Below are 55,504 nucleotides of genomic sequence, written 5' to 3' on the forward strand. Positions count from 1 at the left end.
GGGACAGTGCTTTACAATGCGAGTGTTATTTTTTTTGGGACGATTCTGGCGGATCCGGCCAAGCCTGAAAGTATCTCTGGGTTTGCTTTTGGGGTTGTTTTTGGAGCGATTGCTAATTTTGCGGTTCAAATCCCTGCTTTGCGGAAAGTGGGGATACGTTATTATCCGATCATTGACTGGCGGCATCCAGGTGTTCGTTTGATAGGGGCTTTGGCTGTGCCTATTATTCTCAGTTATTCTCTGAACCAAATTCAGGTGGTGGTCAATAATAATTTTGGGTCGATGATGTTCCCGGGGAGCATTACTGCTGTCTGGTATTCTTACCGCCTTTTCCAGTTACCAGTGGGGATCTTCGCTTTAGCGATTGCGGTGGCGACCTTTCCAACGTTGACGGAACAAGCTGCCCTGAAACGGTGGGATGATTTTCGGCAGACGTTATCCAATGCCATTCGTATGGTTATTTTTATCACTCTACCCATTTCGATTGGCATGATCGTCTTGCGTTTTCCCTTGATTCGGGTTTTGTTTGAGCATGGTCAGTTCACGGCGAAGGATACATTGATAATGGCAATTCCTTTATTTTATTTTTCGCTTGGGATATCTTCGCAAGCGGTGATTCAGATTTTGCCCCGGGCATTTTATGCCCTTCAAGATACTTGGACACCTGTTATTTTAGGAATTATTGCTATGGCTGTTAATATTTTAGCCATGTATTTATTGATTGGTCCACTAGCTCATGGGGGGTTAGCTTTTGCTACAACGATTGCAGCGTTTGTGAATATGCTTCTTTTGTTCTACCTTCTGCGCAAGAAGATAGGGCAAATGGACGGCTGGGCTATGTTTTGGACAAGCTTAAAATCCTTAGTGGCGTCGCTGCTTATGGCGGTGGTAATCTGGGTGTGGAGTGAATGGCTGATTCCATTGATTGGGATCAGTACCATCGCTTCGGTCATCGTGCTGATTACCGGAACAGGCATTGGCGCTCTGGTCTTTGCTGGGATGGCGAAGCTCTTGAAGATGAAAGAGTTTGAGCAAGTGATGGGATTGGTGAGACGAAAGATTGGAGCTCACTAGGAAATCAAAGCGTCGATATCCTCAAATTGTAGTGAAGGAATGAGTTTATTGCAGCAAGTAGAACAAACGACTATCAGAACTCAAGAGGGTTACCCTACAATTTCGTTACACTCATTGCAAGCAAGTCTGCACCGCTTACGACATCATGAAAAGCTGTTTCACTACACTTGGTTCGTCATAATGCTCAAATCCTTCTTCTTTTTAGGTTTAGTAAACAATGACGGGGTGCACTTCAACTTAATTAAAGCATTTGAACTGGTTACCAATCCGCCATTTCCCTTGGTCTATATATGCTTTGAAGTGGCCTTTCTTAGCGTTACTTTTCTGTTAAGAGGGCAGCTTCATTACTGGGCGCTGGTGATCTTTAATTTGCTTATGTCATTTATAATAATTGTGGACTTAATGAATTTTAGAGCATTTGGGAATTTCTTTTCAGTTTTTGCATTATCCCAGTCTTCGAATTTGGACAATCTTTTTGCGAGCATTGTTTCCATGTTGCGGCCGATTGATCTAGTGTTTGGGATTGATATTATCTTGCTTATGCTGGTTGGATATAAAGCAGCACCAAGGTTTAAATCCGTGGCACGCAGTTTCCCGATTTTCTTAATGTTGGTGCTTTCTTCATCAAGTTATCTCCTTATTAATCATCTTGTGGTGGACGTATTAGGTAAAGATACTGGATATTACTTGTTTAAACGTTCTTGGTCACCGAACCAGACCATGTCAAACCTCTCGCCCGCTGGTTATCATCTCTTTGATGTTTATAATTACTGGGAAGATAGTGAACCGCTTTTCTTAAGTGGGGAGGATAGACAGCGAGTCGAAGCGTGGTTTCTAGATAATCAAGAGAAACTTCCACCAAATAACTATTCAGGCAAGTTTCAGGGGAAAAATCTTATAGTTTTGCAAGTAGAATCTCTTGAGAATTTTGTGATCGGGAAGCGTGTTAATGACCAGGAGATTACGCCGAACTTGAATAGACTGTTAAACAATAGCTTGTATTTTTCCAATTTCTACGAACAAGTGTGGAATGGTACGAGTTCGGATGCTGACTTAATGACCAACACTTCTGTGTATCCGGTGCGTCAGGGGTCTACATTCTTCCGGTTCCCTGGTAATACCTATAATTCACTACCCAAAATTCTGGAAGGGCATGGTTATCAGACGTTGGCTATCCATCCTGACAAGGGAGGGTATTGGAACTGGCGTCAGGCTCTTACTGCAATCGGATTTCAAAGGACCATTGATGAAAGTTATTTTCAAATGGACGAACGGATTGGCTTGGGCATTAGTGACGGGAGTTATCTTAGGCAGGTAGGGTCGCTGATCAAGGAGGAAAAACAGCCCTTTTATACGTTCCTTGTCACACTTACCAGTCATGCTCCGTTTGATATGCCACCCGAATATTGGGGTTTGAAGTTAGACCCAGTTCTAAATGAATCTAAGTTGGGCGGATATTTTCAGAGCATTCATTACACGGATCAACAAATTGGGGCGTTTATCGATAAATTGGACAAGGACGGATTACTAAACAATACAGTTATTGCTCTGTCCGGCGATCACACTGGGGTGCACAAGTTTTACGATGACGAGATAAGGCAGCTGAAGAACCCGGAACGTTGGTGGCTTGAAGGGTATAACCAAATACCCCTAATTATTTATTCAAAGGAGATGAGAGGCGAGGAGATTAAGACGACTGGTGGGCAGATTGATCTATTGCCAACCTTAGCCTATCTCATGGGGGTAGATCCTCAGGAGTATCAGGGTACGGCAATGGGCCGAAATCTCCTGAATACTAAAAGGGATTTTGCGGTTTTAGCAAATGGGCAGCTAGTGGGAAGTTCTCCCTCTGAAAAAGAGCGGGCAGGTGCCCTGCTTGGGGTGGAAATTGCCGATAAAATTATTCGGAGCAACTATTTCGAATTTTTGAAGTGACTGGTTCTGCAAAGCTGAAGGCCAATTATTAAGTAATACGGCGTAACAGTCTAATACAGTAACTTAAACGGGATATATTTAATAGTATTACACAAATATGTGCTTTTTTGAGTGGTGACAATGGGCGAAATGTCAAGTACTATATGGTATATACTTAATGTTAAGTATTGGGCAATGGAGCCGTCAAGATATCTTAAAGATATCTGGCGGCTTTTTTTGGTACTATCAGACCCCCATGCTGCTGCTTTGGGCACCACTGATGAATGAAAAACTACAGTGCGCTTTTGTCATTGCTATGAAATCAACTTGAGCGCTATGTCATCCTGAGCGATAGCGAAGGATCTAGATCCTTCGCTATCGCTCAGGATGACATTAACCTAAACTTATTTTCAGGTTAGCCTTTCATGCCGCTGTGCAGCACCAGCAGATGATGAAAAATGTTCCAGGGAAACTCGGCCATCCTTTAAGGTTGGACCAAGCAGTGCTATTGTTAGGAAGGGGGAGGGCAAAGTTGAAAGTATCCGTATCCATGGAAAAAGTGAAACCTTCCTTAGAACGGTCAGCCTTATTTTTAGCTATGACAGAGACGAGAGAGGAAGAGGCGGCGCTTAAGAAATCTCTATATGAATCGTTTAATTTACGTTGCGGTGTGACGGAACTTGGAGGAACTGTAGCGAATCTCCAACATACGGGTAAGCTTACCAATTCGGTGATGGCAACTGCGTTTAATACAGGGGTCATTCCCAAAGAAGATCGGAAGATACACGCCCTTGTACATGCCACGTTAGAAGCCAGCAACAGTATCTTTATTCATACGAACAGTAATGCCAGTTTTGCTCTGAAAATTGGTTTGACAACGGATTCTGAATGGATTGCGGTAGCAATATATGGTCGTTCGTCTCTCCATCCTCTCTTGGAACACGCTCGTATAGGACTGGGAGTTATGCATCTTTGAGTAGAGTGAGTGAAGGTTAAGTGTTTCAAGGGAAGAGTTCTTAGAGTACCAAAAGTGATAAAGTGGTTGAAGTTACTAGAGTATTAAGTGATATAGTCTTCTAGGAGACTAGTATAATTTCATAACCGGGCACCAAATCTGAGAAGATTTGGAGCGGAAAAGTGTTTTTAGAGAGCCCTTAATTATTACGAATTAAGGGCTCTCTTTGTCTTTTTCTTTAATAATAATTAGAACCTCATGGATGAATTTTGGATATGTCGAGTTTTGATTAAGGGAGGTGATGCGATGGCGAAGACGAGCTCCTCGCCGTTATGGGGAAAGGCGGCTCGGCGATACTCACTCTACGGCGCTAAATGTAAACGTTATGAGACTCATGATTAGATGAATTCAATTCAATTTTAAGGAGGATGAACTATATGAAAATGATTAGAGCCATCGTAAGACCGGATAAAACGGAGGGTGTGGCTGAGGCCCTAGCACTGGCTGGATTGCCCTCACTGACGAAAATGCACGTTTTTGGTCGGGGTAGAACCAAAGGAATTCGGATTGGGGATGTTGTCTATGATGAGTTCCCTAAGACCATGCTGCTAATGGTTGTTGAAGATGAAAAACTGGAGGAAGCTCTGACCGTAATTCTTGAAAATGCCAAAACCGGGACTATGGGGGACGGGAAAGTCTTTGTGACTGAAGTAGTAGAAGCCTATACCGTAAGTAATGGCACAAAGGGGTTGTAACTATGAAGGAAATTATGATGGTGATTCGACGTCATCAGGTACCGGCGACAAAGAAGGCTTTTGAAGATGCAGGCTTTCCTGCTTTGACGATTCAAAGTGTGGAGGGTCGTGGGAAGCAGGGCGGCATCGGAGGATGGGCTGCGGAAGTGGATCCTGAATTGAATGCGCTGCTAAAGAACAAACCCGCCGATGAGCCGAAATTTGATTGGATTCCCAAACGCTTGTTAACCATTGTAGTGCAGGATGATCAAGTTGAAGAGGTTATCGATGTGATTGTTAAGGCCAATCAAACGGGTCACATGGGGGACGGTAAAATCTTTGTCTGTCCTTTGCAAGAGGTTATTCGAGTTCGTACTGGAGAACTGGGAAGTGAAGCTGTTGTATAGGGCAGCGAAGAATTTGATTCATTTTAGATAAGGAGATGTATTGACATGAGACAAATTGCAATTTACGGCAAAGGTGGGATTGGGAAATCAACCACGACCCAAAATACAGTGGTAGCACTGGCTGAAATGGGCAGGAAAGTTACGATTGTGGGCTGTGATCCCAAAGCAGATTCTACGCGTTTGATTTTGCACAGTAAAGCTCAAACCACGGTGATGGACTTAGCCCGGGAAAGAGGGACGGTTGAAGATCTAGAGCTGGAAGATGTGTTAGTGGAAGGGTATTTAGGGGTTCGCTGTTCAGAATCTGGGGGACCAGAACCAGGAGTCGGCTGTGCCGGTCGAGGAGTTATTACCGCCATTAACTTTTTGGAAGAAAACGGTGCCTATACAACAGATACGGATTATGTTTTTTACGATGTCTTAGGGGACGTAGTATGCGGTGGATTTGCAATGCCGATCCGCGAGAATAAGGCTAAGGAAATTTATATTGTAACTTCAGGTGAAATGATGGCCATGTATGCAGCCAACAACATCTCCAAAGGAATCTTAAAATATGCACAAACTGGGACTGTTCGTCTGGGAGGCTTGATCTGTAACAGTCGCCAAACTGACAAAGAGAATGAATTAATTGAAGCCTTGGCTAAAGCTTTAAATACCCAAATGATTCACTTTATGCCTAGGGATAATGAGGTGCAACGTGCTGAAGTGCGTAAAATGACCGTTATCGAATATAACCCAACCCATAAACAGGCAGATGAGTATCGAGCCTTAGCTAAAAAAATTGAAAGTAATACCATGATGACCATCCCCACGCCGCTTTCGATGGATGCCTTGGAAGATTTAATGATGGAATTCGGGATCATGGAGATGTAAGGTTGATCAACGATGGAGATATGAGGGAGGACAGGGTTATGAGCACACGGGAGACAATAGATTTCCGAAAACAAGTGGTGGAAGAGGTTTTGGAGATTTATCCGGAAAAGGCCAAAAAGAATCGGAGACAGCATATTGCGGTTAAAGACAGTGAGTGTTCTAGCTGCGCGGTCAAATCCAATACGAAAACCGTGCCTGGTATCATGACCGCTCGGGGATGTGCTTACGCAGGGGCTAAAGGGGTTGTTTGGGGACCTGTTAAGGATGTGGTGCATATTTCCCATGGACCGGTAGGGTGTGGCTATTATTCTTGGGGCAACCGCCGGAACCTGGCAGATGGAGAAATCGGAGTTGACAACTTTGTGCCGTTTTTATTCACCTCGGACTTTCAGGAAAGCGATATCATTTACGGCGGGGACAAAAAGTTGGAAAAAATAATCAGTGAGGTTGTGGGGCTTTTCCCGAATGCTAAAGGAGTTTCTGTTTTATCAGAATGCCCCGTCGGACTGATTGGAGATGACATTGAAAGCGTTGCTCGACGAACAAGTCTGGAACATAACCTTCCAGTCATTCCAGTTCGTTGTGAAGGGTTTAGGGGAATAAGCCAGTCCCTTGGCCATCATATCGCTAATGATGCTATTCGGGATCATCTGATAGGTAAAGGTCCAGCTAGAGAAATCGGACCCTACGACATTGGAATTATCGGCGATTATAATATCGGCGGAGATGCCTGGGCTAGTAAAAAAATTCTGGAGGAAATGGGTTTAAAGGTGGTCAACATTTGGACGGGGGACTCTACCTTGGAGATGCTTCAGAATGGTCATTTAGTCAAGCTTAATTTAATCCACTGCTTTAGAAGTATGAATTATATTGCTAAATACATGGAAGAAACTTATGGAACTCCATGGATTGAATTCAATTTCTTCGGGCCAACAAAAATTAAGGAATCAATTCTTAAAATTGCTGCCCAATTTGATGAAAGTATTATGGAAAAAGCTCTGAAAGTCATCGAAAAATATACAGCACCCATGCAAAAGGTGATTGATACCTACCGCCCGCGTCTGGAAGGAAAAAGCGTCATGCTTTATGTAGGAGGGCTTCGACCGAGACACATTGTGGGAGCTTATGAAGATTTGGGCATGGAGGTTATTGGAACGGGTTACGAGTTTGCCCATAAGGAGGATTATGAGAAGACCATTCCGGCATTAAAGGAAGGAACGTTGATTTATGACGATGTGACAGCTTTAGAGCTTGAAGAGTTCGTGAAGAAGTTAAAACCTGATTTAGTGGGGTCGGGAATCAAAGAAAAGTATGTTTTTGAGAAAATGGGCCTTCCCTTCCGGCAAATGCATTCATGGGATTATTCAGGCCCCTATCACGGTTACGAAGGATTCCCCATCTTTGCCCGGGATATGGATATGGCCATTAACAGCCCAACCTGGAAAGCAATCAAAGCTCCTTGGAAATAAGAAGGGGTTAGAGCCATTAAAATTAATTGGGCAGAAAGGATGTCACACATGGAAACTTGTACTAAGGTAACAAACGATTGGCTTAATACTCAAGAATACCGAGAAAAGAATTTTGCTCGTGAAAAGCTGGTCATCAATCCTGCCAAAGCTTGCCAACCCCTTGGCGCCTTGCTTTGTGCCTTAGGAATTGAAGGCAGCCTCCCCTTTGTTCACGGTTCTCAAGGATGCGCCGCCTATTTTCGTAGCACCTTATCCCGCCATTACAGAGAACCTGTCGCAGCAGTATCCGATTCAATGACTGAGGATTCTGCGGTGTTTGGAGGGCAGTCTAATCTTATCGAAGGTTTGAAGAATGCTAATACACTTTATAGCCCCCAAGTGATCTCTGTATTTACGAGCTGTATGGCAGAAGTCATTGGGGATGACATCAATGCCTATTTAGGCAATGCCAAAGACCAAGAGGCAATTCCCAAGGATTTACCGGTTGCTTTAGCTAATACTCCGAGCTTTAAGGGGTCACATATTACAGGGTATGACTCGATGCTCAAAGGTCTTATTGACTGCCTGGCTACGCCTAGACAAGAGGATAAACTGAATGACCGACTTTATGTTGTTCCTGGTTTTGACACTTATACCGCCAATCTTCGAGAGTATAAACGGCTTCTTAAAGTGATGGAGTCACCTTATACCCTTTTACCTGACCAGAGTGAGGTTCTGGATGCTCCTAATTTGGGCACCTATGAATTATATCCTGGAGGGACACCCATTACAGAAATGAAGGATGCTCTAAACGCTGCAAGTTTCTTATTTGCACAAACCTATTCTACTCCGACAACCCGAAAATACCTGGCTAGTAAGGAAGTTCCGGTGGAAGTGATTTCTATGCCCATAGGGGTCGGGGGAACGGACAAATTCATAGAAGCCGTTGCCAAATTCACTGGCAAAGGCGTACCAGAGGAAATCACCCTTGAACGGGGACGCTCCATTGATGCTATGACGGATGCCCATCAATATATTCATGGTAAGAAATTTGCCCTGTTTGGTGATCCTGATGTTCTGATAGGACTCGTCTCATTTCTGCTTGAAATGGGAGGAGAACCAGTCCACATTGTTTGTTCAAATTCCACCCCTTTATTTAAGAAAGCCATGGAACGTTTGCTGGGGTCCAGCCCTTATGGTCAAGGGGCTACACTCTATGCCGGCAAAGACCTTTGGCATCTCAGATCTCTTCTGGTCACGGACCCGGTAGATATGTTAATCGGTGACTCCCATGGCAAGTGGGCTGCACGTGATGCCAATATTCCTCTCGTGAGAATAGGTTTTCCCATCACGGATCGGGTGAATCTTCATCGTTATCCCATCGTTGGGTATTCCGGAGTGATTAATATGATAACCATGATTGTTAATACGTTTTTGGAGGAGAAAGATAGGACTTCTTCAGACACCTACTTTGAAATGATGCGTTAAAGAACGGAGGGGTCTTTGTGTTTACCAATCTTACAAAATTGGATCTCAAAGATAAGAAATGCATGTCAGATGCCGGTTCACCAAAATTATGCATGAAGGCCCTGCCTGGCGAGGGCGCAGAGAGAAGTTGCGCTTATGACGGGGCACGAGTTGTGCTTATGCCCATTACGGACGCAGCCCACCTTGTTCACGGACCCATTGCTTGTGCCGGAAACTCTTGGGATAACCGAGGAGCTCGCTCCTCCGGTTCCCAGCTCTTCCGCCGGGGGCTGACCACAGACATTATGGAGAATGATGTAATCTATGGCGGCGAAACTAAGCTGAAAGATTCAATCTTGGAAATCGCGGCGAATCATGATCCAAAAGCAATTTTTGTCTATGCAACTTGTGTCTCCTCGTTAATAGGAGATGACGTAGAAAAGATATGTCAAGAAGCGGAAACCGAACTGACGATTCCGGTGATTGCGGTTAATTGCCCAGGTTTTTTGGGAGATAAGAATATCGGAAATCGTATTGCAGGGGAAGTCTTATATGATCGTGTTATAGGGACTGGGTCGGGGCCTAGTGAGAAAATACCCCTTTCCATTAACTTGATCGGGGAGTATAACATTGCGGGAGATCTTTGGGGAGTTTTACCCGACTTAAAAAACTTAGGGATCAAACTTCAAACGGCCATTACAGGAGATGCGAAATTCGAGGACTTACGCTCAGCTCATAGAGCTAGCCTTAATGTGCTTATTTGCTCCAAAAGCCTGACCAACCTAGTCAGGAAAATGAAAAACCGCTATGGTATTCCCTTTATGGAGGGGTCCTTTTATGGTATTCATGACACTTCTGATACCTTGATCAAGATTGCCAAAGCCCTAGGTGATCCTGATTTGTTGGAAAGGACCTTGGTCTATGTTGGCAAGAAGGAAGAGGAAACACGGAAGGCCATCGCAGGTTACAAAGCATTACTTGAGAATAAACAGGCTATCTTGTTTACGGGCGGGGTTAAAACTTGGTCAATGGTGTCGACCTTGGCCGAATTAGGAATCAATATCTTAGCTGGAGGAACCCAAAACTCAACACCTGAAGATTTCCAGCGTATGAAAGAACTGATGGATCCTTCGGCTCAGATCATTGAAGATACAAGTTCGGCAGGTTTTCTCAAGATTATTGCGGAGAAGAAACCAGATCTAATCGTCGCTGGAGGGAAAACAAAGTATTTGGCCCATAAGACAAGAACACCCTTTTTAGATATTAACCACGGACGAAAGCTTCCCTATGCCGGTTATAAAGGGATGATTACCTTCGCCGAAACCTTAACTCGCACGGTGCTCAGTCCTGTTTGGGGGCATCTGAGACGTGAATTTCCCCCGAAGGAAGGTGAACAAGTTGACTAATCCTACTAATACAAATAAGACGAGACATTATGAGGGGAATCCACAGAAAAACAGTCCAGCCCTGGGGGCGACGCTGGCTTACCTTGGTATTAATGGACTTTTGGCCTTACTCCATGGTTCTCAGGGGTGTTCCTCCTTCATTCGCTTACAGCTTTCCAGGCATTACAAGGAACCTATTCCCCTAAATTCGACGGCCCTTCTCGAAGACTCCGTGATTTTTGGCGGTTGGGAGCATCTTAAAAAAGGAATAGAAGTGGCAGCCGATAAGTATAAGCCGCAAATTATTGGCGTGATGAGCACAGGATTGACGGAAACCTATGGAGATGACATGGTCAGTGCACTGTCTAGCCTTCGCTCGGAAAGGCCGGATTTAAAGGAGTTGCCCATAGTACTCGCTAGCACGCCGGACTATATGGGTTCAATGCAAGAAGGTTATCAACGGACGGTAGAGGCATTGCTTACGACCTTGGCCGGTCCTTCAAGCAAGACCCTCGAACCATCTGGTTCTAAATTCAACTCAACATTCAACGATCACTCTGTACCGTCTATCGCATTATTGCCTGGCTGTCATTTAACTCCAGGGGATGTGGATGAACTAAAAGAGATCGTTATGGAATTTGGATTTAGCCCGATTACAATTCCAGATCTTTCAATTTCTCTGGATGGGCATGCCGAACTGGAAGCAGCCCCGGTGGTTCAGGGTGGAACGTTGCTAGAAGATTTTCAGCGTCTGCCTAAATGTAAAGCGTGTCTGTCCTTTGGTCTGAGTATGGAAACATCGGGAGAAATACTCAAACGAACCCATGAAATTCCTCATTATAATTTTCCTTCAATAACTGGCCTTGCAGCAACTGACGAATTTGTACTGACTCTGGCCAGATTATCAGGTAAGCCCATACCAGAGAAGCTCCTCCGTCAAAGAAGCCGCTTGTTGGATACCCTAGCTGACTATCATGACCAGCTAGGGAGCCTAAAGACAGCCATAGCTTTAGAGATGGATCTGCTGTATAGTTTGGCTTCTTGTTTGGTCGAGGTAGGTGCTGAGATTTCTGTAGCCTTGGCAGCATCTCGGGCAGGTATCCATAAATTATCTTTACCCATCCCCATCGAAGTGGGAGATCTGGAAACACTCGAGGAACGAGGGGGTCGAAGCAGGTTAATTATTGCCAATTCAAATGGTCGTCAAGCCGCAGGGGTGCTTAAGCTTCCGCATTTAAGAGCGGGCTTGCCAGTGTTTGATTGGGTAGGTTATCCACAAAAATGCTGGATTGGCTATTCAGGCACTCAACAATTTCTCTTTGACACTTTGAATTCCTTAAGTTAGGGAGAAGGGTCACTAAGTCAATACTTTATAGAACGAACTACTGAGAATGAGGAGATATCGAGAGAAGGTCTTAGGAATAGAGGGAGGTTAAAGGTATGCTTATAGCCTTTGCCAGCAGCGATGGGAAAACAATTGACTCGCATTTTGCTTCCGCCCCTAGGTTTGAGATGTATAAGTTTACTGGGGGACCTCAAGGGATCATCCATACATCTCTATCCTCTGAGGATATGATGGAATCGAATGATAAGGTGGATGTACGCCTTCGAATGCTTAAAGAATGTGCGATAGTCTATTGCACACAAATTGGGGGTCCCGCAGCAGCTCGTTTAGTTCAGTGCGGTATTCATCCCTTGAAAGTGCCTGTCGGGGCGGAGATTGTTGATGAACTCAATAAGTTGAACAAATTACTGCTTTCCAAAAAATTACCGCCTTGGTTAAAGAAGAAAGTGGGCGACTGTTAGAAACCCTATAGGAGGATGGAAATGAGTGAAGGACTGATTTACAAAACCTTTGGCGGATTGCCTTGGACGCCACAGTTTGTGGAAGCAATAGATAATTCCTTGTGCCTTGGGTGTGGACGGTGTGTGAAATTATGTGTGCGAAAATGCTTAGGTCTGGAAAGTTTTGAGGATGATGAGGGGACAGAGCGGCACGTTGCGATCATTGCTAATAAGGATCAGTGTATCGGCTGCCAGGCTTGTGGCAGTATCTGCATACGACACTGTTATAGGTTTAAGGAAAAATAGGCGCGAGGCACAGGCGCGAGAACGATGGGAGAGATAACTATGCATAGAGAATGTAATCATGGGAGAATGAGTAATCCGCATTTAAATCAGGGACATCCCTGTTTTTCAACCTCCGGGCATGGCAGAACCGGACGAATACACTTAGCGGTAGCACCAGAGTGCAATATATCGTGCAATTACTGTGTGCGCAAATTTGATTGTGCCAACGAATCTCGTCCGGGAGTAACCAGTAAGGTCATCAATCCGGATGAAGGGATTGAAACAGTCAGGAAAGCTAAATCCTCTCCTATTGGATCAAAACTTACGGTGGTTGGAATTGCCGGGCCTGGAGAACCCTTAGCTAATGAAGAAACCTTTCAAACCTTGAGAAATGTGAAGCAGAACTTTCCGGATATGATTTTTTGTTTAAGTACTAATGGACTTCTTTTGCCGGAAAAACTGCCTGAATTGATGGAGATAGGAGTATCTCACGTTACAATTACCATCAATACACTTGATGAACAATTGGGGGCTAAAATTTATAGTTATGTTCGCTGGGGAGGAAAAACTATGATTGGTCCTGATGCAGCAAGGGTACTGATCGATCATCAATTAACCGGACTTGAGATGGCGTCAAAGGCTGGAATGACTGTAAAAGTCAACACGGTGGTTATTCCGGGGATCAACGAGCACCTTTTATATAGTTTGGCTTTAGAGGTTAAGAAACGAGGAGCACATATTCACAATTTACTCCCTTTGATTCCTCAAGCAAAATTCGCTCATAAAATGGCCCCGCCTAAAGAACTGATTAAAAATTACCGCAGCATACTGGGTTCAATTCTTCCCCAAATGAGCCACTGTCAACAATGCCGTGCAGATGCAATTGGAGTGTTATAGATATGAAAAAAGGATTATTGGAGATGGGACAAAGGGTTTTGTTGTGTGATACAACCTTAAGAGACGGTGAGCAAGCCCCTGGTGTAGCCTTCGGCCTCCATCAAAAAGAAATGATTGCGAGGGCTCTGGTAGAGGCTGGGATTGATGAATTGGAAGTAGGAGTGCCTGCCATGAGCGGGTCAGAGATTAAAACGATCTCTCAATTAGTTTCTCTAAGGCTGCCCGTACGTCTGATCACCTGGAATCGGGCGGTTTTATCAGATCTTCAGGCAAGTTACAAAACAGGAATCGAGGGAGTGGCCATTTCCATTCCCACTTCTGACCAACAGATTAAGAACAAATTGAGAAAAGACCGAGCTTGGGTTCTTGAGCAAATGGGACAATGTATCCATAACGCCAGAAAAGAAGTTGGCTATATCGTTCTTGGGCTTGAAGATGCCAGTCGAGCAGAGTTTTCCTTTCTCAAAGAGATATTATTTGAGGCTGAAAAGCTAGGAGTGAATCGGGTGCGTTTTGCAGATACGACAGGAATTCTTGAGCCGCTGAAAGTGTTTTTTACTCTCCAAGAATTAGTGAGTGTTTCTAATATCCCTTTGGAATTTCATGCTCATAATGACTTAGGTATGGCAACAGCTAATTCTCTCGCAGCGGTTCAAGCTGGTTTTCAAGCAATTAGCGTTACAGTTGGAGGAATCGGAGAAAGAGCCGGGAACGCTGCCCTCGAAGAAGTTGCGGTTGGGCTGAACTACAGTCTTAATCAAAGGGTGCGGCTTGACTTAAAACGTTTATATTCCATCGGCATGATGGTCAGCTGGGCTACAGAACGTAAAATCTCTCGGGCCAAACCTATTATTGGGGAAGATGTTTTTACCCATACGTCTTCTATCCACATCGACGGCGTTCAAAAAGACTTTGCCAATTACCAAACCTTTCCCCCTGAAAGTGTGGGAAGGCAGCATTTAACTTCCTTCGGTAAATACTCTGGTCGTAAGACGGTTTTAAGGTTGTTAAAAGCAAAGGGGATTGATTTTAACCATGAAATCGTGGAGGATATTTTGATGAAAATTTCAAGTAGATCAAATCAACTTAAAAGGCCCTTGGAGGAAGAAGATATCTTGGGGATTGTTGTAAGCGCATGCTAGAAGAAAAGAGAAAGCCAAGAACCTTCTTCTAGATCTTTATTTAAGAAGGTTCTTGGCTCTGTACTTTGTTGAGGTGATTGATTATTGCAATACAATATTAGAAGAGCTAATTATTCTGACATCGGCAGTATGATTGTACTGCTAAGGACCTTATTCTCCATAGAAACTGATTTTGACTTTAATGAAGGTAACCAACAAAAGGGTCTGGAACTAATGTTAGAAGATTTGACAAATAGGTACATAGTGGTAGCAGAGCAAGATGGAAAGAGCATAGGAATGTGTACGGCTCAGATTTTGGTGTCCACTGCTGAAGGTGGGATCTCAGCCGTAATCGAAGATTTGGTCGTTGAAGAAGCTTGTTGTAGGCAAGGGATAGGTAAGGAACTGCTCTTAGCCGTAGAAGGTTGGGCGTGGGAACGAGGGGCAAGGCGCTTGCAGTTATTAGCTGATCGAAACAACAAACGAGCGTTGGAGTTCTATAAGGGGATGGATTGGAAGGTTACTCAGTTGATCTGTTTACAAAAAAAGAGAAGTTGGTAAAAGGGAAAATAAAACCAGAGTAGTACAAAACTACAATTATGCAATAGGAACCTTCTTTTAAGCACCATGCTTAGAAAGAAGGTTTTTGTCATTTGGCGTAGAATTGAACGGATTGGATAGTTAGCTGAAAAGAGGTTGCATAATGTCCTTAGATTGGTTTCAACTGGTTTTAATCTATATTGTAACGAATTCATTGTCCAAGGTTATTCAGAAACAGGCGTTAAAGGATCAAGATATTGATCCAGGGGCCTTTAGTGCGTTTTTTCTATTCATTGTGGGAGTTATTAGCATACCTTTCCTTTGGGTGGAGAAGCCTAGTGTTATTAATAGTTTAGAAGTGTGGCTGGTAGTTATACTTTCCAGTATCTTCTATACGGCATGTATGGTTCTATATTATCATGCATTAAAAGGGACCGAAGTTAGCCAGGTTGAAACTATTGCGACAACACGATCAATATGGTTCATGGTATTAGGGAGTTTCCTCTTTGGAGAAACAGTCACCCTAAGTAATTTCTTAGGTATTGCCCTTATTTTTGGAGGCTTAATCGTTATATACTGGGACAAAGGGGGTTTTAAGGGCTTTGGAAAACCTCATTTATATACTTTAATTTACGCTCTTTTAATCAGCAGTGCTTATGCCTTAGACAAAATTGCTTTAAACTCTTTTTCGGTTGTCCTATATCAAGTGGTGGTATACATAATTCCAGCAGTTTTTACGGTGATGTTTATTCCTAAGACCTTCAAAGGTCTCAGATATTTTCTAAAACCACGAAAAACCACCTTTATCATTCTTGCAAGCGCGGTCTTCCAAATGATTTCCACCTTAGCTCTTTATGCAGCTTATAAATATGGGGGAAACCTCTCAGTAGTAGGCCCCCTTGCTCAAACATCCACTGTTCTGACGATACTTATTGGCATTGTAATTCTTAAAGAGAGATGGAATTTGAAACGAAAAATTATTGGAGTTATACTTGCTCTAGCAGGGGTTGTTCTTCTTAAGCTATCTATCTAGTTATTAGAGTGTTAACTGGAGGTTCGGGGATGTTCTAATAGATTAAGACTTAAATATAGCACTAGCATTAAAATCGGAGAGGGGTTAGTAATATGGGAAAACTGGTCGAATGTGTACCGAATTTTAGTGAGGGGCGTCGCCCGGAGGTTATTGAAGCGATTGTAGCGGAGGTTAAGAAGGTCAAGGGAGTAAAACTTCTTGATGTTAAGCCTGATGCCAGCCATAATCGAACGGTTGTAACCTTTGTAGGTGAACCACAGAGTGTCAAACTTGCCGCTTTCAATGTCTGTGCCAAGGCTTGTGAGTTGATTGATATGGAGCAACAGCAAGGAGGGCATCCACGGGTTGGAGCCACGGATGTGGTTCCGTTTATTCCTGTTAAAGAGGTTAGTATGGAGGAATGTGTTCAGCTGGCCAATGAACTTGGAGCCGAGATCGCCGACAAACTGGGCATTCCTGTCTATCTTTACGAGGAAGCGGCTAAAGTGCCGAGTAGAAGGAGACTTCCTGACGTAAGAAAAGGTGAGTACGAAGGGTTAAAGGCGGAAATAATTAAGCCTGAACGCCATCCTGATTACGGTCAGCCTAAAATGCATCCTACAGCTGGGGCAACCGTTGTCGGGGCTCGTCAATTTTTAGTGGCTTACAATATCAATCTTGGTACAAATGATCTTAGTATTGCTAAGAAAATTGCAGATTCCATCCGTGAAGTTAAAGGTGGATTTAAGTATGTCCGGGCAATGGGAGTTATGTTGGAAGAACGAGATGTTGCCCAGGTATCGATCAATATGGTTAATTACACTGGGACCCCGTTATTTCGGGTGTTTGAGACGGTTAAATCCGAGGCGGCTCGCTATGGGGTAAGCATTATTGGCAGTGAATTAGTAGGAGTAACTCCTCTGCAAGCACTTCTTGACGTGGCTGAGTTTTATTTACGTTTAGAGAACTTTGATCGTAAACAGGTTTTTGAAGAGAATTTGGGTGAAGAATAGGGCGAGGGTCGATGGCTCGAAGCTCGAAGAGTAGATTGGGGTGGGCTGGAGCGAAATTGCATCGCTCACCACGGCGCCGTCGCTATCGAGCTTGATTACGAGGTGAGCGTTGGCAAACCTCTGGGCTGTGAATGTGCGTCGCTCCTTGCCATCCTTGGCACCGCGACATCAGTCCATCACGGCGCCTTGCCATCCATGGCGGCGCTCTAACCTCGAACGTCCTGTTCGAGTCATGGACAAGTCCCGTGCAACGCTGGCACCTCGTAATGTAAGCTCTTTAACGCGACTCTGCCTAAAGGTTCGCGGCGCAAGTTCGCTCCAGCATGCTCTGGGGGCGACGGGGGGCAGGGACGAGGGGACAGGTTCCTTGTCCCACCGAAGACGAAGCTTCCTGCGACAATAGCGTCCTTTAAGATAGACTCCTGTGGAAACTATCGCCGAAGTGCGAGGCACTTAACGAATACGTTTGCGCTCAGGATAGGCTTCATTGAGCCCCTAATACTAGATGCGTTGAAGGAGGACTTCACCCGACCGTGGCAGATGCGGGGGTGCCACTCTTATTTAACAAGAAGTGGGGGTCTCGGATGGCGGCAAATGTATGGACGAGTGGGACGAGGGACCTGTCCCCTTGTCCCAAATATCGATGAGGAGGTAATTGAATGCTGATAGAAAAAACCGTGAGTGGATTTGTAGAAGAGTTAGCTAGTAATTCTCCGGCTCCTGGTGGTGGGAGTGCGGCGGCTCTTGCTGGATCCTTAGGGGCGGCGTTGAGTATCATGGTATGTAATTTTACAGAAGGCAAGCCTAAGTTTAGCGATGTCCAAGGTGAGATTTTGCAGATTAAGCAACAAGGTCTGGGCTTAAAGAATGATTTGATGGATTATGTTGATGCAGATACGAATGCCTTCGATGAGGTCATGAAGGCGTATAGATTACCTAAGGAAACCGACGATGAAAAACTACTCAGGTCAGAACGAATTCAGGAGGCTACAAAGCAGGCAACGTTGCTGCCGCTTAAAGTAGCAGAGTCTTGCGTTGAAGTCTTGAAACTTTCGCTCAGGGTCTTAACAATCGGCAATCCAAACACTGCCTGTGATGCAGCGGTTTCTGGGGTCACGGCCTATGCAGGTTTTCAAGGAGCAATTTTCAACGTGAAGATTAATTTAAGTTCGATTAAAGATGAGGCATTTCTTCAAAATGTCCGAGATAAGACCCTAGTGTTGCAAGACGAGGCGGATAAAACAAATCAGTTAATTTTAGCTCGGGCGAAAGAGGTCCTGGGTTAAAGATGGGATGGAAGAGAGCCTTCGAGGAGGCTTGACTGATTTACTTAAAAGATAAATGGGTTGTCAGGGGGCGGGGGTGTGACATAACTTGTTGTGTCAACAAAACCGTCCCCCTGGCAACCCTTAGGAACAATTCTAACTAAGAGATTGCTCCTAGGATTATATCTTCTGGATTATCTATGGAGGTGAAATCGTGTCGGAACATTTAGCAAGATATGTTGTTATTTTAACAATGTTGCTTGTGAATTTAATAACTGCTCATCGTTGCTCAAGAGGAAGATATTCTTTAATGAGGGTTATAGGAGAAATGACTCTTTTTACTGCTTTCGTTTTTTTAGTTTCATTTCTCATAAGATCTAAATTTGAAGTAGCCTATCTTAATTCAATTATGATTATATTGATTGGATTTACATATTATTTTCCGTTAAAGCACGTATATGATGAATCTTCAGATAGAATTTTGGCAATCATGTTTTTTTCATGGATTCATACTATGACCGTAATGTCTCTCTCGTTACAAATTTCTAAATTGTTAGGATATAATAAGTATTTTATCACGGCCCTCCTAATACAAAGTTTGATATATTTAATTAGTACCCCCCTTATTATTAGGTTTATCAATAATAAGTTTTTATATATTTTAAGAAATATTTCAGATAAGATGAATAGATATCTTCTTGTTTTGAGTTTAATTCAATACATGATAATAGTTGTGATTTCTTTATATATTAATGAACACGTAAACTTCTACTTCAGAATAATAATGTTAGTTTTTGTTACGCTGACAACGGTTATAGGTTATCATTTAATTTATATTGTTGTTAAAAGCTCTAAGAATATTAATATATTACAACATCTTGCTTATTCAGATCCCTTAACTGGTATTAAAAACCGATTAGCGCTTTACCTCGATTGCGATGAACTAATTGCGGAAAATAAACCGTTTACTTTTATATATATGGATCTGAATAATTTCAAAAATATCAATGATGCATATGGTCATACTGTGGGAGATGATTATCTCAAACAGTTTGTTGAAGCAACGACTAAAGCAATAGGTGATAAAGGAAGTCTTTATAGAATGTCAGGGGATGAATTTATTTGTGTTTATATTGGGGATAAAATATATGATTTTTTAGCAATTTTTAGTCAAAAAATTTTAAACCTTTTCGAGATGAACATTCCTTTCTTAGGTGTTAGTATTGGCTATGTAAACTTCCCTGAAGATGCTGATTCCTTAGACAAATTGATTGAAAAGGCAGATGCAGTTATGTATCGAGTTAAAAATAAGCGACGGTAAACCGAGATGCGTTAACAAAGATTGTCTATTTCTTGCGGAATTCCCCCCTTAGCTGTTATACTAAGTATTTAGAATATCAAATTTGCTAATTAAAACTTGACTATAGAAATGAGGGCAGGACCTTGGCACAGGCTTCACAACGTATCCGAAACTTTTCAATTATTGCCCATATCGATCATGGCAAATCTACCTTAGCTGACCGATTGATAGAATATACCGGGGCCTTGAGTAAACGAGAAATGGAAGCACAAGTCCTTGATAACATGGATTTAGAGCGTGAACGTGGAATTACGATTAAGCTTCAGACGGTGCGCTTAAGTTATCAAGCTAAAGACGGTCAGATTTATGAACTTAATCTTATTGATACTCCCGGTCACGTGGATTTTACCTATGAGGTATCTCGTAGTTTAGCAGCCTGTGAAGGGGCATTGTTGGTGGTGGATGCTGCTCAAGGTATTGAAGCTCAGACCTTGGCTAATGTTTATCTGGCTTTAGAAAACGATCTAGAGCTGATTTCGGTTATTAATAAGATCGACCTCCCTAGCGCGGATCCTGAGCGGGTCAAACAAGAAATCGAAGATGTAATTGGCTTAGATGCCAGTGAAGCGGTTCTAGCTTCGGCAAAGACAGGGGCTGGAATTGAGGAAATCCTAGAAAGGATTGTAACCATGGTTCCGCCTCCGCAAGGGGATGATCAAGCGCCCCTGAAAGCGTTAATTTTCGATTCCAAGTTTGATGCCTATAAAGGCGCTATTTCCTATATTCGGGTTGTGGAAGGACGAGTTGCTAAAGGCACAACCATGAAAATGATGGCGACTGGAAAAACCTTTGAAGTCACTGAAGTAGGAGTATTTTCTCCTGCCATGCTTCTTGTAGACGAGCTTAAAGCGGGTCAAGTAGGGTTTATTGCCGCCAGCATCAAGAATGTTAAGGATACTCAGGTTGGGGATACAATTACGGATGCGGACAATCCTGCCACAGAAGTGCTTCCGGGGTATAGGAAGTCAACGCCTATGGTCTTTTGCGGACTTTATACGGTGGAGGCGAGTGATTACAACCGACTGCGTGATTCTTTGGAAAAACTTCACCTTAATGATGCAAGCCTGATCTTTGAGCCGGAAACCTCAATTGCTCTAGGTTTCGGTTTTCGGTGTGGATTTCTCGGCTTACTTCACATGGAAATAATTCAGGAACGTTTAGAACGGGAATATGACCTTAATTTGATCACGACGGCACCGAGCGTTATTTATAAGGTGAACACTATAAAGGGAGAAGTTTTAAATATTGATAATCCCTCCAATCTTCCCAAAGTCGATCAAATTGTTAGTATAGAAGAGCCCATTGTCAAGGCGACGATTTTAGTTCCATCTGAGTATGTGGGTGCAATCATGGAACTCAATCAGGAAAAGCGTGGAACGTATTGTAATATGGATTACGTATCCACCAATCGCGTGAGGTTGACTTATGAACTTCCGCTGAGTGAGATTGTTTTTGATTATTTTGATCAATTAAAGTCACGGACCAAAGGATATGCGTCTTTGGACTATGAACTCTCGGGCTATAAAGAAACGAATCTCGTAAAAATCGATATCCTTTTGAATGGGGAAATGGTGGATGCCCTTTCGTTCATCGTTCACCGGGATAAGTCCTATAGTCGGGCAAGGAAGATGGTTGAAAAACTCCGCGGTATTATACCAAGACAGATGTTTGAAATTCCAATTCAGTCAGTGATCGGTAATAAGGTTATTGCCCGTGAGACGGTGAGTGCCATGAGAAAGGATGTCCTTTCTAAATGCTATGGGGGAGATATTTCCCGTAAGCGTAAACTTCTAGAGAAGCAAAAAGCAGGTAAGAAGCGTATGAAGCAAGTGGGTAGTGTGGAAATTCCGCAAGACGCTTTTATGGCGGTATTGAAGATCGAGGATTAACCTGATCCGTATTTTTATAAACAAGAAAGAGTTGTAAGCGAATGCCATCCTTATACGTTCACGTCCCCTTTTGCAGGCAAAAATGTGATTACTGTGCTTTTTATTCCCACTCGTTGGTGGAATCCCCTAGGGATCTTATCTCACTGTATTTCGAGGGTTTAGAAGTCGAGATGGCTAAAAGGCAAAAAGATGCCCCTCAAGGGGTATCTTCTCTTTTTATTGGAGGTGGAACCCCTACAGTCCTAAATGTGAACGACTTAGAGCGTCTACTGGCCATGATTCATCAGTATTTCCCCATAGTACTTGGGGCTGAGCAAACCATGGAAGGGAATCCTGGGACCCTTACCTATGAAAAAATCAAGCTCATACGAAGTCTTGGTATCAACCGATTTTCTTTAGGAGTTCAGTCGTTTAATGATCATTTGCTAGGCACTGTGGGGCGTATTCATACTGCTGGGCAAGCGCGTGAAGCAATTGGGGGATTGAGAAACGCAGGATTTAAAAACCTTAATTTAGATTTGATGTTTGGGTTACCTGCCCAGGATATGGCCCTGTGGCAGGCGTCTGTGGAAGAGGCTTTATCCTATTCGCCGGAACACCTTTCCCTCTATGGCTTAATGCTAGAAGAAGGAACGCCGCTTTACGAACGATACTCTGCCCCTTCTTCCGCTAGGGGATTTAAACTAGGTAACAATATTCCTCGGCTTCCGGATGAGGATCAACAGGCCATGATGTATGAATGGGCTGTGAAACGGTTAAGGCAAGGGGGATATAGACAGTATGAAACCTCTAACTTTGCGCGCCCTGGCTTTGAATGTCAGCATAACTTAGGCTATTGGCGAGGAAAGGATTACTTAGGCATTGGTCCCGGTGGAGTATCTTGTTTAAATAGGGTGCGTTGGAAAAACATTGAGGAAGTATCTACTTATCATAACCTCTTGAGGAAAGAGCAAAGCCCTCTCGATGAGTCCGGTCAAGAAGTTCTATCCTTGCGCGAGTGTATGGCAGAGCGCATGATTCTGGGCTTACGTCTTGAGGAGGGGGTTCATCTCAAAGCCTTTGAACATGATTTTGGAGCGGATCTTAGGGATATTTATAGAGATGTTTTGGAACGCTATAATCATCAGGATGTTTTTGTGGTTAAGGGGGATTACTTTCGCTTAAATCCCAAATATTCTTTTATAGCTAACTCTATCTTACAAGAATTTGTTTAAGGACGTAGCAGTGAAATCCCTCCCGACTTTTGCGTGTAGAATTGGGAGTTTTAGTATTAGATAACACAGTTTTCAACGCGTCATCTAAAGAGAAGAATTATCTTAAAATGATTCTTGACAAAGGGAAAATGACGTGGTAATGTGAAGACATCAACTGTTAGCACTCATCAAGGTAGAGTGCTAACAACAAAAAAACCCGATCATTATCGTGTGTGTGTTTAGTATCTAACAGGGGGATCAGTTAAGAAAGCGGGGGAGCATGTATGCAAATGGATGAACGCAAACGCAAAATATTACGAGCGATAGTTCAAGATTATATTGCTACCGCTGAACCGATTGGTTCTCGAACAATTGCACGTAAGTTCGATTTAGGAGTATCCTCAGCTACGATTCGCAATGAGATGGCGGATTTAGAGGAGTTAGGATTTATTGAGCAACCGCATACATCTGCAGGCCGTATACCTTCGGACGCAGGGTATCGATATTTTGTAGATTGTCTAATGGATCCTCAAGCACTTAATGCTGAGGAAATAGAAATTATCGAACGTGAGAGCGCAAAAAGAATCAACGAGCTTCAGGAAGTTATTACGCACACCAGCAAATTACTGTCTGAGCTAACAAATCTGACGAGTCTTGTTCTCGGACCGCATAAAGGGAAGAGTACCTTTGGGAAAATGCATTTTCTACCCTATCAACCGGGTCAGGTGATTATGGTCATCGTCAAAGAAAATGGCGTGGTAGAAAATCATATTATTGATGTCGGAGAGAATCTTACGGCGGAAGAGTTGCAGCATGTGGCCGGGGTCTTTAACCAAAAAATGCGGGGATATTCCATTAGTCAGGTCAAACGCAGCCTTTTGCATGAAATATATAGTGAACTATCGAGGCAGAGACTTTTAATTGATAATGCGTTAGATATGTTACGAGCTATTTTAGATGATAACGAGGAAAAGGATCGTATTTATCTTGGGGGAACCCTAAATATGCTTAATCAGCCTGAATTTAGAGATTTAAGCAAGGTTAAAACCTTATTCAAAGTCTTCGAAGAAAATGAACCCTTGAAAAAACTAATAACCCCCCGCCAAGAGGGACTAAATGTCACTATCGGTGGAGAAAATATATTGAAGGAATTTCAAGATTGCAGCGTGATATCCGCGACGTATAAAGTCAATGGCTTAACAATCGGGGCGGTGGGCGTACTTGGGCCGACCCGTATGGATTACGCCAAAGTCATAGCCATTGTCGACTTTATGACTCGAAGTTTGACGGAAGTTTTGACGAGACGTAGGCGGTGACGGTAGTTTGCGAGGGCTGGAGTGAGGTTTGAGCGAGGGCTGAAGTGAAGTCTGAGCGAGGGCTGGAGTGAAATTGCTCCGCTCACCACGGCGCCGTCGCTATCGATCTTGATTCCGAGGCGGGCTTTGGCAAACCTCTGGGTAATACCTGAAGTGAACCAGTGCCACGCTGGCGCCTCGAAATCTAAGCTCGATTGACGCGACTCTGCCTAAAGGTTCGCTGCGCAAGTTCACTCCAGCCTGGCTTGGGGTCGACGGGGGCTGGGAACGACGGGATTGGAACGGCTGGGGAATATGGGGAAGGTGTTGAATTGCTTCGCTCTCAACACTGTGCTCAACAGTAAGTTGAGATTAATTCCTTGAAATTTTTCTGTGCGTTGAAGCTTTGCTTGGCAATAGTTTAAAGATGCGGTGACTGAGCCTTTTGGTTCATTCTATATAAATAGTGATTAAGTGCGAGAGGTGATTATGCATGGCGCGAATGAGAGAAGAAACTCTCAGAGGCCGAGAGCTTAAGGATGAGGGTCAAGTGGAGGATACGCAAGAGCGTGACCTAGAGAATCCTCCGGGTGAAGATACTCTGGATAGCAATGATATGAGTTCTTTAGAAAAAATTATGACGCTGGAGGCTGAGCTTACTCAAGCTAAAGCAAAAGCGGATGAGCACTACAATCATGTATTAAGATTACAGGCAGAGTTTGATAACTACAGAAAACGAACGCAGAAGGAAAAGACAGAGATCATTAAACATTCAACTGAGCGTCTTGTTGCGGAGTTACTTCCTGTTTTGGACAATTTTGAACGGGCTGCCAGCTCGGCTCAATCAAACCCCGATTTTAATGCTTTTTCACAAGGTGTAGACATGATTTATCGTCAATTACAAACGGCACTTGGCAAGGAAGGGCTTAAGCCGATAGAAGCTGTGGGTCAGCCTTTTGACCCCAACCTTCATGATGCGGTGCTTCGAGTGGAGTCAGATGACCATTCCGAGAATACTGTCGTGGAAGAACTTCAAAAAGGGTACTACCTTAAAGAGAAAGTTCTTCGTCCTAGTATGGTTAAAGTTTCAAACTAGTTAAGTTAAAGGAGGAAGATTATAATGGGTAAAATTATTGGTATTGACTTAGGTACAACAAACTCTTGTGTTTCAGTTATGGAGGGTGGAGAAGCTGTTGTCATCCCTAATGCGGAGGGGAATCGTACAACTCCATCTGTCGTAGGTTTTTCAAAAACTGGTGAGCGATTAGTCGGACAGGTAGCTAAACGTCAATCTGTTTCGAATCCAGACAAAACTGTAAGTTCCATTAAACGTCATATGGGCTCAGATCACAAAGTAAAGATTGAAGATAAGACATATAGCCCACAAGAGATTTCTGCCATGGTTCTTCAAAAGCTTAAAACAGATGCAGAAGCTTATATTGGGCAGCCGGTTACCCAAGCGGTTATTACGGTTCCTGCATATTTTACAGATGCTCAACGCCAAGCAACCAAAGATGCTGGTTCAATTGCCGGACTTGAGGTTTTAAGGATTATTAACGAGCCTACTGCTGCGGCACTTGCCTATGGTCTCGATAAAAAAGATGATTCAACAGTTTTAGTGTTTGACCTGGGTGGCGGTACCTTTGACGTTTCAATTCTGGAATTGAGCCAAGGTATGGTAGAAGTTAAAGCTACCAGTGGAAATAACAATTTGGGCGGCGACGATTTTGACCAACGCCTAATTGATTATATGGTAGCAGAATACAAGAAAAGCCATGGAGCAGATCTTTCTAAAGACCGAGTTGCTCTTCAGCGTTTAAAAGAAGCTGCCGAAAAAGCTAAGATTGAGCTTTCCGGCGTGACAAATTCTAATGTTAATCTGCCGTTTATCACCATGACGGAAGAGGGACCACAACACTTAGACATGAATATTTCTCGCGCAAAATTTGAGGAAATCACCTCTGACCTTGTGGAAGCTACAGTTGGCCCTACACGTCAAGCGATTGAGGATGCTAAACTCTCTTGGAATCAAATTGATCAAATCATTTTAGTCGGTGGATCTACCCGTATCCCTGCGGTGGTAGAAGCTATTAAGAAAGTAAGCGGTAAAGACCCACATAAAGGAGTTAACCCGGATGAAGTAGTAGCTATGGGAGCTGCTATTCAAGGGGGCGTACTCAGTGGCGAAGTTAAGGATATGATCTTGTTGGATGTTACTCCCCTGTCCTTGGGGATTGAAACCCTAGGTGGAGTATTTACCCGGATCATTGATCGTAACACGACAATTCCGACAACGAAATCTCAAACCTTCTCAACTGCTGCGGATAATCAAACCTCTGTCGACATTCATGTCCTCCAAGGAGAACGTGAAATGGCAAGTTATAATAAGACCTTGGGACGTTTCCAACTGTCAGGAATTCCTCCTGCACCCCGCGGTGTTCCACAAATCGAAGTAAAATTTGATATTGATGCCAATGGTATTGTTCACGTCTCCGCAAAAGATGTGGCTACTGGAAATGAACAAAAAGTAACCATTACTTCATCTACGGGTCTATCCAAAGAAGATATTGAGAAGATGAAGCAAGATGCTGAAGCTCATGCAGAGGAAGATAAGAAACACAGAGAGCTTATTGATGCTAAGAACGCAGCAGATTCGATTGGTTATCAAACCGAGAAAACCTTGAAGGAATTCGAAGGTAAAGGTGACGCTGCAGAAGTCGAAAGTATCAAAAAGGCGCTAGAAGATCTTAAGACAGCGGCCGCTGGGGATAGCGTTGAAGAGATCAATGCGAAAACTGAGGCCTTGAATAAAGTTCTCCATCCTTATATTGAAAAAATGTATCAGCAACAAGCTGCTCAAGATCCAAATGCAGGGGCTGGAGCACAACCTGGAGCTGAACAAGCTAAAAAAGAGGATGATGTCGTAGATGCTGAGTTCACTGAAGTGAAGAAGGATCAGTAATAAGCGAGGGTTAGGGTCGATGGGGTGGGCTGGAGCGAAATTGCTCCGCTCACCACGGCGCCGTCGCTATCGAGCTTCATTACGAGGTGAGCTTTGGCAAACCTCTGGGTTGTTCTGAATGTGAACCAGTGCCACGCTGGCACCTCGTAATGTAAGCTCTATTGACGCGACTCTGCCTAAAGGTTCACTGCGCAAGTTCGCTCCAGCCTGGCTGGGGGAGACGGGGGCTGGGAACGATGAGAGTTGGACTGACGAGAGTTGGAATCCCTCTGGAGGAAGTTGAATTGCTTCGCTCTCAACTTGAGTTGAGTTAACTCAACTCGATAGCGCCTCGGCTTGTGAAAGACGGTATGTAAGAAGATTTTTAGAGATATTCTTTAGAGATAATTTTAAGGGCACAAAGCTTTTTAAGCCTTTGTGCCTGCATTTGTTTGTAGAAAACTATTAAAAATTCCATTTAAATGGATATTTCCTTGTGCTTCAGGCTGAAGGGTCATATAATACTATAGGACTTTACTGTCTGAGTGGATGGGTAAGCAGGAGTGTGGAGGAAAATAATGAAACGCGATAACTATGAAGTGCTCGGGGTCGAGCGAAATGCTAGTGAGCAGGAGATTAAAAAGGCATATAGAAAGTTAGCCCGCCAATATCATCCGGATGTGAACCCGGGAAATAAGGAAGCGGAAGAAAAGTTTAAGGAAGTTACGGATGCCTATGATGTTTTGAGCGACCCGCAGAAGAGGGCGCGTTATGACCAGTTTGGGCATGAAGATCCTGGCATGGGGGGCATGGGTGGCTTTGGAGATGCTGGCGGTTTCGGTGACATTTTTGATATGTTCTTTGGTGGAGGCGGCGGGCAACGGCGTGGCGGTCCACAACGGGGCTCGGATTTACGCTATGCTATGACCTTGAATTTTGAAGAGGCGGTATTTGGTGTAGACAAAGAGATCCAGATTCCTCGTGATGAAACTTGTATGGATTGTCAAGGTTCTGGAGCTGCGCCGGGTACGCACCCTACGACTTGTTCCCAATGTCATGGCAGTGGGCAAGTTAAGGTCACGCAGCGGACGCCTTTTGGTCAGATCCAAACGGCAAGAACTTGTCCAACCTGTCAAGGAGAAGGTCGTACAGTCAGTAGTCCTTGCTCAACTTGTCACGGACAAGGGAAGGTACGTAAGGTTAAGACTATTAAAATTAGTGTTCCTGAAGGTTCAGAAGACGGCTTGAACTTGAGGCTTAGCGGAGATGGGGAAGCTGGATCTAAAGGGGGGCCTCCGGGAGACCTTTATATCATTCTCCAGGTCAAACCTCACAAGTTCTTTGAACGGGATGGAAATGATATTTATTGTGAGATTCCGATTACCTTCGTCCAAGCGGCTTTAGGCGCAGAGATTGAGGTTCCTACTCTTGATGGGGTAGTTAGCATGAAAATCCCTGAAGGGACACAAACAGCTACGATCTTTAGGCTTAAAGGGCACGGTGTACCACGTCGGCGTGGAACCGGTCGTGGTGATCAGCATGTTCGAGTCGTTTTGACTACGCCAACTAAGCTGAATGATAAACAAAAGAAACTCCTGCGCGAATTTGGGGAAGTTACTTCAGAACAGCAACAAATGGGTAAAAAGTCGTTGTTTGAAAAATTTAAAGAGAACCTTCGCGATGCAATGGGGTGAAAAGGAGTATAAACAATGAAGTGGCGTGAAGTTGCGGTAACAGTTTCATCTGAAGGAGAGGAAGCTGTTGCCGATCTTTTTTATGGGTTGGGTTGTCCTGGGGTAAGTATTGAAGATCCGGAACTCTTATTAAAGTACATGGAATCCGGCGAGTGGGATTACCATGTGTTTGAAGAAGTGAAGCTCACTGGAACCTCTGTAGTGAAGGGTTACTTCCCTGAAGATGAAGAGCTTTTGGACAAGCTTGAAAAGCTTGATCTAGGTATTCGTGATTTCTTGGAGCGTTATCCTCATTGGCTTATCCAGAGTAAGGGTCTATCCTTGAAGGAAGAGGATTGGGAAACTGCTTGGAAGGCCTATTTTAAACCGATTCATATTGGTAAGCATTTTCTGATTAAGCCAACCTGGGAGCAAGCTGAGCTTAGGCCGGGGGATATTGTTCTTGAGCTTGATCCGGGTATGGCCTTTGGAACGGGAACTCATCCTACCACGACGTTATGTTTAAGGACGTTAGAGGACATTATAAAACCAGGACAGACAGTTTTCGACTTAGGAACAGGTTCTGGAATCTTAGCTATTGCGGCTGCGAAACTCGGGGCAAAGGTGGAGGCAGTGGACCTTGATTCGGTTGCTATCAAGGTGGCCCAAGAAAATGTCACCCTAAATAAGGTGGATGATCAGGTAAGGGTGTTACGAGGGGATTTAGGGACTGTTCTCCAGGGACAGGCAGATGTCGTCATTGCTAATATCATTGCCGATGTAATCCTAATATTGCTTGAGGATCTAAAACGCATCTTGCATAAAGATGGTGAATTTTTAGCGTCGGGAATTATTGATAATCGGGCGGATGAGGTAGAAACTGCCATGAAGGAAGCCGGACTGGAAATTATTGAACGTGTCGAAGACTCTGGCTGGATTTTATTTCGAGCGAGGTGGGCTTAGGGTGAATCGGTTTAAAATTACTGAGCTCGGGAAGGATGTTTTTTGGTTACGTGATGCAGAACGGGAACATCTTGTCCGGGTGCTGCGGCTTTCGCCAGGAGACTTGGTTGTGGGTTATGATAATACTGGAAAAGAGTATACCAGTGTTATTGTGAATATTGAGGACAAAAGTGTCACTTGCCGAATTCTTAGTACGGATCAGCCCGATGTAGAGGCTCATACCAAGGTTTTTATGGTGTCAGGACTCTCAAAAGGGGAAAAAATGGACTGGGTAATTCAAAAAGGAACTGAATTGGGCATGGCTGGCCTCGTTCCCTTGCGCGCTAAGCGTTCGATTGTACATATTGAAGGAAAAAAAGCTCAAGACAGGGTAGTTCGCTGGCAAAAAATTGCCTCAGAGGCTTCCAAACAGTCTCATAGGGTACAGGAACCTAAAATATTTGAGGTCAGTGATTGGAAGGACCTGAAAGCACATTTGCCTGAGGATACTCAATGGTTGATACCCTATGAAGAGGAGAAAACGCAGCGGATGGCCACTGTGCTTGGAACGATGAGTGCCGAACATCCTATTGCTATCATTATTGGCCCCGAGGGAGGTTTTGAGCAGTCTGAGGTCGCTTGGGCTCAAGAGAAGCTGGGGGCTCAAAGTGTTACGATAGGACCGAGGATTCTGAGGACTGAGACTGCGGCTTTGGCGGCGCTGACGTTGGTTTTGGGGCATTTTGGAGACTTAGGATAGCGGGACTTGTGTCACATAGCGCTCGGTGCTTACGACGCAGAGCAAACTAACCGTTCAAGCTCTTGGCTGTGGGGTGCGGGGTTCCCACCAAAAGCGCCATCCATGGCGCATTGGTGGCAGTGTGCATCCGCAGGCCATGGATGGCCAAGTGTCCCCGGAGCCAAGGACGGCGGGAGGGGACCCTGTACACTGCCCCGGTCTGGGGTCGCTTGAACGGAAGTTTGCTTAGCTGCTTACGTAAAGACGTCGCGCTCTGGGACACTGCGTCCGGGGCTTGGAACGAGGGGACGTTGCTTGGGAGAAGGCACATTTCATGCGCGCCTTCTATGCAATTAGGTCTGTTCTTGGCTTCACTGCTTTGAACTCAATGCTGAGTTAGGGGTTAACGGTTTGGGCTCTGCTTTTATCAGAGCGAAGTGTTATTTTGTGTTGATCACCGCGGAAAAAAAGGTGGAGTATATTAATGTCATTCGATATTCAAAATCCAATCATCGAACCTCGAACTACGAACCACGAACCACGAAAAGCGGTTTGTTTTGTCACCTTAGGCTGCAAGGTCAATCAGACTGAGAGTGAGGCAATGGCTCAGCTTTTTCGAGAGGCGGAGTATCAGGTGGTGAGTTCCCAAGAAGAAGCGGATGTTGTCGTGGTTAATACCTGTACTGTGACGAATACGGGGGATAGTAAATCCCGGCAGATCATTCGCCGGATGATTAAGGCTCACCCGGATAGTGTTATGGTGGTGATGGGGTGCTATGCTCAAACTGCGCCGGGTGAGATTCTTGGGATTGAGGGGGTTGATCTGGTTCTTGGAACTCAGGATCGCTCCAAGATCTTGGAGTGGATAGAGCGTGTGAAGGCGGAGAAGGCTCCTCAGAATGCTGTGCGTGGGATTTGGGATGCTGAGGAGTTTGAAGAACTTCCCCAACTTAGTGAGGAGCATCGGACGAGGGCGATGTTGAAGATTCAGGAAGGGTGCAATCAGTTTTGTACGTATTGCATTATTCCTTATGCACGGGGGCCTTTGCGTAGTCGGCGTCCTGAGAACGCTATTGCTGAGGCTCGGAGGTTAGTTGAGGAAGGATATCCGGAAATTGTCTTGACGGGTATCCATACGGGCTTCTATGGGCAGGATTTGGGGGACGAATGGAATTTAGCTCGTTTAATAGGGGAGCTGGATAAGATTCCTGGCCTTCGTCGCTTGCGTCTAAGTTCTATCGAGCCAATGGAATATACGGATGACTTGATTGAGAGCATCGTTTTATCAGAAAAAGTCTGTCCCCATGTGCACATACCTTTACAGAGTGGAAGCGATAATGTTCTGGCTCGTATGAACCGCCCTTATAACTTGAAGGAGTACCGTGAGTTGCTAGAAAAACTCCGCCAGCGAATTCCGGGTCTTGCTGTTACAACGGATATTATTGTAGGTTTCCCTGGGGAAACGGATGAAGATCATGAATCAACGATCAGGTTTGCCGAGTCCTGTGATTTTTCTGGAATTCATGTATTTCCCTATTCTAAGAGAAAAGGAACCCCTGCTGCTGATTATCCTGATCAAGTTCTGAAGAAACTAAAGGATCAACGGGTAAAGGAATTATTGGTGGTTGCTCGTGATAGCCAGTTAAGGTTTAGTCGTCGCTTTATTGGAGATTCAGTAGAGGTGTTGATTGAAAGAGTTGATCCACAAGGATGTGGGGTGGGGCATACTCCGCACTATATTCAGGTTGAGATTCCCTCTCCTGAGAATGGAAAAGGGTGGAGCGCTGGGGAGTTTGTAACGCTTGTTTTGAAAGAAAACAATATCAAGCTTTCTTAGCCGGATGTTAGCTGTATATTCTGACTGAGGAATTATTTAGGGAGTCAATTTGACTTGAAGTGAATAAGATAAAGGAAGGATAGAATGCAATGTCAGATTGTATCTTTTGTAAAATCGCACAAGGAACCATTCCAAGTGAAATCGCTTATGAGGATGATGAGTTAATTGCTTTCAAAGATATCCAGCCGTTAGCCCCTGTTCATTTGGTGATTATCCCCAAAATTCATTTACGTAGTCTTAATGATGTGAAGCCTGAAAATGAAGGATTAATCGGGCATCTTTTTGGGGTGATCAAACGCCTAGCGGAGGAGTTCGGGGTGGCAGAGTCAGGCTATAGAGTGGTCACTAATACTGGGACGGACGGAGGACAGGTCGTGGGGCATCTGCATTTTCATTTAATTGGGGGGCAGGCCCTAAACGCAAGGATTGGATGATTTTGGTTACGGCGACAAAGTGAACTTGACGCGACCTACATCATCCGGTATAATAATAAAGTATATTTGTGATGATCCAGTGGAGGGAGGGATAGACAATGAGTGAAGTCAAAGTTGGTAAAAATGAATCCCTTGATGCCGCACTCCGCCGGTTCAAGCGTTCTTGTCAAAAGGCAGGTGTAAGCGCAGAAGCTCGTAAGCACGAGGCATATGAAAAACCAAGTGTTAAGAGAAAGAAAAAGTCTGAAGCTGCACGTAAACGCAAGTTCAAGTAAGGAGTGTCTCGAATTGACCCTGAAAGATCGCTTGGTTGAGGATATGAAGGTTGCCATGAAGGCCAAAGAGGAGGGGAAGGTAAGACTTTCCGTCATTCGAATGGCTAGGGCTGCCATTAAAAATGCTGAAATCGAAAAAAAGATGGAATTTAACGATGAGCAAGTCATCGAGGTATTAGCACGCGAAATGAAGCTGCGTCGGGATGCGCTTGAAGTTTTCGGGCAAGCGGATCGCCCCGATTCGGTTAAGGCTTTGGAAGAGGAAATGGTCGTTCTGATGGATTACCTTCCTCAACAGCTTTCCGAAGGGGATATTCGCCAACTCGTTCAGGAGACCGTTGCCACAGTAGGGGCACAAAGTCTTAAAGACCTTGGAAAAGTCATGGGGGCAGTAACCCCTAAGACCAAAGGTCGTGCTGATGGCAAACTTGTCAATCAGATTGTACGAGAAGTTCTTGGGGCATAATTAATTAGTAATGCTAAAAAGAGGCCTAGTTACGCGAGTAACTAGGCCTCTTTAAATATTAGACCCCTATGCCACTTCGCGGCACACTGATGAATGAAAAACCACTGCTCTTTTGTCCTTCTGAACGAAGTGAAGAATCTTAAGCCCTAGATCCTTCGCTATCGCTCAGAATGACATTAACCTAAAATAAGTTTCAACGCGTTGTAGGGGTAATTTATGAATTGTCCCTACAGGGGTTTTCTTTATGCGAAAATAATTTGATGAAAGGCTTGGACTATTATGGCTTTTCCCTTCATAAATATCCATAGAAGGGAGGGGCTTTTTTGTTCAAGAAACTACAGACAAGTGTCGGAGAAGTTTTGGATTTTCCACCGGATGTCGTGGGAGAAGGTCCTAAAATTACAATAATTGGACGAAGACAAATCACAGTGGAGAATTATGTGAGCATTGTTAATTTTTCGGAGGAAGAGATACGGTTAGAAACCGCAGACGGGGATATCTTTTTTAGGGGTAAAGGGTTTATGCTTAAGGTAATTTTGGCCTCAGAACTGCAGATCGAAGGGGAATTGACTTCCTTTTCGTTTGGAGGAGGGGAGATAGAGTAATGTTTGATTGGTTGCGAACGTTTTGGTATGGGCGAATCCTTTTCCTTGCGCAGGGGGACGAGTTAGCACGCTTCGTCAATCTAGTCTCAAAAGACGGTGTCATACTTTATCATACCCAACGTTCTGAGCGAGGGATGCGTGCCCAGATTAAACTTGCAGATTTTCGGAGGTTACGTAGGCCTGCACGCCGCACACATACTAGGCTGCATATTGTAGCTAAATATGGCTGGCCTTTTGTTGCAGCACGCTGGTGGCGAAGAAAGGGGCTATTGCTAGGAATTGTTATCATCGCATCGGTTCTAACCTTTCTGTCGCAACTGGTACTTTCTATTTCAGTTTTGGGTAATAAGAATCTCATGGTTCCTGAGGTGTTAGAACGGGCTGAGAAGCTCGGGCTTAAAACTTGGGTGCCTTCCAAAGATTTAGATTTGAATGGGATTGCTAAAGCACTTCAGGAACAACTGCCGGATGCAGCTTGGATAGGTATTGAACGTCATGGAACGAACATACAAATCAGAATTTCAGAGAAAACCCGGCCGTCCATTCCTAATGAAGCGGGGAACCTTGTGGCTAGCCGTGCCGGAATCGTTAAGGAAATTATGGTCATTGACGGGACGCCTATGATTCATGAGGGAGAAACTGTCAGGGCTGGACAAGTGTTGATAGCGAGTCCTCAGAACAATATTCAAATCGATTCAAAAGCTCCCTCCTCGGTTTCCGTGGCTAGAGGATTTGTTCGAGCACGGGTGTGGTATAGTGCTGAGGCACAAATCCCCCTAGTCGAAGACAAAGTCGAAGAAAGTGGAAGAGTTGCCATAGGAAGGGGTATAAAATTTGGTTCTCGCGTTATAATGCTAACAACACAAAATTCTCCATTTGAGCAATCTCGTAAAGAAGAGATGAGTCAATCACTAAAACTCTGGAGGAATTGGCGTTTTCCTGTCGAAGGTATAAGAGTAGATCATATAGAACTCCGTAATGTGCATATTGAACGTTCGGCTGCTGAAGCTCGTAAACTAGCGGAACAAGCCGCCCGAGTTGAAGTCAGGAAAAAAATTACTCAGGGGGTTCCCATTGTGGAAGAAACAGTACGGGTGCTCTCCAACAGTTCCGGTTTAGAACGGGTCAGAGTTGAAGTTGAAACTTACGAAGATTTGGCTGTCTATGCCAACCCATAAAAGTGTATGGGAATATTTTAGCCCTAGGGAGCACGTGAACCTTAGGTAGGGCACTGGGAAGTAAGGATGATGGTATTGAAGAATAAATTGCTCAAAACGATCTGGGATGAGCTGTCCGGCCATCTGGATTGGCTTAAACATCACACCACTTGGCTGCGCGCCATTGTTGGGGTGATGTATTTTCTGTTGTTTACGATTCTGTTATCCTCGAACATTTTTGTATCAACACTTCAGTTAGAAGTAGGAGAGCCGAGTCCTCAGCTTATTACTGCACCGTGGACCAAGGATATTGTGGATCAAGTAAAGTACAACCGAGAAAAAGAGGCGGCAGCAAAGGGTGTTAAACCCATTTATAAGGCGGATGAAGAGTATTTGGCCTTGTTGACCAAAGAACTAGGAAATGCGTTCGCCGCCTTGCGCGAAAATTCAGCCTCAGAAGATGAACGTATCAGCGAACTTAAGAAAACTCGGCTCTTCGCGAGTTTGCCTGAGGGTGTACTAACTTCGCTCATCGAAACCCTGCCCGATGAATTAGACAAGTCTGAAAAAGTCGGGAGAGACATTATCTTAACTAGAGCACGCGATTTAGATATAGGGTCACGCACCAGCAAAGATGTTGCAGTGTTTCGTGATCGTATTAAAGCAGAACTTGATCAGTCTGATTTAACTCAAGATGCTAAAGTTTTTTTTAAGGTTTTTATGGACCTAGAGGTGAGCCAGCCAACCTTGATCGTAGACGAGTCAACCACAGAAGCAGTGCGAGCGGCCAAGCGAGCTGAAATAAAACAGGAAGTACTCCATTACAAAGCGAACCAAAAAATTGTTGGTGCAGGTGAAATCGTTGATGAAACAATCTACCAGGTCTTAGTCGATTATGGTCTCATCAATAGCCAGAATACCTGGAAGGCAGCGTCTGGAATTGCTCTCATAGTGCTAATTGGAATAGCTTCTATCGCAGCGTATTTGTACCAATATAAACGGGATGTTTTCCTCTTGGCCAATCGTCTTGTCTTGATTGGGCTCATTATGATCTTAGTTGTAGCTATTGGACGCGCTGTGATTGCCTTAAATCTGGGAGCAGACTTTAATACTCTGTCAGGGATGCTTATCCCAGTGGCTTGGGCAACGATGACAGTTGCGATCTTAGTGGGAGTGGATATCGCCATAATGGTCTCTGTGGTCTTAGCGGTTTTTGTGGCTGTCCTGGTAGATCCTGCTCTTTCGACCTCCTTCAGTCTCCATGCAGGCGTAGTGGCTCTTTTTGGCGGTATTGTTGGAGTGTATAGTGTATCTCGTTTAAGTCAGCGTTCTGATTTGGCACGTGCTGGAATCTTTGTATCTGGTGTCAATGTTTTAATGATCAGTGGAATTGCATTATCCTCAGATATGCGTTTAGCAGTTTGGGGGGTTGGTGTGATTCTAGGGATTGTCAATGGTTTGGCATCTTCGTTCTTAACAGTAGGGGCTTTGCATTGGTTTGAGTCAGGATTTCATATTACTTCCTCTGTTCGGCTTTTAGAACTATCTGACCCTAATCGCCCCTTATTAAAGCGTTTGCTGATGGAGGCTCCAGGGACCTATCATCATAGCATTCTGGTAGGTAATCTAGCTGAAGCAGCTGCGGAAGCTGTTCGCGCAGATGCCACCTTAGTTAGAGTTGCTTCTATGTATCACGATATTGGAAAGTTAAAACGCCCTTACTTTTTCATAGAGAATCAATTCACCCAAGATAACCCTCACGATAAAATTGCTCCGACTTTAAGCTCGTTGATCATCACATCTCATGTCAAAGATGGGTTGGAATTAGCCAAGGAGAATAAACTTCCACTGCAAATTCAAGATATTATTGCTCAACATCATGGAGATAGTCTCGTAAGCTTCTTTTATCATAAGGCGTTAGAAGAAAACGAGAATGTTCCTGAGGAAACCTTCCATTATGAAGGACCAAAACCCCAGACTAAAGAGGCTGCCTTAGTAGCCTTGGCCGATAACGTAGAGGCTGCAGTACGATCGATGAAGCAACCAACCCCTGGTCGTGTCGAAGGATTTGTTCGAAAAATTATTAAAGATAAGCTAAATGACGGACAATTGGATCAATGTGATTTGACGTTCCAAGATCTAGACCGGATCGCTATGGCTTTTGTTCGTGTTTTAAGTGGAATCTTCCATTCCCGGGTAGAGTATCCGGAGATGCCCAGTATAAGGGAGAGCAGCAGCAATGATTCTGTGAATAAAAAGCCCTCAGAAGAAGTGGAGGAGTCTGAAACTGCCCAGACAAAGAAGCAGCCGGATAGCCCCGAGGGGGCAGCTGAAGCTAAAGTATCTCAAGAAGATTAGCCTAGAAGGCATAACTTGCATATAGGTTTAAGTGGATGGAGACTAAAATATCCTTGAATTATACCTTAAGAATATATCCCATTGGGTATACTAGATAATATTACAATCTGAAGGGGGGAGATGGGTAAATCCCATTCATGGTTCAATGAGGTGAGGTTTGCCTAAATTGTATGATTATAGATATCACTTGGGAAGAAGAGTCAATCTTGCAGGAACAGCGCGAACCGTTGGCTGCTTTATTAAATCAAGCTATAAGCGTTGCTATCGAATTATCAGAAGGGCCAAAAGAGGCAGAGGTAAGCCTGATGTTAGTGGATGATCAGCGCATTCATACGTTAAATCGTGAGTATCGAGGAGTAGACCGCCCAACGGATGTTCTCTCCTTTGCCTTACAGGAAGAGATGGAAGACGAACCTGAGATAGAGGAAGAAGATGAAATGCTCGGAGATATTGTGATCTCCATAGAACGAGCAAGAGATCAAGCAGAGGAATATGGGCATTCTTTCGAGCGGGAGATTGTTTACTTAGCTGTCCATGGGACGCTCCATTTATTAGGCTTTGATCACGAAGAAGAGAATGGCAAACAAGAGATGCGTACTAAAGAAGAAGAGGTTATGGCTAAATTGAAGTTAGAGAGAGTATAGCAAACAAAAGGGTCTATAACTTCAAATGGAGGCAACGGAGCATATGGGGATATATCATAGACCAGGTTTTTTGCGCAGTCTAAATCAAGCCTGGCGGGGAATGATGTACACTTTAAGAACTCAAAAGCACGTTCAATTCCACGTTTTTGCAGGATCCAGCGTCTTGCTCTTGGCCTGGTGGAGTGAGGTTACGCGATATGAATGGTTGATCCTAATATTCGCGATTGGTAGTGTGATTAGTGCCGAAGTCATGAATTCTGCCCTTGAAACTGTGGTAGATATGGTACAGCCAAATTATCATCCCTTAGCAGGAATGGCAAAAGACATTGCTGCGGGTGCTGTATTAGTGACTGCCATTCAAGCAGCAGTGATAGGAATGATTGTCTTTGTCCCTGCCCTGCAACGATTTGCGAACAGGATGTTTTAGTAATAAAGGGAGATTAGCTTGGTTTCTAAGAAATTGTTTTAAAGGAGTTGTTGGCGTGAGGCACGATGAATCTCAAACAAGCGGGGTAATAGAGCAGGAAATTCAGGAAATGATTTCTCAAGAGGTCTTAGATGAGCTTATTCTTCATGCTAAGGCAGCTTATGAGCAAGCTTACGTTCCCTATTCTCATTACCCAGTTGGGTCAGCAGCGCTCTTTTCTTCGGGAAAGATTTATAGTGGATGTAATGTTGAGAATGCTAGTTATGGCTTAACGATTTGTGCAGAACGAAATGCGATTTTTCAAGCTATAGCGCGTGGAGAACGAGTATTAAAAGGAATTGCTATCGCAGTTCCAAGTGATGTTTTTCCATCTCCTTGTGGTGCCTGCCGGCAAGTGATCCGTGAGTTTGCTCTGGATTGTCCGGTGGTTCTGATAAATGGGCAAGGACAAATGCGATGGACAAGCTTGAAGAGTTTGTTGCCGGAGGCCTTCGGGCCAGAATACCTAGAACTGGTATGACACAGCGCTCGGTGCTTACGACGCAGAGCAAACTAACCGTTCAAGCTCTTGGCTTTGGGGCGCGGGGTCCATCCTTCGGCGATAGTATTCTTTTGAAGAACCCGCAACCCGCCTACGGCGATAATCTATCCTTCGGCGCTATAGTATCCGTCTGTGGGTCTGCGCCTTCGGCGATACTCTCCACTGGAGACTATCGTACTGGAGACTATCGTGCCAGATGAGCCGTCCGTGGCTCACTGGCGGCAGTGTACATCCGACGGCCATGGATGGCCTAGTGTCCCTGTAGCCCACGAAAACACTGTTTTCGCACGGATTACTCTTCTTGCAGACACTGTCTTCGCACGGATTAGCCTTCTTGCAGGACGGCGGGAAGGGACCTTGTACACTACCCCGGTCTGGGGTCGCTTGAACGGAAGTTTGCTTAGCTGCTTACGTAAAGACGTCGCGCTCGTGTGATACTGCGTCCCGGGGCTTGGAACGGAGAACGGGGATGCCGTTGCTCGGGAGAAGGCACATGTCATGTGCGCCTTCATGAAGGTAGCAAAGGGGGACGGTACTCTTGTTCATAGATTGATCCTGCCCTGCGTTAAGAAAAGGGCTCGAAAATGTGTATTGAATAGACCTAATTATTTGCGGTTATTGTAGTATAGATAACTTATAAATTAATGCTAGAAGATAGGGAAGTGACTTCACCTTTGGGTTCAATTAAATCAGATGAATTTCGTTCAGGTTTTGTATCTGTTATTGGGAGACCGAATGCAGGGAAATCTACCTTGCTGAATCATTTATTGGGACAAAAAGTCTTAATCATGTCTGATAAGCCTCAGACCACTCGCAATCGCATTCAGTGTATTTTGACAGAGGAACGAGGACAAATTATTTTTTTAGATACCCCCGGAATACATAAACCAAAGCATAAGCTTGGGGAATTCATGGTGGGAGCGGCTAAGGAATCCATGCGCGAGGTGGATGTTATCCTTTATATGGTGGATCTTTCTGCTGATTTCGGTCCTGGGGAAGAGTTTATCATTGAGATGCTCAAGCAAACGAAAACCACCTGTGTGCTTGCTTTGAATAAAGTTGACCTATTAACCAAAGAACAGCTCATGATTAAAATTCAGCAATTTTCTGCCCTAGCAGATTTTAAGGCCATCGTACCTATTTCTGCAAAAACAGGGGAAAATACGGATGAGCTTTTGAGGGTGATTTTTGATCAACTTTCTAAGGGGCCTATGTATTATCCCGAGGATGAAGTAACTGACCAACCGGAACGCTTCATAATGGCTGAGTTGGTGCGTGAAAAGGTGCTCCAGTTGACGCGTGATGAAGTTCCCCATTCGATTGCTGTCGTAATTGAAGAGGTTCAAGAAAAGAAGACTTTAGTTAAAGTGCGTGCTCTAGTTATTGTTGAGCGAGATTCTCAAAAGGGAATTATCATCGGGGCAGGGGGCGCACAGCTTAAAGAGATCGGCCGCTTGGCTCGGCAAGATATAGAGGCTTTGTTGGGCAGCAAGGTATTTTTAGAACTTTGGGTAAAGGTCAAAAAAGATTGGCGAAATAGGCCAGATAGTTTGCGTAATTATGGCTACGGAAAGGAAAAGGGATGACAAATGAATATTGCAGGAATGACTGATCATACGTTATTAAAGCCGGGGGCCTGTGAAAAGGATATTGTAACTCTTTGTCATGAGGCTCAGCAGCATAAATTTGCGGCTGTTTGTGTTAATCCGATTCACGTGCAAACCGTGTCAAAACTTTTACATGGTACTGGAATTTGTGTTGCTGCTGTCGTGGGTTTTCCGTTAGGGGCGACGTTTACGGAAGTTAAAGTTCAGGAAGTATTCATGATTAAAGCTCACGGCGGTAAAGAAGTAGATATGGTTATGAATATCGGCTGGGCAAAGTCCGGGAATTGGGAAGCGGTCGAACGTGATATTACAAGAGTCGTTGAAGCGGCTCATGAGTGCGGATTAATCATTAAAGTAATTATTGAAACTTGCTTGCTTACTGAAGATGAGAAGAAATCAGCGGCTGAGATTGTTAAACGCTCGGGTGCAGATTTTATTAAGACCTCAACAGGCTTTGCCGGAGGAGGCGCCACCATTGAAGATGTGCGTAATCTCAAAAAATGGGTTGGGGAAAACGTTAAGGTTAAGGCGTCCGGAGGTATTAGGACTAAGGAGTTTGCCCTTGAGCTAGTAGAGGCTGGCGCGGATCGGTTAGGGACAAGCAGCGTACTGGTATAACACAGGGCTCGGTCCTACGACGCCGAGCAAACTACCGGGTAAGCTCTTGGCTTTGGGGAGTGGGGTTCCCACCAAAAGCGCCATCCTTGGCGCATTGGCGGCAGTGTACATCCGCAGGCCATGGATGGCCAAGTGTCCCTGTAGCCATGGACGGCGAGAAGGGACCCTGTATACTGCCCCGGTCTGGGGTCGCTTACCCGGAGTTTGCTATTCGGCTTACGTAGAGACGTCGCTCCTGTGTTATACTGCGTCCTTGGGCTAGGAACGGGGAAACGTATAGTTACGGTCTTGGGAGGGCACATTTTATGTGCACCTTCGTGTCAGAGGGCACTAAGACAGGGGTGCGAAGAGTTGCCCCCTGTTGTGAGTTGTGGAAGCCGAAAGCAAGAGAATCGTCTCTTTGCTTCCCTTAATGCATACTAAGAGCATAGAATACAAAGAATAGAGAGGGTGAGTGGGCGTGGCCGTTTATCATGCGGACGCGTTGGTGATCCGCAGCAGGCAATTTGGTGAGTCGGATCGGGTGCTCACTCTTTTTTCCCGTGAGTTAGGCAAGCTTCAAGCAGTGGCCAAGGGGGTGCGCAAACCGAAGAGTCGTCAGAGGGCGGGGGCTCAGTTATTTACCTATGGAGATTTTCTGATACATCGGGGGAAATCTCTCGATACTGTGAGTCAATGCAGTCCTAAGGAAAGCTTTCCTTATCTATGGAGGGATTTGGATCGGTCTTTTTCGGCTACGGGGATGGCTGAGCTGTTAGACGTTTCGACGTTTTCTGAACAGCCTAACAAAGAGCTATTTACTCTTACCTTGACCTGTTTATTTCTGCTGGAACAATTTGACCCGTTTCTCATACTTAGTGCTTACGCTTTGCGGTTAATGGAGATTTTGGGTTATCGTCCGCTTCTTGGGGAGTGTGCAGAGTGCGGGGGGAACGTTAAGGGGGAGCGTTTGTTTTTTAGTGTAGAGGCGGGTGGTACCTTATGTGGGAACTGTCGCGAGAGTTGTTCTGGGAGATGGGTTCGGGCAGGTAGTATTGCATTTATGCGTCAACTCATTCGTCACGATATCAAGAAGCTAGATCGGTTGCGTTGGAGTGCTTGGATGCAGGAAGAGATTCTGGAGATATTAAGGATTTACCTGGAACATAAATTTGAGCGACCGCTGAAATCCTGGAGAATGGGGAGTTTAACGAGGGATGGATCGGGGCGAAATTTTGATGGGAAGGAAGGGAAAGGTAATGAATGAACCTTGGACGGAATTGGAAAAGATTGATATCTTGCGTGAACGTATGGGGATTGGATATGAAGAGGCGCGTACAGCTTTGAATTTGGCTCAGGGTGACGTATTAAAGGCTTTAGACGATCTAGAGAGAGTGCGGAATGGGTTAGGACAAGACTGGGATTTTGAGGAGCAAAGTCAAGGAATTTTGGATAGTATAAAATCTACCATGTCAAATATCAGTCACTCCACAATCAGTCTCAAACGGCATGATAATACGATTATCAGTCTTTCAGCTCCCTTAGGGTTAGCTCTCGCATACACAGTATGGAGGAGGCCTGGCTTGAGATTGCTGGCCCTTGTAGGTGCTGTAGGGGCTGCAATGAACCACTTTGAGTTAGAAGTTGCTTCTAACCAGGTGTATCCTTACGATCGGGAAACGGGTGAATTTTAGTATCTGCCATGGCTGGTAATACACCAAGATGCGTATTCATAGGAGAAAGAGAGAAGTTATGCATTTTAAAGATTCGATCAAGAGATATGTTCCGTACAATGAGCAAGAGGATAAGGATAAAGCGGTCTTTTTTACTTGCCTCGGAATGTTTGAGGATGTTTTGACGAGGAATAATGTCATCGCCCATCTTACAAGTTCCGCATTTGTCGTTAATAGAACACGGAATAAAGTGCTTGTTGTCTATCATAATATTTATGATTCTTGGTCATGGACTGGTGGGCATGCTGACGGTGAAGAGGATTTATTAGCCGTCGCTATTAAAGAATTGAGGGAGGAGACTGGAGTTAATAATATTCGTTTGGTTACTCCAGAAATTTTCTCTTTGGACATACTTCCGGTGTTAGGACATATAAGAAGAGGAGAATACGTGTCACCTCATCTTCATTTATCCGTTGCCTTTTTGATTGAGGCTGATGAAAATGATCGTTTAACTGTCAAAGAAGACGAGAATAGCGGCGTCCAGTGGATTCCATTAAGTGAGATAAATAGTTATAGTAATGAACCTCATATGCATAAGGTTTATGACAAATTTGTTTCTAAAATAAAAGAATTATTTTAGTTAAGGAACAATTACTTTCATTAAACATAACCTAAAACCATGCATAAAATAACTTAAAGGTGAATATGTTTTCTAATGTCTCTTTAAGTAGGATGGAAACAAAGTCCAACTAGTAAAAATGTGCCTCTAACCCAGTGAAATAGGGATGGGGGCGTTTTTTAAACACTAAAAATACTTGAGTATATATGGAACTAATACACCTAACTAAAGTTTAAGATTGAGACCTAGTGGGGATATAAAATGCAAAGAGGAAACTATGATTTGTATAAATTAGTAAATGACCCCCACAAAATTGATTAAATTATCAAAATATTTACGAATGTTTGTCAATTTATAAATAATATTGCCAGAAATTTCAGGGAAAGGATTACATATTATACTCATTTACTATAAAATAGTAGTTACCTTAGTCTATAACTTGAATGTTAGGAGGAACTATAGAATGGAAATGAGTGATCCTAAAAAAGTAGACTTTAAGCGTGAAGCCAAATGGCTTGTTATGGTGGGTGTTTCTAGGGCCCATGTCCATCTTACGCGAGAACATATGGAAATATTGTTTGGACAGGGTAGTGAGCTTACAGTGTTACGGGATTTAGGGCAAGCTGGACAATTTGCCGCTAAAGAAACCGTCAATGTCGTGGGACCAAAGGGCGTATTACAAAAAGTTAGGATTATTGGACCAACACGCTCTGAAACTCAAGTGGAATTGTCGCGTACAGAAACATATCCGTTGGGAATTGATGCTCCTTTGAGAGATTCTGGAGATCTAAAGGGTACTCCGGGAGCGGTGCTTATTGGACCTAAAGGAGTCGTCGTACTCGATCATGGATGTATTATTGCTAAAGCCCATGTACATATGCTATCGAAGACCGCAAAACGATTGGACCTTTCTGAGTCGGATAAGGTTAGTATTTTACTCAAAGGGGAAAAAATCGTTTCCTATCATGACGTTACAGTTCGGTTAGTGGACGATGGGATTACTGAATTTCATATTGACACTGATGAGGCGAATGCTGCCTTTGCTGACACGGGAGACATGGCCATGATCATACATAAGGAGATAATCATTCGGGATGACTGTGGCAATGTCCTAGAAATAGATACTGATAATATCAAATTTGTTGAAGGGAAGGAGCCCAACGGATACTATACTCAAGAAGGAATCAAACTCATGGGCTCAGTCTTTGAATACCCTGAATCTGTTCAAGGAGAAATCCGAGAAAAGCTGCTAAACCCACAGGCTATTGCGCCCAACAAGTTTTACCTGCTGACGGCACAAGAAAACGAAAAGGTCTTTGGAATCGCCTGCTTTTACTGGATGCCAAACGTTCGAATGGGTTATCTGGAACATCTCGGGATTACGCCTGAATATAAGGCTCGAGGTATTGGAGGCTTTTTATTCCATAGGGTTCGGACGTTCCTTGAGAAGAAACATCCTGAGATCGAAGGAATACTCCTTGAGGTTAGGAAAAATATGGAACACCTTGATGATCGGAAACCATTTTTCTTAGACCTAGGCGCTATTCCTGTTGACACGGATTTTTATTCTGCGAAAAAAACCAAGGGGGGCGAAGAATTTTCGCTCATGTTTAAGCCTGAGACCTCAAATGCTAGACTTGATTCGTCGACAATGGAAGCGGCATGGCAAACCCTTAACGATATTTTATAGGCACTTTTTCTCCGTTCCATTTGACACGATTTATTCCTCAGCATATAATGATTAAAATTAATACCTTATGATGTGATGATGAGAATGAAGTCTGCGTATTTTCTCTGTTAGCGAGTTCGGGTGGGTGGAAGCCGAATGGGAGAAGTGGATGGGGCAGCTCTGAGCATAGGAAACGAAGGGGGACCTTACGGGTCAAACAGGGTGGAACCGCGGGAACAAGCTCTCGTCCCTGTAGCATAAATATGCTACGGGGGTGAGGGCTTTTAATTTTGGGTCGTTGAAAGTAAGGGGAGATTGCACGTTCACACACGTTTCCGTTCACTGACTCGTTGGATGCTGAGGCTATTCCGCCAACCTATGGGTATTCTGCATGTGAACCTGGGCGGAATAATGCCTCAGCATCGGCACTCGTTTTATCGTGAACTCCCACTAAAGTGTTCACTTAGCAAGGTCCCCTTAATTTCTGGTCGGTGGGCTGGGATATGGGGAAAGTTAAATCTCAGTGTATTTAATGATTATATTAGGAGGGCTTACTATGAAGTTTCAAGATATTATCCTGTCTCTTAACCAGTTTTGGGGAGAGCAGGGGTGCATTATTGCACAGCCATATGATGTTGAAAAAGGGGCCGGCACGATGAATCCTGCAACCTTTCTGAGGGCTCTGGGGCCTGAGCCTTGGAATGTGGCCTATGTGGAGCCGTCTCGCAGACCTACTGATGGACGATATGGGGAAAATCCTAATAGATTACAGCATTATTTCCAATACCAAGTTATTCTTAAGCCCTCTCCGGACAATGTTCAGGAGCTATACTTGCAGAGTTTGGAGCGGTTAGGGATCAATCCGCGTGAACATGATATTCGATTTGTTGAAGATAATTGGGAATCTCCAACCTTAGGTGCCTGGGGTTTAGGCTGGGAAGTCTGGCTAGACGGCATGGAAGTAACTCAGTTTACGTACTTTCAACAGTGTGGGGGCATCGATTGCAAACCAGTTTGTGCAGAGATCACCTATGGGTTGGAGCGTCTGACGACGTATATTCAAAACAAGGATAATGTGTATGATATTGAATGGGTTGGTGATGTCACCTATGGTGATATTTATCTACAAAATGAAATTGACTACTCACATTACAACTTTGAAGTGGCGGATATTGAAGCCTTGCAAACTTGGTTTGATATGTATGAGCGTGAGGCTAAGCGGGTAGTTGAGAAGGGTTTGGTTCTTCCAGCCTATGACTATGTGCTTAAGTGTTCGCATACCTTTAATCTTCTTGATGCTCGCGGAGCAATCAGCGTAACAGAACGCACCAGTTATATTGCTCGGGTACGGGGGCTAGCTCGTCTTTGTGCTCAGGCTTATGTTGAACAGCGAGAAAAACTGGGTTTCCCTTTATTGAAGACTAATTCTGTGAAAGGGGTGGAGTAAGATGGCGAAGGACTTTTTACTTGAAATTGGAACCGAAGAAATCCCCGCTAAGTTCTCCCCAGGGGCGATGACCCAGTTAGAAGAACAGGCACGCAAACGCTTGGCTGAACTTCGTTTAACCTATAAGGACCTAAAGGTTTACGCGACTCCTCGCCGTCTGGCACTTTTGGTCAAGGAACTGGCAGAAACCCAAGAAGATTTGTCTATGGAAGTTAAAGGACCGGCCGTGAAAGCCGCCTATGATGCTAGTGGAGCGCCCACGAAAGCTGCTCAGGGTTTCGCCAGAGGACAAGGCGTTTCTGTAGAAAATCTGTTTGTGCAAGAAATTAATGGAGTTCCTTATGTATTTGCTCGAAAATCGGAAGTAGGGCTTGAGACTGAGGCACTTCTTCCTCAGCTTGCCATTGACATGATTAACTCGTTGCATTTTCCGAAGCCTATGCGCTGGGGCGAACTCGATTTTCGTTTTGCCCGCCCGATTCGTTGGATGGTCGCACTTTACGGCTCAGATGTCATTCCTTTTGAGTTCGTAGGTCTGAAGTCAGGGCGCTCCTCCCGAGGGCATCGGACATTGGCGGCAGAAGAGGTGCTGATCAGCCAACCCGCGGACTATCTAGAGGCTTTACGTCAAGCCTTTGTCATTATCGATCCTGAGGAGAGAAAGGCTGATATCTTAGCTCAATTAAAAGTCCTTGCGGAGAAGGTCGGAGGCGAGGTGCCTGCAGATGAAGAGCTTCTCGGTGAAGTTATACACCTTGTGGAATACCCGACAGCCTTATTAGGAGGAGTGGCTTCTCAATATATGCATTTACCAGAGGCTGTGATTACCACTCCGATGAGGGAGCATCAACGGTATTTTCCTGTTCGTTCTAAAGAGGGAAAGCTGCTACCATTTTTTGTAACCGTACGCAACGGGAGTGATTTCGCGTTAGATACGGTTAAGGCTGGTAATGAAAAGGTGTTGAAAGCTCGGCTAGAAGATGCTGCTTTCTATTATAGAGAAGATCAGAAAATTTCTTTAGCGGATTTAGTTCCTAAGCTTGGAAAGATTGTTTATCATGAGAAATTGGGCACCGTCGAGGAACGGGTCGAACGCCTGCGAGGCTTATCTCGTTTTATGGCTAAGCAGCAGGGGTTTGATGCGGCTCAACAAGAAGAGATTGACCGTACTGCGTATTTGGCCAAAGCGGATCTGGTTACCTTGATGGTTAGTGATTTCCCTGAGCTGCAAGGGATCATGGGTGCGGACTATGCCAAAGCCAGTGGAGAGAAGCCTGAAGTTTGCCAAGGCATACTTGAGCACTATCAACCTCGCTTCTCTGGGGATGCAACCCCTGCCTCTGATTCAGGGCGAGTGGTCAGCCTTGCGGATAAATTGGATGCCGTTGTGGGAGCCTTCAGCATTGGGATTCAACCTACAGGGTCACAAGATCCTTATGCCCTCAGACGACAGGCACAAGGAATTGTAGCTATTCTTTTAGATTCAGGGTGGGAGCTTTCCTTAACTGAACTTATTCGGGAGTCCTACAGCCTTTTGGAGAAGCAGGGAACTGCTCCTTTGCCGATGAAAGACATCTTGCCCTTATTACAGGATTTCTTCCAACAAAGAGTGCGTTTCGTACTTCAAGAGCAAGGACTCCGCTATGATACAGTCGATGCCGTTTTAGCTCTAGGGAGTGACAACATTAATCGTGTTGTGAAAAGAGCTCGAGTCCTTTCTGAAAAACGGGTTGAAGAGGCGTTTGTTCTTTATGCTCAGTCTTATACTCGTTGCTATAATCTAACTAAAAAAGAACCGAACCTTGAATTAAATCCAGCCCTTTTAGTTGATGCTACTGAGATCGCTTTAGCTGAGGGGATAAGTTCTCGCCGACAGCGTTTTGAGGAAATGATCGGGGCGGGGAATTATGAGGCGGCTTATGATCTAGCCTGGGAACTTGTCCCACAAATTGAAGCTCTCTTCCAAGCAGTCATGATTATGGTGGAAGATGAAGGCTTGAAAAGAGCACGTCTTGCCTTGCTCAGTCAATGTGTGAAGATGTTGGGTTGCTTAGGAGAGTTGAGTGTTTTAGCATAAACAAAGGTAAAATTCAGGGGTACCAAAGGGTACCCCTTTTTGGATATACAAGAAAATATAAGAGTTTAATGTCATTGCTATGAAAGCAACTCAAGCAATATGTCATCCTGAAGGAGGGACGACTGAAGGATCGATCCAACGCTTAGGCTCAGGATGGTGGAATCGCCTAGATCCTTCGCTATCACTTAGGATGACGCGGTTAACTGCTGTTATTGACTAAAACTCTGTTAAGAGTATGTTATTTTAATAAAATTTATTCGTTTTGTATGTAACACTATCTATCCAGCAAATAATATTATATGGTATAATCGATCGAATTGAACTTTATTAGTATGTCACATTAGGGAAAGAGCAAGAACATAAGAGGTGAAATTGGTTGGAATGGACGGAACGGCAACAGCGAATTGTGGAGATCGTCAAAGCTTCAGGTTCCATTACGGGTGAAAAGATTGCTTCAATGTTGAATTTGACGCGTGCTACTCTCCGCCCGGATTTAACCATTTTAACGATGTCCGGTGTCCTAGTGGCTAGACCGCGCGTTGGGTATTCTTATCGTGAAGATCTTGGGCCTTCTCCTATTATGGAACGCATGCTCCAGCTCCGTGTCTGCGCATTTAAGTCAATGCCTGTTACGGTATTGGAAAATGCTAGTATTTATGAAGCAGCGGTTGCCATGTTCACGCAAAATGTAGGGAGCTTGACGGTTGTTAGGGAAGATAGGGTTCTTTTAGGGATGATCTCTCGGAAAGATATTATGAAAGCCTCTATTGGGAAAATTGACTTACAACAAGTTCCGGTGGGTGTGATCATGACCCGGATGCCGAACATCTACATGGCAACTCTAGATGAACCTGTTCTAAGTGCTGCCAAAAAATTGGTACAACATCAGGTTGACAGTTTGCCGGTGGTAGAAGAGTATGTGGACGAGAACGGGAATGAATGTTATGAGGTCGTGGGCCGCTTCACGAAGACGAATGTTACTAAGCTCTTTGTGGAGATTGCGGAAACGGAGTAACAGTCCGGCCCAGAAACCATTGGAAGTCGAAGATCAGAAGCCCAATCGGAAGTCGATCAGAAGCTGGAGGCCCGAGCTAGAAGGCGAAGATCAGGCCGGAGGTCGGAAACAGAAGTCGAAGGGACTTCGAATAATTCGGAGGTGTGATGTGACGAGCCAATCTGTTATTTATGTCATTTCTGATGCACTCGGAGAGACGGCTGAGTTTGTAAGTCGGGCAGCGGCAGCACAATTCATTGGCGTAAAAACTCGGATTCGTCGAGTTCCCTATGTACGGGATCAGGCGCATTTAGAAGATATTATGGAAGAAGCCACGGCCGAACAAGCTATCTTGGTTTATACTCTTGTACTTAAGGACCTTAGAGAGTATTTGGAGAGAAAGGCTGAGGAGAAAGGGCTCAAAACCGTCGATATATTAGGTCCTCTTATTGGAGCCCTTGCTAGTCAAACGGGCATGGATCCTACCCATACGCCGAACATTATCCATCGTTTAGATGAACAGTATTTTCGGAAAGTCGAGGCCATCGAGTTTGCTGTTAAATATGATGACGGCAAAGATCCTCGCGGGGTTCTTTTTGCAGACGTCGTTTTGATTGGTGTGTCGCGAACCTCGAAAACGCCCCTTAGTATGTACTTAGCCCATAAAGGACTTAAAGCCGCAAATATTCCCTTAGTTCCAGAAGTTGATCCTCCAGACGAACTTTTTAGTATTTCATCGAAGAAAGTAATAGGGTTAACCTTACGTCCCGAATTGCTCAATCAAATCCGGACAGAGCGCTTAAAAACTCTTGGGTTGGGCGCAACAGCGGATTATGCCAACCTAGATCGTATTATGCGAGAGTTAGAGTATGCTCGGGGCATCATGAAACGTATTGGCTGCCCGATTATTGACGCCACTGGGAAAGCAGTTGAAGAAACCGCGAGTATCGTGTTAGAAATATTATTTAAGGGTGATAGAAATGAATAAGAAGTATGTTTACCTATTTCAAGAAGGTAAGGCTTCCATGCGCGATTTATTAGGGGGCAAGGGAGCAAATCTAGCGGAGATGACCCAAATAGGTCTGCCGGTGCCTCCGGGATTTACAATTACAACAGAAGCCTGCAATGAGTATTACAATAATGGCGAGATATTCCCAGAGGGAATTTGGGATCAAGTTTGGCCGGCCTTGGCTGAAGTAGAGGCGGCTTCAGGTAAACTCTTTGGGGATAAGAAAAACCCACTTCTTGTCTCGGTGAGGTCCGGAGCGAAGTTCTCAATGCCAGGCATGATGGACACCGTTCTTAATTTGGGACTAAATGATGAGACTGTAGAAGCCTTAGCAGCCAATACGCAAAACGAGCGTTTTGCTTGGGATTGTTATCGCCGATTTATTCAGATGTTTGGGGACGTAGTTCTAGAAGTAGAACATTATAATTTTGAACATATTTTAGAGAATGCTAAAGAGAAGCAGAAGGTTCACTATGACTCTGAACTTTCTGCTGAGAGCCTTAGATGGATGGTCAGTGAGTATAAGAAAAAAATTGAACGCAAAACTGGTAAACCCTTTCCTATGGATCCCAAAGATCAGTTAAAAGAGGCTGTTTTAGCTGTTTTCCGTTCGTGGAATAATGATCGAGCCAATGTTTATCGTAGGATTAATAATATTCCCCATGAAATTGGAACCGCTGTTAATGTTCAATCCATGGTTTTTGGAAACATGGGCTCAGATTCAGGAACGGGTGTGGCCTTTACACGTAACCCCTCGACTGGAGAGAGTGTGCTCTACGGCGAATATCTAATGAATGCCCAAGGGGAAGACGTGGTGGCTGGCATACGGACACCTAACCCCATTGCCACTTTGGCGCAGGAAAATTCAGAGATCTATCAACAGTTTGTGGATTTTTCTAAACGCTTAGAGGCTCATTATCGGGATATGCAGGATATAGAATTCACCATTGAGCGCGGCAAACTATATATGCTTCAGACACGTAATGGTAAGCGAACCGCTTCGGCAGCTATTCGTGTAGCTGTGGAACTATTCCATGAAGGCGTGATCACTAAAGAAGAAGCCGTTATGAGGATTGAACCGGATCAATTAGATCACCTATTACATCGTCGTATGGATACGGATGCCAAGCTGCATGTGCTTGCGAAAGGGCTTCCTGCCTCTCCTGGGGCGGCATCTGGCAGAATTGTGCTTAGCGCAGAAGAAGCGGAACGGTTAGGGAATCTTGGCGAGAAAGTCATTCTCGTTCGGACAGAAACCACACCCGACGATATTCGCGGTATTTTGGCTGCCCAAGGGATTTTGACCAGTCGCGGCGGTATGACGAGTCATGCAGCGGTCGTTTCCCGTCATATGGGTAAACCTGCTGTCTGTGGATGTGATGCCTTGAAGATTGACTATACCCAGGGCTTAGTCGCTATTGACGGGGTAGAGTACCCTCAAGGAACGATTATGTCCATCGATGGGGCAACTGGACGAGTCATCAAGGGAGAAGTATCCATGGTGGATCCAGAGCTGAGCGAAGGATTTAAAGAGTTTTTAGGTTGGGCAGACGAAATTTCTAGACTTAAAGTCATGGCGAATGCAGATAGTCCGACAGAAGCATCTAACGCTCGAGATTTTGGAGCAGTTGGAATTGGCTTGACTCGTACAGAGCATATGTTTATGGATCCTGAGCGGATTCCGATTGTGCAAGAAATGATTCTAGCCCAAACCTTGGAAGATCGAGAAGACGCCTTGGCAAAGCTCTTACCGATGCAGGAAGAAGACTTCTACGGTATTTTGAAAGCTATGCAGGGATACCCAGTGACCATTCGTTTGCTGGATCCACCCCTTCACGAGTTCCTGCCGCATTCTGAGGAGTTGGTCATTGAGATCACAAAACTCAGAATGAGCAATGATAATCCTGCGGCATTACAGGAAAAAGAAACCTTGCTGCGCAAGGTCCGGGCTTTATCTGAACTGAATCCCATGCTTGGCCATCGTGGTTGTCGTCTGGGGGTTTCCTTCCCGGAAATCACAGTTATGCAAGCCCGAGCAATTTTCCAAGCCAGTGCCCGGCTGATCAAAGAAGGGTATGACATTCATCCAGAAGTGATGATTCCGCTGATCATGGGTAAAGAGGAATTCTTAATGATGCGTAAGCTGGTTGATGATACGGCGGCTGAAGTTATGCAAGAACAAAATGTTCAAATTCACTACCAGGTTGGCACCATGATTGAGGTGCCCCGTGCCGCTCTTTTGGCGGATGAGATCGGGAAAGTAGCTGACTTCTTTTCCTTCGGGACGAACGATCTTACCCAAATGACCATGGGCTTATCTCGGGATGACGCACAAGGGAAGTTTCTCCCGACCTATCTGGATAAGAAATTGATAAAAACAGATCCCTTTGTCGTACTTGATCGGGATGGGGTAGGAAAGCTGATTAACATAGGGGTTAATCTAGGTCGGAGCACAAACCCCAATCTTGGGTTAGGGATCTGTGGCGAGCACGGTGGAGAACCTAATTCCGTAGAATTCTGCCACATCGTTGGACTTGATTATGTCTCTTGTTCTCCCTTCCGTGTACCAATAGCTCGCTTGGCAGCAGCCCAGGCGGCTGTGAGGAACAAGGGGCAATAAATAAGAAATAGCATTAAAGCCCTATACCCCAAAGTGTGAAAAATATATTTAAGAATAAAATGGGTATTGTCTCTAAGCAATCGTAGGAGACAATACCCTCTTTTAAAGCCATTCTATCTATTGAGGTACAAAAAGTAATCAGACCATAAACTCACAGAAAATAACAACCAGATCAGGGCTATTTTTGAACTTCTAAGCTAAATACAAGTATTATGCAAAAAGGATAAGTTATTTTTGTTTGTTGGAGGATTAATTATGAACTTAGAAGAACTACGCTTGAATTGTGCGATTAAACAAAAAAAAGGGCTGCATTTCATATTGGCATCAATTATAATTTGGTGTATTATACTGATTATTCATTCGACATCATTACCTAATTTGACAAAGAACTTATTTACATTTTGCTCCACAGCTCCACTAATGCCTTTAGCATTTTTAGTATCTAAAATAATTAAGGTTGATTTTCAAAATAAAGAAAATCCGTTAACCAATTTGGGAATTCTTTTTTCTGCAAACCAAATGCTATATTTACTTATTGCTATGTGGGTATATCCTACATTACCTGAAAAGATGCTAATGGTGATAGCAATGATTTTTGGAGCACATTTGTTACCATACGGTTGGCTATATAAATCTACATCCTACGTAGTGTTCGCTATTTTAATACCAATTTTATCGCTTATAATTGGTATAAGTTTTGAACCATATATGCTCGCAATTATGATGATAATAATAGAAATTTTATTCAGTATTTGTTTGATAGTTGAAAACAAAAATATCAATCTTAGAGCCGTTTTAAAGTCGTAAAACTGCCTAGATGTGCTTGGAATGGAAGTGTAGAAGATGAAAGGAGAGAGAAAAATGGCTCAAAATATAATTGCTAAAATACAGAAAAACTTATTTAGTAGTCCAGCAACCAACATATTAATTTCTTTAAATGTTTTGGTTTTTATAATTATTAATGTATTTCCTAACTCAAGTAAAATTTTGTTGCTGGATCCTCAAAACTTAACAGAAATACCTTGGACACTGATTTCAGTATTCTTTTCACATATAATTTTAATTCACCTTTTAGCTAATATAGGATTACTTTTTGTATTTGGTGTAGAACTTGAAAAGGTTGTAGATGCTAGAAATGTCTTTTTCATTTATGCCCTAACTGGATTTTTGGGAAGTATTACCATTGTACCATATGCTGATATTATACAGTGGACGGGACCAGTTGCTGGAGCATCAGCAGCTACTTTTGGTATTACCGCAGCATTTGCCGCTATTAGCCCGAATAAGATTGTACTAAAAGGTAAGGTAAAGCATTGGGTAATATCATTGTTTATTGTAAATATTATTGTAACTCTGTTAAATCCACAAGTATCTGTTGCTGCCCCTGCCCATGCTTTAGGAATAATATCAGGATTTATCAGTGGGTTATGGATTAAGGGAAGAATTCTACGAAGAAATGATTGATGGAATTTAAATATAGGTTTACCCCGGAGATAAATTTTGCTTAACAGTTAAAAAATAACAATATCTTTTGCGTAATTATATGGAACTATGTCCTAACAAACGTGGAGACTGTCTTGTATTCCAATCTCTTCAGCTTCAGCAACCCTGGAAGTGCAATCTGTATTGGAAATGACGGAGACGATCCTGTCGGTCCAGCTTTCAGGAGAAGTAAAAGCCGTAAATGTGTTGTTTTCTTTTTTAGTTCAGAGTTAGAAAAGATTACAAGCTGTCCTTCTAGTTTACTTAACCACTGGAATCATTGGTATCCTAAAAACTATACCAATTGCCCTTATCAGGGCAGGCAAAGGGACAGGGACTTGTCTGTATACTCAGTAGCTCCAGACAAGTCCCTTTCCTTTTGTCTGCATTTCTTTAATTAAGTGTAAAGGAAACTTGACAATTAGAGATGCAAGATGATACTCTCAAATGTAAAGGAAACTTGACGAAAGGAGATGGGGCAACTTGAACAATTTTGTTGAAAAATTAAGAAAGGATAGGGGCTTGAATCAGGAAGAATTTTCTAAGGCACTTAGAGTATCAAGGCAGACAGTCAGTGCTATAGAAAATGGTAAGTATAATCCTTCACTGGATTTGGCTTTTACAATATCCGAATTTTTTGGCCTAAGAATCGAGGAAATCTTCTTTCCGAATAGAGGAGGCGAGATAAATGAAGAAAAATAACTTGTATATTGGATTACTCTATATGGCGCTAGGAGCTTTGTGTTTGGCGTTTGCACT

At 44.0% G+C, this 55,504-nt stretch carries 55 protein-coding genes (1 of these 55 running past the window's edge); all 55 read left to right on the forward strand.

Annotation, left to right across the window (positions count from 1 at the left end; translation table 11 throughout):
• Positions 1–1,074, forward strand: partial view of a murein biosynthesis integral membrane protein MurJ gene (gene murJ / locus HGJ98_RS03705; RefSeq protein ID WP_291349689.1) — the 3' portion only. Its footprint begins 495 nt before the window's first position; only the last 1,074 of its 1,569 coding nucleotides appear in the window; its start codon lies beyond the left edge, outside the window; the stop codon is at positions 1,072–1,074.
• 39 nt (positions 1,075–1,113) lie between these two features.
• Positions 1,114–3,009, forward strand: a complete 1,896-nt coding sequence (locus tag HGJ98_RS03710) for an LTA synthase family protein (RefSeq protein ID WP_291349690.1) — start codon at positions 1,114–1,116, stop codon at positions 3,007–3,009.
• A 529-nt stretch (positions 3,010–3,538) separates the two neighbouring features.
• Positions 3,539–3,964, forward strand: coding sequence for a HutP family protein (locus HGJ98_RS03715; protein ID WP_291349753.1), 426 nt, complete (start codon positions 3,539–3,541; stop codon positions 3,962–3,964).
• 416 nt (positions 3,965–4,380) lie between these two features.
• Positions 4,381–4,698, forward strand: coding sequence for a P-II family nitrogen regulator (locus tag HGJ98_RS03720; RefSeq protein ID WP_291349692.1), 318 nt, complete (start codon positions 4,381–4,383; stop codon positions 4,696–4,698).
• A 2-nt stretch (positions 4,699–4,700) separates the two neighbouring features.
• Positions 4,701–5,084: a P-II family nitrogen regulator gene (locus tag HGJ98_RS03725; protein WP_291349693.1), complete on the forward strand. Its 384-nt coding sequence runs from the start codon at positions 4,701–4,703 to the stop codon at positions 5,082–5,084.
• A 45-nt stretch (positions 5,085–5,129) separates the two neighbouring features.
• Positions 5,130–5,957 carry a nitrogenase iron protein gene (nifH, locus tag HGJ98_RS03730; protein ID WP_291349694.1) on the forward strand — a complete coding sequence of 276 codons (828 nt, stop codon included), beginning with the start codon at positions 5,130–5,132 and terminating at the stop codon, positions 5,955–5,957.
• A 38-nt stretch (positions 5,958–5,995) separates the two neighbouring features.
• Complete coding sequence (nifD, locus tag HGJ98_RS03735) at positions 5,996–7,426, forward strand: nitrogenase molybdenum-iron protein alpha chain (RefSeq protein WP_291349696.1); 1,431 nt, start codon at positions 5,996–5,998, stop codon at positions 7,424–7,426.
• A gap of 39 nt (positions 7,427–7,465) precedes the next feature.
• Positions 7,466–8,893 (forward strand): nitrogenase molybdenum-iron protein subunit beta, encoded by a 1,428-nt coding sequence (gene nifK / locus HGJ98_RS03740; RefSeq protein WP_291349697.1) that lies wholly within the window; start codon positions 7,466–7,468, stop codon positions 8,891–8,893.
• A gap of 17 nt (positions 8,894–8,910) precedes the next feature.
• Entirely contained in the window at positions 8,911–10,278 is a 1,368-nt protein-coding gene (gene nifE / locus HGJ98_RS03745) for a nitrogenase iron-molybdenum cofactor biosynthesis protein NifE (protein WP_291349698.1), read from the forward strand.
• On the forward strand, positions 10,271–11,602 hold the full coding sequence (gene nifN / locus HGJ98_RS03750; RefSeq protein ID WP_291349699.1) for a nitrogenase iron-molybdenum cofactor biosynthesis protein NifN: 1,332 nt from the start codon (positions 10,271–10,273) through the stop codon (positions 11,600–11,602). The genes nifE and nifN overlap by 8 nt, the downstream gene beginning before the upstream one ends.
• Before the next feature lie 95 nt (positions 11,603–11,697).
• Positions 11,698–12,063, forward strand: coding sequence for a NifB/NifX family molybdenum-iron cluster-binding protein (locus HGJ98_RS03755; RefSeq protein WP_291349700.1), 366 nt, complete (start codon positions 11,698–11,700; stop codon positions 12,061–12,063).
• Between the two features lie 21 nt (positions 12,064–12,084).
• Positions 12,085–12,348 carry a ferredoxin gene (locus tag HGJ98_RS03760; protein ID WP_291349701.1) on the forward strand — a complete coding sequence of 88 codons (264 nt, stop codon included), beginning with the start codon at positions 12,085–12,087 and terminating at the stop codon, positions 12,346–12,348.
• Positions 12,349–12,387: 39 nt separating this feature from the next.
• A complete protein-coding gene (locus tag HGJ98_RS03765; RefSeq protein ID WP_291349702.1) occupies positions 12,388–13,224 on the forward strand; it encodes a radical SAM protein in 837 nt (278 codons plus the stop codon).
• Between the two features lie 23 nt (positions 13,225–13,247).
• Entirely contained in the window at positions 13,248–14,366 is a 1,119-nt protein-coding gene (locus HGJ98_RS03770) for a citramalate synthase (RefSeq protein ID WP_291349754.1), read from the forward strand.
• Positions 14,367–14,450: 84 nt separating this feature from the next.
• A complete protein-coding gene (locus tag HGJ98_RS03775) occupies positions 14,451–14,906 on the forward strand; it encodes a GNAT family N-acetyltransferase (RefSeq protein ID WP_291349703.1) in 456 nt (151 codons plus the stop codon).
• 142 nt (positions 14,907–15,048) lie between these two features.
• Positions 15,049–15,918: an EamA family transporter gene (locus HGJ98_RS03780; RefSeq protein ID WP_291349704.1), complete on the forward strand. Its 870-nt coding sequence runs from the start codon at positions 15,049–15,051 to the stop codon at positions 15,916–15,918.
• 92 nt (positions 15,919–16,010) lie between these two features.
• The gene (gene ftcD, locus HGJ98_RS03785) at positions 16,011–16,910 is read left to right on the forward strand and encodes a glutamate formimidoyltransferase (RefSeq protein WP_291349705.1); all 900 of its coding nucleotides are present in this window, start codon (positions 16,011–16,013) and stop codon (positions 16,908–16,910) included.
• Between the two features lie 659 nt (positions 16,911–17,569).
• Entirely contained in the window at positions 17,570–18,196 is a 627-nt protein-coding gene (locus HGJ98_RS03790; RefSeq protein WP_291349706.1) for a cyclodeaminase/cyclohydrolase family protein, read from the forward strand.
• Between the two features lie 193 nt (positions 18,197–18,389).
• Positions 18,390–19,496 (forward strand): GGDEF domain-containing protein, encoded by a 1,107-nt coding sequence (locus HGJ98_RS03795; protein ID WP_291349707.1) that lies wholly within the window; start codon positions 18,390–18,392, stop codon positions 19,494–19,496.
• 122 nt (positions 19,497–19,618) lie between these two features.
• Positions 19,619–21,424 carry a translation elongation factor 4 gene (lepA, locus tag HGJ98_RS03800; protein WP_291349708.1) on the forward strand — a complete coding sequence of 602 codons (1,806 nt, stop codon included), beginning with the start codon at positions 19,619–19,621 and terminating at the stop codon, positions 21,422–21,424.
• Positions 21,425–21,465: 41 nt separating this feature from the next.
• Positions 21,466–22,638 (forward strand): radical SAM family heme chaperone HemW, encoded by a 1,173-nt coding sequence (hemW, locus tag HGJ98_RS03805; protein ID WP_291349709.1) that lies wholly within the window; start codon positions 21,466–21,468, stop codon positions 22,636–22,638.
• 263 nt (positions 22,639–22,901) lie between these two features.
• Entirely contained in the window at positions 22,902–23,933 is a 1,032-nt protein-coding gene (gene hrcA, locus HGJ98_RS03810; RefSeq protein WP_291349710.1) for a heat-inducible transcriptional repressor HrcA, read from the forward strand.
• Positions 23,934–24,405: 472 nt separating this feature from the next.
• Positions 24,406–25,008 (forward strand): nucleotide exchange factor GrpE, encoded by a 603-nt coding sequence (gene grpE, locus HGJ98_RS03815; protein WP_291349711.1) that lies wholly within the window; start codon positions 24,406–24,408, stop codon positions 25,006–25,008.
• Positions 25,009–25,032: 24 nt separating this feature from the next.
• Positions 25,033–26,874: a molecular chaperone DnaK gene (gene dnaK, locus HGJ98_RS03820; protein ID WP_291349712.1), complete on the forward strand. Its 1,842-nt coding sequence runs from the start codon at positions 25,033–25,035 to the stop codon at positions 26,872–26,874.
• A gap of 557 nt (positions 26,875–27,431) precedes the next feature.
• Entirely contained in the window at positions 27,432–28,547 is a 1,116-nt protein-coding gene (gene dnaJ, locus HGJ98_RS03825) for a molecular chaperone DnaJ (RefSeq protein ID WP_291349713.1), read from the forward strand.
• A 15-nt stretch (positions 28,548–28,562) separates the two neighbouring features.
• On the forward strand, positions 28,563–29,489 hold the full coding sequence (gene prmA, locus HGJ98_RS03830; RefSeq protein ID WP_291349714.1) for a 50S ribosomal protein L11 methyltransferase: 927 nt from the start codon (positions 28,563–28,565) through the stop codon (positions 29,487–29,489).
• A gap of 1 nt (position 29,490) precedes the next feature.
• Positions 29,491–30,228: a 16S rRNA (uracil(1498)-N(3))-methyltransferase gene (locus HGJ98_RS03835; protein WP_291349716.1), complete on the forward strand. Its 738-nt coding sequence runs from the start codon at positions 29,491–29,493 to the stop codon at positions 30,226–30,228.
• A gap of 25 nt (positions 30,229–30,253) precedes the next feature.
• Positions 30,254–30,457 (forward strand): hypothetical protein, encoded by a 204-nt coding sequence (locus tag HGJ98_RS03840; RefSeq protein ID WP_291349718.1) that lies wholly within the window; start codon positions 30,254–30,256, stop codon positions 30,455–30,457.
• A gap of 234 nt (positions 30,458–30,691) precedes the next feature.
• Positions 30,692–32,044 carry a tRNA (N(6)-L-threonylcarbamoyladenosine(37)-C(2))-methylthiotransferase MtaB gene (gene mtaB, locus HGJ98_RS03845; protein WP_291349720.1) on the forward strand — a complete coding sequence of 451 codons (1,353 nt, stop codon included), beginning with the start codon at positions 30,692–30,694 and terminating at the stop codon, positions 32,042–32,044.
• Between the two features lie 89 nt (positions 32,045–32,133).
• Positions 32,134–32,478 (forward strand): histidine triad nucleotide-binding protein, encoded by a 345-nt coding sequence (locus tag HGJ98_RS03850; RefSeq protein ID WP_291349721.1) that lies wholly within the window; start codon positions 32,134–32,136, stop codon positions 32,476–32,478.
• A gap of 98 nt (positions 32,479–32,576) precedes the next feature.
• On the forward strand, positions 32,577–32,753 hold the full coding sequence (gene rpsU, locus HGJ98_RS03855) for a 30S ribosomal protein S21 (protein WP_014904736.1): 177 nt from the start codon (positions 32,577–32,579) through the stop codon (positions 32,751–32,753).
• Positions 32,754–32,766: 13 nt separating this feature from the next.
• Complete coding sequence (locus HGJ98_RS03860) at positions 32,767–33,219, forward strand: GatB/YqeY domain-containing protein (protein ID WP_291349726.1); 453 nt, start codon at positions 32,767–32,769, stop codon at positions 33,217–33,219.
• A 323-nt stretch (positions 33,220–33,542) separates the two neighbouring features.
• Positions 33,543–33,824, forward strand: a complete 282-nt coding sequence (locus HGJ98_RS03865) for a YabP/YqfC family sporulation protein (RefSeq protein ID WP_291349727.1) — start codon at positions 33,543–33,545, stop codon at positions 33,822–33,824.
• Positions 33,824–35,002, forward strand: coding sequence for a sporulation protein YqfD (locus tag HGJ98_RS03870; protein ID WP_291349728.1), 1,179 nt, complete (start codon positions 33,824–33,826; stop codon positions 35,000–35,002). The genes HGJ98_RS03865 and HGJ98_RS03870 overlap by 1 nt, the downstream gene beginning before the upstream one ends.
• A 66-nt stretch (positions 35,003–35,068) precedes the next feature.
• Entirely contained in the window at positions 35,069–37,339 is a 2,271-nt protein-coding gene (locus HGJ98_RS03875) for an HDIG domain-containing metalloprotein (RefSeq protein ID WP_291349730.1), read from the forward strand.
• Positions 37,340–37,509: 170 nt separating this feature from the next.
• Positions 37,510–37,983, forward strand: a complete 474-nt coding sequence (gene ybeY / locus HGJ98_RS03880; RefSeq protein WP_291349731.1) for an rRNA maturation RNase YbeY — start codon at positions 37,510–37,512, stop codon at positions 37,981–37,983.
• 43 nt (positions 37,984–38,026) lie between these two features.
• The gene (locus tag HGJ98_RS03885) at positions 38,027–38,410 is read left to right on the forward strand and encodes a diacylglycerol kinase family protein (protein WP_291349733.1); all 384 of its coding nucleotides are present in this window, start codon (positions 38,027–38,029) and stop codon (positions 38,408–38,410) included.
• Positions 38,411–38,519: 109 nt separating this feature from the next.
• Positions 38,520–38,930 (forward strand): cytidine deaminase, encoded by a 411-nt coding sequence (cdd, locus tag HGJ98_RS03890; RefSeq protein WP_367142661.1) that lies wholly within the window; start codon positions 38,520–38,522, stop codon positions 38,928–38,930.
• 11 nt (positions 38,931–38,941) lie between these two features.
• The gene (locus HGJ98_RS03895) at positions 38,942–39,151 is read left to right on the forward strand and encodes a hypothetical protein (protein WP_291349735.1); all 210 of its coding nucleotides are present in this window, start codon (positions 38,942–38,944) and stop codon (positions 39,149–39,151) included.
• Positions 39,141–39,386 carry a hypothetical protein gene (locus tag HGJ98_RS03900; RefSeq protein ID WP_291349736.1) on the forward strand — a complete coding sequence of 82 codons (246 nt, stop codon included), beginning with the start codon at positions 39,141–39,143 and terminating at the stop codon, positions 39,384–39,386. The genes HGJ98_RS03895 and HGJ98_RS03900 overlap by 11 nt, the downstream gene beginning before the upstream one ends.
• A 209-nt stretch (positions 39,387–39,595) precedes the next feature.
• Complete coding sequence (era, locus tag HGJ98_RS03905; protein ID WP_291349737.1) at positions 39,596–40,537, forward strand: GTPase Era; 942 nt, start codon at positions 39,596–39,598, stop codon at positions 40,535–40,537.
• 3 nt (positions 40,538–40,540) lie between these two features.
• Positions 40,541–41,176 (forward strand): deoxyribose-phosphate aldolase, encoded by a 636-nt coding sequence (gene deoC / locus HGJ98_RS03910; RefSeq protein ID WP_291349738.1) that lies wholly within the window; start codon positions 40,541–40,543, stop codon positions 41,174–41,176.
• A 460-nt stretch (positions 41,177–41,636) separates the two neighbouring features.
• The gene (gene recO / locus HGJ98_RS03915; RefSeq protein ID WP_291349739.1) at positions 41,637–42,422 is read left to right on the forward strand and encodes a DNA repair protein RecO; all 786 of its coding nucleotides are present in this window, start codon (positions 41,637–41,639) and stop codon (positions 42,420–42,422) included.
• Positions 42,415–42,849, forward strand: a complete 435-nt coding sequence (locus HGJ98_RS03920) for a DUF4342 domain-containing protein (RefSeq protein WP_291349740.1) — start codon at positions 42,415–42,417, stop codon at positions 42,847–42,849. The genes recO and HGJ98_RS03920 overlap by 8 nt, the downstream gene beginning before the upstream one ends.
• 58 nt (positions 42,850–42,907) lie before the next feature.
• Positions 42,908–43,468, forward strand: coding sequence for an NUDIX hydrolase (locus HGJ98_RS03925; RefSeq protein WP_291349741.1), 561 nt, complete (start codon positions 42,908–42,910; stop codon positions 43,466–43,468).
• Positions 43,469–43,910: 442 nt separating this feature from the next.
• Positions 43,911–45,137, forward strand: a complete 1,227-nt coding sequence (gene pduL / locus HGJ98_RS03930; protein ID WP_291349742.1) for a phosphate propanoyltransferase — start codon at positions 43,911–43,913, stop codon at positions 45,135–45,137.
• A gap of 535 nt (positions 45,138–45,672) precedes the next feature.
• Positions 45,673–46,563 carry a glycine--tRNA ligase subunit alpha gene (gene glyQ / locus HGJ98_RS03935; protein ID WP_291349743.1) on the forward strand — a complete coding sequence of 297 codons (891 nt, stop codon included), beginning with the start codon at positions 45,673–45,675 and terminating at the stop codon, positions 46,561–46,563.
• A gap of 1 nt (position 46,564) precedes the next feature.
• On the forward strand, positions 46,565–48,640 hold the full coding sequence (glyS, locus tag HGJ98_RS03940) for a glycine--tRNA ligase subunit beta (protein WP_291349744.1): 2,076 nt from the start codon (positions 46,565–46,567) through the stop codon (positions 48,638–48,640).
• Positions 48,641–48,719: 79 nt separating this feature from the next.
• Entirely contained in the window at positions 48,720–48,860 is a 141-nt protein-coding gene (locus HGJ98_RS03945; RefSeq protein WP_291349745.1) for a hypothetical protein, read from the forward strand.
• A gap of 156 nt (positions 48,861–49,016) precedes the next feature.
• Positions 49,017–49,655, forward strand: coding sequence for a helix-turn-helix transcriptional regulator (locus tag HGJ98_RS03950; RefSeq protein WP_291349746.1), 639 nt, complete (start codon positions 49,017–49,019; stop codon positions 49,653–49,655).
• Positions 49,656–49,803: 148 nt separating this feature from the next.
• Positions 49,804–50,622 carry a pyruvate, water dikinase regulatory protein gene (locus HGJ98_RS03955; protein ID WP_291349755.1) on the forward strand — a complete coding sequence of 273 codons (819 nt, stop codon included), beginning with the start codon at positions 49,804–49,806 and terminating at the stop codon, positions 50,620–50,622.
• Entirely contained in the window at positions 50,615–53,263 is a 2,649-nt protein-coding gene (ppdK, locus tag HGJ98_RS03960) for a pyruvate, phosphate dikinase (protein WP_291349747.1), read from the forward strand. The genes HGJ98_RS03955 and ppdK overlap by 8 nt, the downstream gene beginning before the upstream one ends.
• 255 nt (positions 53,264–53,518) lie before the next feature.
• Positions 53,519–54,070: a hypothetical protein gene (locus HGJ98_RS03965; RefSeq protein WP_291349748.1), complete on the forward strand. Its 552-nt coding sequence runs from the start codon at positions 53,519–53,521 to the stop codon at positions 54,068–54,070.
• Positions 54,071–54,124: 54 nt separating this feature from the next.
• Positions 54,125–54,727, forward strand: a complete 603-nt coding sequence (locus HGJ98_RS03970) for a rhomboid family intramembrane serine protease (RefSeq protein ID WP_291349749.1) — start codon at positions 54,125–54,127, stop codon at positions 54,725–54,727.
• Positions 54,728–55,228: 501 nt separating this feature from the next.
• Complete coding sequence (locus HGJ98_RS03975; protein ID WP_291349750.1) at positions 55,229–55,447, forward strand: helix-turn-helix transcriptional regulator; 219 nt, start codon at positions 55,229–55,231, stop codon at positions 55,445–55,447.
• The last annotated feature ends 57 nt before the right edge of the window (positions 55,448–55,504 follow it).

Source organism: Desulfosporosinus sp. (assembly GCF_014237355.1).
Lineage (GTDB): Bacteria > Bacillota > Desulfitobacteriia > Desulfitobacteriales > Desulfitobacteriaceae > Desulfosporosinus.

Bases quoted from the DNA above. Each gene is read 5' to 3' on its own strand.
- HGJ98_RS03715 (WP_291349753.1), top strand. From the start codon at position 3,539: ATGGAAAAAGTGAAACCTTCCTTAGAACGGTCAGCCTTATTTTTAGCT.
- HGJ98_RS03710 (WP_291349690.1), top strand. From the start codon at position 1,114: ATGAGTTTATTGCAGCAAGTAGAACAAACGACTATCAGAACTCAAGAG.
- HGJ98_RS03770 (WP_291349754.1), top strand. From the start codon at position 13,248: ATGGGACAAAGGGTTTTGTTGTGTGATACAACCTTAAGAGACGGTGAG.
- ybeY (WP_291349731.1), top strand. From the start codon at position 37,510: ATGATTATAGATATCACTTGGGAAGAAGAGTCAATCTTGCAGGAACAG.
- HGJ98_RS03755 (WP_291349700.1), top strand. From the start codon at position 11,698: ATGCTTATAGCCTTTGCCAGCAGCGATGGGAAAACAATTGACTCGCAT.
- grpE (WP_291349711.1), top strand. From the start codon at position 24,406: ATGGCGCGAATGAGAGAAGAAACTCTCAGAGGCCGAGAGCTTAAGGAT.
- nifD (WP_291349696.1), top strand. From the start codon at position 5,996: ATGAGCACACGGGAGACAATAGATTTCCGAAAACAAGTGGTGGAAGAG.
- HGJ98_RS03945 (WP_291349745.1), top strand. From the start codon at position 48,720: ATGAAAGCAACTCAAGCAATATGTCATCCTGAAGGAGGGACGACTGAA.
- cdd (WP_367142661.1), top strand. From the start codon at position 38,520: ATGATTTCTCAAGAGGTCTTAGATGAGCTTATTCTTCATGCTAAGGCA.
- HGJ98_RS03970 (WP_291349749.1), top strand. From the start codon at position 54,125: ATGGCTCAAAATATAATTGCTAAAATACAGAAAAACTTATTTAGTAGT.
- pduL (WP_291349742.1), top strand. From the start codon at position 43,911: ATGGAAATGAGTGATCCTAAAAAAGTAGACTTTAAGCGTGAAGCCAAA.
- HGJ98_RS03790 (WP_291349706.1), top strand. From the start codon at position 17,570: ATGCTGATAGAAAAAACCGTGAGTGGATTTGTAGAAGAGTTAGCTAGT.
- HGJ98_RS03780 (WP_291349704.1), top strand. From the start codon at position 15,049: ATGTCCTTAGATTGGTTTCAACTGGTTTTAATCTATATTGTAACGAAT.
- ppdK (WP_291349747.1), top strand. From the start codon at position 50,615: ATGAATAAGAAGTATGTTTACCTATTTCAAGAAGGTAAGGCTTCCATG.
- dnaK (WP_291349712.1), top strand. From the start codon at position 25,033: ATGGGTAAAATTATTGGTATTGACTTAGGTACAACAAACTCTTGTGTT.
- HGJ98_RS03875 (WP_291349730.1), top strand. From the start codon at position 35,069: ATGATGGTATTGAAGAATAAATTGCTCAAAACGATCTGGGATGAGCTG.
- prmA (WP_291349714.1), top strand. From the start codon at position 28,563: ATGAAGTGGCGTGAAGTTGCGGTAACAGTTTCATCTGAAGGAGAGGAA.
- HGJ98_RS03925 (WP_291349741.1), top strand. From the start codon at position 42,908: ATGCATTTTAAAGATTCGATCAAGAGATATGTTCCGTACAATGAGCAA.
- HGJ98_RS03870 (WP_291349728.1), top strand. From the start codon at position 33,824: ATGTTTGATTGGTTGCGAACGTTTTGGTATGGGCGAATCCTTTTCCTT.
- era (WP_291349737.1), top strand. From the start codon at position 39,596: ATGCTAGAAGATAGGGAAGTGACTTCACCTTTGGGTTCAATTAAATCA.
- HGJ98_RS03765 (WP_291349702.1), top strand. From the start codon at position 12,388: ATGCATAGAGAATGTAATCATGGGAGAATGAGTAATCCGCATTTAAAT.
- rpsU (WP_014904736.1), top strand. From the start codon at position 32,577: ATGAGTGAAGTCAAAGTTGGTAAAAATGAATCCCTTGATGCCGCACTC.
- glyQ (WP_291349743.1), top strand. From the start codon at position 45,673: ATGAAGTTTCAAGATATTATCCTGTCTCTTAACCAGTTTTGGGGAGAG.
- HGJ98_RS03920 (WP_291349740.1), top strand. From the start codon at position 42,415: ATGAATGAACCTTGGACGGAATTGGAAAAGATTGATATCTTGCGTGAA.
- nifK (WP_291349697.1), top strand. From the start codon at position 7,466: ATGTCACACATGGAAACTTGTACTAAGGTAACAAACGATTGGCTTAAT.
- deoC (WP_291349738.1), top strand. From the start codon at position 40,541: ATGAATATTGCAGGAATGACTGATCATACGTTATTAAAGCCGGGGGCC.
- HGJ98_RS03885 (WP_291349733.1), top strand. From the start codon at position 38,027: ATGGGGATATATCATAGACCAGGTTTTTTGCGCAGTCTAAATCAAGCC.
- HGJ98_RS03720 (WP_291349692.1), top strand. From the start codon at position 4,381: ATGAAAATGATTAGAGCCATCGTAAGACCGGATAAAACGGAGGGTGTG.
- dnaJ (WP_291349713.1), top strand. From the start codon at position 27,432: ATGAAACGCGATAACTATGAAGTGCTCGGGGTCGAGCGAAATGCTAGT.
- hemW (WP_291349709.1), top strand. From the start codon at position 21,466: ATGCCATCCTTATACGTTCACGTCCCCTTTTGCAGGCAAAAATGTGAT.
- hrcA (WP_291349710.1), top strand. From the start codon at position 22,902: ATGCAAATGGATGAACGCAAACGCAAAATATTACGAGCGATAGTTCAA.
- ftcD (WP_291349705.1), top strand. From the start codon at position 16,011: ATGGGAAAACTGGTCGAATGTGTACCGAATTTTAGTGAGGGGCGTCGC.
- HGJ98_RS03850 (WP_291349721.1), top strand. From the start codon at position 32,134: ATGTCAGATTGTATCTTTTGTAAAATCGCACAAGGAACCATTCCAAGT.
- glyS (WP_291349744.1), top strand. From the start codon at position 46,565: ATGGCGAAGGACTTTTTACTTGAAATTGGAACCGAAGAAATCCCCGCT.
- HGJ98_RS03725 (WP_291349693.1), top strand. From the start codon at position 4,701: ATGAAGGAAATTATGATGGTGATTCGACGTCATCAGGTACCGGCGACA.
- HGJ98_RS03965 (WP_291349748.1), top strand. From the start codon at position 53,519: ATGAACTTAGAAGAACTACGCTTGAATTGTGCGATTAAACAAAAAAAA.
- mtaB (WP_291349720.1), top strand. From the start codon at position 30,692: ATGTCATTCGATATTCAAAATCCAATCATCGAACCTCGAACTACGAAC.
- nifH (WP_291349694.1), top strand. From the start codon at position 5,130: ATGAGACAAATTGCAATTTACGGCAAAGGTGGGATTGGGAAATCAACC.
- HGJ98_RS03760 (WP_291349701.1), top strand. From the start codon at position 12,085: ATGAGTGAAGGACTGATTTACAAAACCTTTGGCGGATTGCCTTGGACG.